At 41.1% G+C, this 40,652-nt stretch carries 42 protein-coding genes and 2 pseudogenes; 11 read left to right on the top strand and 33 right to left on the bottom strand.

What is annotated here, in order from left to right; translation table 11 throughout:
• Positions 1–134: 134 nt before the first annotated feature.
• Positions 135–728 (bottom strand): TetR/AcrR family transcriptional regulator, encoded by a 594-nt coding sequence (locus tag IAE20_RS16050; protein WP_200461861.1) that lies wholly within the window; start codon positions 726–728, stop codon positions 135–137.
• An 85-nt stretch (positions 729–813) separates the two neighbouring features.
• Between IAE20_RS16050 and IAE20_RS16055 the strand changes: the two genes are divergently transcribed.
• Positions 814–2,019 carry an oxygenase MpaB family protein gene (locus IAE20_RS16055; protein WP_200461862.1) on the top strand — a complete coding sequence of 402 codons (1,206 nt, stop codon included), beginning with the start codon at positions 814–816 and terminating at the stop codon, positions 2,017–2,019.
• 41 nt (positions 2,020–2,060) lie between these two features.
• Here IAE20_RS16055 and IAE20_RS16060 read toward each other — a convergent pair whose 3' ends face one another.
• From IAE20_RS16060 to def, 4 genes are all read right to left on the bottom strand, one after another.
• Entirely contained in the window at positions 2,061–2,315 is a 255-nt protein-coding gene (locus IAE20_RS16060) for a hypothetical protein (protein ID WP_200482899.1), read from the bottom strand.
• A gap of 43 nt (positions 2,316–2,358) precedes the next feature.
• Positions 2,359–4,401: a TonB-dependent copper receptor gene (locus IAE20_RS16065; RefSeq protein WP_200482898.1), complete on the bottom strand. Its 2,043-nt coding sequence runs from the start codon at positions 4,399–4,401 to the stop codon at positions 2,359–2,361.
• A 94-nt stretch (positions 4,402–4,495) separates the two neighbouring features.
• The gene (locus tag IAE20_RS16070; protein WP_413784505.1) at positions 4,496–4,924 is read right to left on the bottom strand and encodes a DUF2946 family protein; all 429 of its coding nucleotides are present in this window, start codon (positions 4,922–4,924) and stop codon (positions 4,496–4,498) included.
• An 85-nt stretch (positions 4,925–5,009) separates the two neighbouring features.
• The gene (gene def, locus IAE20_RS16075) at positions 5,010–5,534 is read right to left on the bottom strand and encodes a peptide deformylase (protein WP_004985572.1); all 525 of its coding nucleotides are present in this window, start codon (positions 5,532–5,534) and stop codon (positions 5,010–5,012) included.
• Between the two features lie 122 nt (positions 5,535–5,656).
• Between def and IAE20_RS16080 the strand changes: the two genes are divergently transcribed.
• From IAE20_RS16080 to IAE20_RS16090, 3 genes are read left to right on the top strand one after another with little or no spacing between them, the layout of a single operon-like run.
• Complete coding sequence (locus IAE20_RS16080) at positions 5,657–6,808, top strand: LysM peptidoglycan-binding domain-containing protein (RefSeq protein ID WP_200461865.1); 1,152 nt, start codon at positions 5,657–5,659, stop codon at positions 6,806–6,808.
• A 12-nt stretch (positions 6,809–6,820) separates the two neighbouring features.
• Positions 6,821–7,951, top strand: a complete 1,131-nt coding sequence (dprA, locus tag IAE20_RS16085; RefSeq protein WP_200482897.1) for a DNA-processing protein DprA — start codon at positions 6,821–6,823, stop codon at positions 7,949–7,951.
• Positions 7,952–7,992: 41 nt separating this feature from the next.
• A complete protein-coding gene (locus IAE20_RS16090; RefSeq protein ID WP_200482900.1) occupies positions 7,993–8,565 on the top strand; it encodes an L-threonylcarbamoyladenylate synthase in 573 nt (190 codons plus the stop codon).
• 488 nt (positions 8,566–9,053) lie between these two features.
• On the opposite strand, the gene IAE20_RS16095 is transcribed toward IAE20_RS16090, so the two are convergent.
• The 12 genes from IAE20_RS16095 to IAE20_RS16150 form a co-directional block, all read right to left on the bottom strand.
• Positions 9,054–9,971, bottom strand: coding sequence for an ABC transporter permease (locus tag IAE20_RS16095; RefSeq protein ID WP_200482896.1), 918 nt, complete (start codon positions 9,969–9,971; stop codon positions 9,054–9,056).
• A gap of 9 nt (positions 9,972–9,980) precedes the next feature.
• A complete protein-coding gene (locus tag IAE20_RS16100) occupies positions 9,981–11,087 on the bottom strand; it encodes an ABC transporter permease (RefSeq protein WP_200482895.1) in 1,107 nt (368 codons plus the stop codon).
• A 28-nt stretch (positions 11,088–11,115) separates the two neighbouring features.
• Positions 11,116–12,723: an ABC transporter ATP-binding protein gene (locus IAE20_RS16105; RefSeq protein ID WP_200482894.1), complete on the bottom strand. Its 1,608-nt coding sequence runs from the start codon at positions 12,721–12,723 to the stop codon at positions 11,116–11,118.
• A gap of 98 nt (positions 12,724–12,821) precedes the next feature.
• Entirely contained in the window at positions 12,822–13,328 is a 507-nt protein-coding gene (locus IAE20_RS16110) for a nucleoside deaminase (RefSeq protein WP_200482893.1), read from the bottom strand.
• 97 nt (positions 13,329–13,425) lie between these two features.
• Positions 13,426–14,334, bottom strand: coding sequence for an outer envelope protein (locus IAE20_RS16115; protein ID WP_200482892.1), 909 nt, complete (start codon positions 14,332–14,334; stop codon positions 13,426–13,428).
• Positions 14,335–14,648: 314 nt separating this feature from the next.
• The gene (locus IAE20_RS16120; RefSeq protein ID WP_200461872.1) at positions 14,649–15,590 is read right to left on the bottom strand and encodes a LysR substrate-binding domain-containing protein; all 942 of its coding nucleotides are present in this window, start codon (positions 15,588–15,590) and stop codon (positions 14,649–14,651) included.
• A 119-nt stretch (positions 15,591–15,709) separates the two neighbouring features.
• Positions 15,710–16,327 (bottom strand): glutathione S-transferase family protein, encoded by a 618-nt coding sequence (locus IAE20_RS16125; protein ID WP_200482891.1) that lies wholly within the window; start codon positions 16,325–16,327, stop codon positions 15,710–15,712.
• The gene (locus IAE20_RS16130) at positions 16,324–17,238 is read right to left on the bottom strand and encodes an aromatic ring-hydroxylating dioxygenase subunit alpha (RefSeq protein ID WP_200482890.1); all 915 of its coding nucleotides are present in this window, start codon (positions 17,236–17,238) and stop codon (positions 16,324–16,326) included. The genes IAE20_RS16125 and IAE20_RS16130 overlap by 4 nt, the downstream gene beginning before the upstream one ends.
• Positions 17,231–17,887 carry a Rieske 2Fe-2S domain-containing protein gene (locus tag IAE20_RS16135; protein WP_200482889.1) on the bottom strand — a complete coding sequence of 219 codons (657 nt, stop codon included), beginning with the start codon at positions 17,885–17,887 and terminating at the stop codon, positions 17,231–17,233. The genes IAE20_RS16130 and IAE20_RS16135 overlap by 8 nt, the downstream gene beginning before the upstream one ends.
• Positions 17,888–17,929: 42 nt before the next feature.
• Positions 17,930–19,108 carry a BMP family ABC transporter substrate-binding protein gene (locus IAE20_RS16140; protein WP_200482888.1) on the bottom strand — a complete coding sequence of 393 codons (1,179 nt, stop codon included), beginning with the start codon at positions 19,106–19,108 and terminating at the stop codon, positions 17,930–17,932.
• Positions 19,109–19,459: 351 nt separating this feature from the next.
• The gene (locus tag IAE20_RS16145; protein WP_200482887.1) at positions 19,460–20,374 is read right to left on the bottom strand and encodes a DMT family transporter; all 915 of its coding nucleotides are present in this window, start codon (positions 20,372–20,374) and stop codon (positions 19,460–19,462) included.
• 106 nt (positions 20,375–20,480) lie between these two features.
• On the bottom strand, positions 20,481–21,134 hold the full coding sequence (locus IAE20_RS16150) for a TetR/AcrR family transcriptional regulator (RefSeq protein ID WP_200482886.1): 654 nt from the start codon (positions 21,132–21,134) through the stop codon (positions 20,481–20,483).
• 140 nt (positions 21,135–21,274) lie between these two features.
• On the opposite strand from IAE20_RS16150, the gene IAE20_RS16155 reads away from it, so the two are divergent.
• The 4 genes from IAE20_RS16155 to IAE20_RS16170 all read left to right on the top strand — a co-directional run bounded on the left by IAE20_RS16155 (position 21,275) and on the right by IAE20_RS16170 (position 24,647).
• On the top strand, positions 21,275–22,489 hold the full coding sequence (locus IAE20_RS16155) for an MFS transporter (RefSeq protein ID WP_200482885.1): 1,215 nt from the start codon (positions 21,275–21,277) through the stop codon (positions 22,487–22,489).
• Positions 22,486–23,244, top strand: coding sequence for an AraC family transcriptional regulator (locus IAE20_RS16160; RefSeq protein ID WP_200482884.1), 759 nt, complete (start codon positions 22,486–22,488; stop codon positions 23,242–23,244). Before IAE20_RS16155 ends, IAE20_RS16160 begins: the two co-directional genes overlap by 4 nt.
• Before the next feature lie 125 nt (positions 23,245–23,369).
• Complete coding sequence (locus IAE20_RS16165; protein WP_200482883.1) at positions 23,370–23,915, top strand: glutathione peroxidase; 546 nt, start codon at positions 23,370–23,372, stop codon at positions 23,913–23,915.
• A 141-nt stretch (positions 23,916–24,056) separates the two neighbouring features.
• Positions 24,057–24,647, top strand: a complete 591-nt coding sequence (locus tag IAE20_RS16170) for a hypothetical protein (RefSeq protein ID WP_227611168.1) — start codon at positions 24,057–24,059, stop codon at positions 24,645–24,647.
• A 36-nt stretch (positions 24,648–24,683) separates the two neighbouring features.
• On the opposite strand, the gene adhP is transcribed toward IAE20_RS16170, so the two are convergent.
• The 12 genes from adhP to IAE20_RS16230 all read right to left on the bottom strand — a co-directional run bounded on the left by adhP (position 24,684) and on the right by IAE20_RS16230 (position 34,443).
• Positions 24,684–25,715 (bottom strand): alcohol dehydrogenase AdhP, encoded by a 1,032-nt coding sequence (gene adhP / locus IAE20_RS16175; protein ID WP_200482882.1) that lies wholly within the window; start codon positions 25,713–25,715, stop codon positions 24,684–24,686.
• A gap of 169 nt (positions 25,716–25,884) precedes the next feature.
• Positions 25,885–26,184 (bottom strand): hypothetical protein, encoded by a 300-nt coding sequence (locus IAE20_RS16180; protein WP_200482881.1) that lies wholly within the window; start codon positions 26,182–26,184, stop codon positions 25,885–25,887.
• Between the two features lie 83 nt (positions 26,185–26,267).
• Positions 26,268–26,687: a F0F1 ATP synthase subunit epsilon gene (locus IAE20_RS16185; RefSeq protein WP_200461884.1), complete on the bottom strand. Its 420-nt coding sequence runs from the start codon at positions 26,685–26,687 to the stop codon at positions 26,268–26,270.
• Positions 26,688–26,714: 27 nt separating this feature from the next.
• Positions 26,715–28,109, bottom strand: a complete 1,395-nt coding sequence (gene atpD / locus IAE20_RS16190; protein WP_200461885.1) for a F0F1 ATP synthase subunit beta — start codon at positions 28,107–28,109, stop codon at positions 26,715–26,717.
• A gap of 29 nt (positions 28,110–28,138) precedes the next feature.
• Positions 28,139–29,008: a F0F1 ATP synthase subunit gamma gene (gene atpG / locus IAE20_RS16195; RefSeq protein ID WP_004985623.1), complete on the bottom strand. Its 870-nt coding sequence runs from the start codon at positions 29,006–29,008 to the stop codon at positions 28,139–28,141.
• A gap of 76 nt (positions 29,009–29,084) precedes the next feature.
• Entirely contained in the window at positions 29,085–30,629 is a 1,545-nt protein-coding gene (atpA, locus tag IAE20_RS16200) for a F0F1 ATP synthase subunit alpha (RefSeq protein WP_200461886.1), read from the bottom strand.
• Between the two features lie 42 nt (positions 30,630–30,671).
• A complete protein-coding gene (locus tag IAE20_RS16205) occupies positions 30,672–31,208 on the bottom strand; it encodes a F0F1 ATP synthase subunit delta (protein WP_200461887.1) in 537 nt (178 codons plus the stop codon).
• An 11-nt stretch (positions 31,209–31,219) separates the two neighbouring features.
• Positions 31,220–31,690 carry a F0F1 ATP synthase subunit B gene (locus IAE20_RS16210; RefSeq protein WP_004985627.1) on the bottom strand — a complete coding sequence of 157 codons (471 nt, stop codon included), beginning with the start codon at positions 31,688–31,690 and terminating at the stop codon, positions 31,220–31,222.
• A gap of 38 nt (positions 31,691–31,728) precedes the next feature.
• Positions 31,729–31,974: a F0F1 ATP synthase subunit C gene (gene atpE / locus IAE20_RS16215; RefSeq protein ID WP_000424060.1), complete on the bottom strand. Its 246-nt coding sequence runs from the start codon at positions 31,972–31,974 to the stop codon at positions 31,729–31,731.
• Between the two features lie 84 nt (positions 31,975–32,058).
• Positions 32,059–32,934, bottom strand: coding sequence for a F0F1 ATP synthase subunit A (gene atpB / locus IAE20_RS16220; RefSeq protein ID WP_200482880.1), 876 nt, complete (start codon positions 32,932–32,934; stop codon positions 32,059–32,061).
• A gap of 100 nt (positions 32,935–33,034) precedes the next feature.
• Positions 33,035–33,433 (bottom strand): ATP synthase subunit I, encoded by a 399-nt coding sequence (locus IAE20_RS16225; RefSeq protein ID WP_200461889.1) that lies wholly within the window; start codon positions 33,431–33,433, stop codon positions 33,035–33,037.
• A gap of 170 nt (positions 33,434–33,603) precedes the next feature.
• Entirely contained in the window at positions 33,604–34,443 is an 840-nt protein-coding gene (locus IAE20_RS16230; RefSeq protein ID WP_200461890.1) for a metal ABC transporter solute-binding protein, Zn/Mn family, read from the bottom strand.
• Between the two features lie 122 nt (positions 34,444–34,565).
• On the opposite strand from IAE20_RS16230, the gene IAE20_RS16235 reads away from it, so the two are divergent.
• The 3 genes from IAE20_RS16235 to znuB are packed head-to-tail and all read left to right on the top strand — an operon-like array spanning position 34,566 to position 36,649.
• Positions 34,566–35,066 carry a transcriptional repressor gene (locus IAE20_RS16235; RefSeq protein ID WP_200461891.1) on the top strand — a complete coding sequence of 167 codons (501 nt, stop codon included), beginning with the start codon at positions 34,566–34,568 and terminating at the stop codon, positions 35,064–35,066.
• The gene (gene znuC, locus IAE20_RS16240; RefSeq protein ID WP_200461892.1) at positions 35,036–35,827 is read left to right on the top strand and encodes a metal ABC transporter ATP-binding protein; all 792 of its coding nucleotides are present in this window, start codon (positions 35,036–35,038) and stop codon (positions 35,825–35,827) included. The genes IAE20_RS16235 and znuC overlap by 31 nt, the downstream gene beginning before the upstream one ends.
• 3 nt (positions 35,828–35,830) lie before the next feature.
• The gene (znuB, locus tag IAE20_RS16245; RefSeq protein WP_200482879.1) at positions 35,831–36,649 is read left to right on the top strand and encodes a metal ABC transporter permease; all 819 of its coding nucleotides are present in this window, start codon (positions 35,831–35,833) and stop codon (positions 36,647–36,649) included.
• Here the strand turns inward: znuB and IAE20_RS16250 are convergent.
• The 4 genes and pseudogenes from IAE20_RS16250 to IAE20_RS16270 form a co-directional block, all read right to left on the bottom strand.
• Positions 36,646–37,272, bottom strand: coding sequence for a LysE family transporter (locus tag IAE20_RS16250; protein WP_200482878.1), 627 nt, complete (start codon positions 37,270–37,272; stop codon positions 36,646–36,648). The two genes, znuB and IAE20_RS16250, sit on opposite strands and share 4 nt — an antisense overlap.
• 229 nt (positions 37,273–37,501) lie before the next feature.
• A pseudogene (locus IAE20_RS16835) lies at positions 37,502–38,196 on the bottom strand (hypothetical protein).
• Positions 38,197–38,209: 13 nt separating this feature from the next.
• Positions 38,210–40,255 carry a peptidoglycan DD-metalloendopeptidase family protein gene (locus IAE20_RS16265; RefSeq protein ID WP_200482875.1) on the bottom strand — a complete coding sequence of 682 codons (2,046 nt, stop codon included), beginning with the start codon at positions 40,253–40,255 and terminating at the stop codon, positions 38,210–38,212.
• Between the two features lie 10 nt (positions 40,256–40,265).
• Positions 40,266–40,652 (bottom strand): annotated as a pseudogene (locus IAE20_RS16270) (type VI secretion system tip protein VgrG); the annotation flags it as partial.

Here is a 40,652-nt window from a genome sequence, read left to right on the forward strand (position 1 = left end):
CATCACCGCCGATGAGTGCGCATTCTACAGCATTCCCCCATCCATGCAACCACTTTTTTAGGGGTTTATCTTCAAGTGCTTATGTTTTAGGCTAAAATTCATATAAACATTTGATTTTATTTATTTAATTATTTTCACCCTTTTAGGTAAGCTAAAATCATTTTTGATAATTCGTTTTTAAGTTGTTGTTCTTCAATCAGAAAATCATTATTGCTGACATAGCGCATCATGGTAAATAAGGTGCTATTAATGATGACAAAGGATTTATGTTTTAAAGTTTCAAAGTCCCAGTCCCGATAAAAATGGTTAAACACATACAAACCGACTTCAAAAAAATGTTGTTCTAAAATCTGAGCGGCTTTTGAATGGTTATAATCATGCCAATGCTTCAACACTTCGATAAAAAAGCCTTGATCAGCTTTCATCATGTCAAAACCAAATTGAATACTCAACGGGATGATTTCTTCTATGCTGAGGTGCTCTTGTGCCACGACTAGTTGTTTTAATGCTTGTCCTAGATTTTCACTTTTGCGTAGGAGTAATTCCTGAACTATTTGCTCTTTATTTTCAAAATACTGATAAATTGACCCCACACTAATACCTGAACGCTCGGCGATCTTAGGAGTGGTAAGTTGCATCAATCCATATTCGGCAATACACAGTTGCGTTGCCTGTAAAACGGTATCGACCAGATAAATTGCGCGTTGTTGTTGCGGTTGTTTTCTCATGATTGCCGCTCTTAAATATGCGAATTGAATACGAATAATTATTCGTATTAGAGTTTGATTAAACAATAATCAGGCGAAAACCACAATGCAGAATTCCACACCTTCCAGATTATCTTCTTTTGAGCAAATGTCAGAAAAAAACTGGTTAAGTCGGATCTTATCGCAGATCAATAAACGCCCAGTTCAACCTAGCTTTGAAGAATACTCCGCCCTTAACCAAGCCTTAACGTCTGGTGATCATGAGATGGATCAAGTAATTGTCTGGATGATGAAAAACCCACGTTTGCATCGTCAATATTTTGAAACGGCGCTATTTCATGGAGTTGAACAGCTTCCAGAAGTTGTCCCAGAACTTGAGCATTTTTTTGTTCACGTCACACAAGCGCCTGTATGGCTAGAGCAGGACAAGATCGATGAAGCACTACGCTTCACCCATAAATTAGGTATCAATAATGGTTTCATTCTTCGGGATTTATCGCTCATGGCGGGTTATTTATATCCTGGATTTAATCAACCTTTGATGCTGACAGGTGCTTTAAAAAAACAGGCTGGTACACGTTTGGCAGAAACGACCAAATGGTGGGTCGATATTACTGAACCCAATAGCTTGAAACGCTTTAATGCAGGTTTTACTTCAACTATTTATGTGCGATTTATTCATGCATTGGTCCGTCATCAGTTGGGTAAATCAGAGCGTTGGGATGCCAATACCTGGGGCTTGCCCATTAATCAGTTTGATCTAGCCATGACCAATATTGCTTTTAGTGGTGTGGTATTGCTGGGAATCCGAGCACTGGGAATTTTACCTAAAAAACAAGAGACAGAAAATTTCCTACATTTTTGGAAATATATTGGTTGGCTTATGGGAGTTGATGAAAAATGGCTCGTTGAAAAGGAAAGTGACGGCTGGCGATTATTATACTGGATGCAGTTTGCCCATCCTCAATCCGATGATTCCAGTTTTGCGCTCGGACAAAGTTTATCTAAAGAGCCTTTTGAACGGCGTTATCGCTACCTTCGCCCTTTACAGCAAAAGTTAGCGTATAGGCAACATCTGGAAGTTACTCAATTTTTTATTGGGCGTGCTCGCATGCAAAAACTGGGACTGGAACACCGTTCAGCCGCATGGTTTGCCTATTATTTGATTATTCGCAATCTGGTGTTATATACCAGTGCGAAATTTGTGCCCAAACTCGACCAAACTTTACGAGAAAAAGGGCGAAATATTCAAAAACTTGGGTTGGCTTTATATCAAAGTGAATCCAAACAACTGGCCAGTATGCATCAGTAAATACAGAAGAGGGAGTTTAAACTCCCTCTCATCCATTATACTCAGCGTGAAGATGACGAGTTATGCTCATCCATTGGCATATCTTTCATATCCATATGGATAGCATCTTCTTTCGTAGAATCAGACTGCATCTGATGCTGCATTTGCATCTGTTTTTGTTTGTGACTTGGCATATAGTCAGGCTCATTGTTCAATGCCAAATAGAAAACCACCATGAATAAAAAGGCTAAAATAATCGCGATGATCAATAATTTCCAGCCCCAAATAGATTTCTCAGGTGAGAGTTTTTCACGCATGGGCTTACTCCATAAAAATTAAAAAATGTTTAAATTTAGAAGATCAGAATTTCATACTGACACGCGCCCAGTAGTTACGACCAATATTATTAAACTGTTCATTGGCTGCATAACCAAACAAAGCCGCACCAGATTTATTCAAGTGTTCGCTATAGGCTTTATCGAGCAGGTTATCAATCCCTACTGAAATGTCGAGTGAATCACTGTATTGATAAGTTGCATTAATAGCTAGGGTAGAGAAACCTTTACTCTTACTCATGTCATATCCCACCACATTACCTTCATTCAGGCTGATACGATTTTGTTCAGCAACGGCGCGCCACAATAAACCTAAACTATATTTTTCCTGAACATAGCGCAGATTTAAACGTCCTTCCAGAGGTGCAATTTGGGGTAAGGGCTTATTGTCCGTTGTGTTCTCACCCCACGCATACATGGCTGAAATATCCGCCTGAAGATGGTCATTAAATTTATAACCGATTCCCGCTTCTGCACCAGCAATGGTTGCGTCAACATTCCGTGCCAATGGATACATCTGACTTGAATTAGAACTGTTGTATTTCACCAAAATAAAGTCGTTAATCAGTCCTGCATAAACAGATGCCCATGTATTCCATGCACCATGCTCCTGTTCAAATCCAATATCCAGTTGAGCAGTTTTTTCAGTCTTCAAGTTATTTAAATTATTGACCATTAAATAAGACGACTCACCCATCATATTGGTTGAACCATTCCCATAATCTGTCGCTGTACTATAAAGCTCCCAATAGTCTGGACTGCGCTCAACATAGCCAATTCCTGCATAGGTTTTTAAACCATGTTCAGGGAAATTACTTTCAATACGAATAAAACCACTTGGGTTAGTATCTGTTCGCTGTTGGTCATTTTCCACACTATCGACTTTGACATGATCAAAACGCGCTCCCGCAACCAGTTTATGGTCGGGATTTAAGTGATATGTCCATTCGCTAAATGCACCATAAGATTCGAAACGCAGGTCTCCATCCAAAGCTGGAATTGGATTTGCATCCCGCATATACATATTACCTGCATGTTTGTTGCGCTGTGAATCAACACCAGAAATAACACTAAACTTGTCCCATTCTGTGGTGATAGCTGCTCGAGTATTTAGTGTTCGGCGAGTTACCTCCATCGCCATTGGCATCATGGGTGGCGTACGCATTTTATAATTATCCATGATGTGATCGTTGTAGCTATAGTCAACTTGAGCTTCAACTTTTTTAATCACCTCATTAATATTTTTTTGTTCGGCATGTAAACCCAGACTTTCTCGCTGAAACTGTGTTCCGTCCATGCTACGCCCTGCATACGCGGCTTCGCCATCCCCTTTTCCACCTTTGAGCTCAATCCATGAATCCTGAGTGGGTTTCCAGCCTAGAGCCAAATCAGCATTCCAGCGTTCCCAATTAGAATGTACGCTGTCACCATTGCCATCCTGATAATTATCCGATACCGAACGATTAGCATTAATACGGGCATATTTAGTTTCATCACCAATCGCTGCTTCAACATTATGATCTAATCGTCCATATGAGCCCATTAGAACACTAGCCTGACCACGGTAAGGTTTATCAGCGTTTAAACTTTCAGGTTCTCGATCAAAAATCACGGTAGCCGCAGAACCTGTATTGGCATATTGAACTGTTTGAGGCCCCTTGATTACCGTAATTCGATCATAACTTTCTGGATTAATATAAGACGTTGGTGCATCCATACGGGCAGGACAGGCACCGAGATTTTCTGTGCCATCAGTCAGAATTTTTATGCGTGAACCAAACATGCCACGAAAAGTGACATCGCCATTAGTTCCACCATTCTTAATCGCATTAAAACCCATAATGCTTTGTAGATAATCAGCACCATCGGTCGCTGGAACTGGCTGAATAGGCTGTTTAGGATCAGCTTCAACCATTAATCCATTTGCCCGTTTAGCCTCTTGTGCAGTAACGACAATGGACGCCATTTTTTTGGTTGGAATATTATCTTGCGCATAGGCAAAAGTAGAAGTCGTCGCGATCAGAATCGCAGCCGAAAGTGGCTGTAATAAAAATTGAGTTTGAGTCATGTCTGTTTATCTCAAAACATAAATACGGAGTAGCCTAAACTGAACATAAAGCAGCTTAAGCATGATGGAGTCTTTAAAACTCAAAAGTATTTGGTTATGCGAAAACAGGCGGGGCTCGGCCCTGAGGCAGTAAAAAAAGTCGCTGAAGTACAAAATAAATGTGGCGAAATGCTTGCTGATACGCCAGTAAACGAATTTGAATACGCACCAGAATTTCTTTGACTTCCAGCTCAGGTGGCAATACCAGATTGCCGTAAACGGTACAATACTGACATTGATGATTCAAATCGTGATGGTCATGCCCATGCATGGACTTTGCGGACATTTCATGATGCATATGCTGCATGGCTGAATGCGAAGAATGTTCGGAGGACGACTGTGGTGAGCTAAGCATCAATGCTTGGGTAATAGTTTCACAGACCGGAGCAATTTGATATTGCTTCGGTAGTAACGGTTGTAAAAACACCGCAATCTGTAAAAACACTGCTGTAAAACCAAGCAGTAACCCTATGCGTAACAGCAAAACGTTCGTCTCAACATTTTTTCGTCGGCCAGTATAACAAAGCCCAATCAAAATTGGGCTTTGTTATAGAGTCTGAATTGCAAAATTAGCGTTTTACAGCCACTTTTTCACGTTGACGCACTACTTTTTCAACTTTTTCACGCGCTCTCTGACGTTTTAATGGAGATAAATAATCTACAAATAACTTGCCATTTAAGTGATCCATTTCATGTTGGATACAAACAGCGAGAAGTTCGTCAGCCTCTAACTCAAATGCTTGACCGTCAAGGTTAATTGCCTCAATTTTGACACGTGACGGACGCTCAACTTTATCGTATATTTGAGGCACTGAGAGACAGCCTTCTTCATAAGGCTGAGTTTCTTCGGTAAGTGGGGTAACTTTGGGGTTAATAAATACCATGGGTTGGTCTTTATTTTCAGACAAATCCATGACAATCAGCTGAATATGGCGATCTACTTGTGTTGCAGCCAGTCCAATACCGGGTGCTTCATACATGGTTTCAAACATATCAGCTGCAAGTTGACGAATTTCATCGGTCACTTCTTCAACAGGCTTAGCAATGGTGCGCAGGCGGGGATCTGGGAAACTTAAAATAGGTAATAAGGCCATACGATTATCCTCACTTATACCATTGATCAAAAAACCAATGAAGGAAAAAGCTTCATCAAAAAAATGTGTGTATTGTGATTATTATAACGCAACTACAGACATAATTTTTAGGAATTATGATAATGAAAAAGGTTTTGGACGGCATTCGATCATTTAATGCTTTGGGGTTTAAAAAACAATGTATCGCTGTGGCGATTTGCGCTGGACTTGGCATGACAGGGCTAAGCATGACCCATGCAGCAAGTCCCAACGTGAATCCACCTGCGCTGAGAGCAAGTGCACCTAATGTGTATGTCGTTAAAAAAGGCGATACTTTGTGGGATATTTCAGGAAAATTTCTAGATAAGCCTTGGCGCTGGCCTGAAATTTGGGCAAGCAATAAGCACGTTAAAAATCCCCACTGGATTTACCCTGGAGATCGTTTATTGCTTTGTACACTAGATGGTCGTCCACTTGTGGGGCGCGATGAAGGGGATGGCTGCGAAGGCATTATCCGTCGTTATTCAGGCCGAACCACGTTACAGCCACAAGTTCGTATTGAACAACTGAGCAATAGCATCCCTGTGATCCCACTGGATAATATCAAACAGTGGCTGGATCGTACTGCGATAGTCGCGAGTGATAGTATTGAAAATACACCTTATATTTTAGGTACGGCAGATCAACGGGTATTGGCAGGGAAAGGACAAAGTGTGTATGTGCGTGGCCAAGGTTTAACCTCAGGTCAACGTTATGCAGTGTATCGTAAGGGCGAACCTTATGTATTGACTGATGCAAAAGGCAAAAAACACACGGTTGGCTTGGAACTGCTACAAGTGGCGTCAGGCATCGTGACCCAGAAAGACAATGATATTGCGACGATGGAACTCACTGACAGCTACAATGCTGAAGTTCGTCGTGGCGATCTAGTCATGTTTGAACAGGAAGCCATGTTACCGACTCTATTCTATCCAACTGAAGCCAATCAAGTGACTCAAGGTGGACAGATTATTCGAGTGATGGGCTCGATTGGTTCGGCTGCGAAAAATAGTGTGGTAACGATTGATCGTGGGCGTTTGGATGGTGTTCAATCAGGTCATGTTTTTGCAATCTACCAACAGGGCGAAACTGTTCAGGACCCTAAAACTAAAGAAAAAATTAAATTACCAAACCAGAAGGTCGGTACATTAATGGTGTTTAGGACCTTTGATCAACTAAGCTATGCTTATGTGTTAGAAAGTTCTTTACCTATTAAAGTAGGCGCTGAAATTTTGCCTCCACGTCTTGATGATTAAAAACTTTATCGTATGTTAAAAAAATTAAGTCAGCATCACTACCACACCATTGCAGTGTGGTATTTGCTGCAACATTCTCTTTCAGCGTTTCAAAAAGTCATAAATCATTTTGGTCACTGTGAACGAGCAATGTTGCCCAAGCATTTATCAGAATGGTCACGGTTGGGTTTACATGCAAGCCATCTCAAACGTGTCCAGGAATATCAAACAGATGCTGGTCAGCAGAATTTTGCCAAGCTGATTGATCTCATTCAACAGCACACAGATTTTATTGTTACACCAGAAGATACGTCTTATCCTTCACAGCTATTGCCGTATGAAGACCGTCCACCGATTATTTTTGGCCAGGGTAAAGTCGAAGCGTTACTACAACCTCAAATCGCGATTGTGGGCAGCCGAAAACCAAGTCCTCATGGCCGGCAGGTTGCGTATGATTTTGCTTTTTATTTAAGTGAAAAAGGCTTCTTTATCAGCAGCGGTCTGGCACATGGAGTAGACGAAGCAGCACATCAGGGTGGTTTACAACACCAACGCAGTATCGCTGTGATGGGAACAGGTTTAGATAGCACCTACCCCACGGCAAATCAAAGTTTACGTCAGCAAATTGCACAACATGGTGCAGTAATTACTGAATTTTTACCCCAGACTTTGCCCTTACAGCACAATTTTCCACGACGTAATCGTATTGTCAGTGGTTTAAGCTTGGGGGTGCTGGTCGTGGAAGCGAAACAAAAAAGTGGCTCACTGATTACTGCCAATGAAGCAGCTAAACAAGGAAAGTTAATTTTTGCAATTCCTGGTCATATTTACAGTGAATTTCATCAAGGTTGTCACCAGCTTATTCGTGAAGGTGCGATTTTAATCGATCATCCTGAACAAATCATTGAAGATTTGGCACTCCCAACTCAGTGGCAAATGACACAGCAACCTCAAAATAATCAGACTGAACAAAACATTAATATTCCAGAACATTTAATTAGTTTATATCAACATCTGGATTGGGTAGGACAAGGTTTGGATCAACTAGCACAGAGCTTCAATGGCACAACTGCCGAGCTTACCGCTCAGCTGATGGAGCTAGAGCTTTCAGGATTATGTCTCCAGCAAGCGGGCTTATATCAACGTTGCCGACCAAGCTATTAAAGTTCACAATAGCAAATGTTTTATCAAAGCAGGACATCATGATGCTGACCACCTCCGTTGTAGAAGCGGCACAGAGCTTAAAACAAGGCAATGTGCTTGCCTACCCTACAGAGGCCGTTTGGGGACTAGGCTGTGATCCATTTAATGAACAGGCATTTCATAAAATTCTCTCTCTAAAAAAACGCCCCATCGAAAAAGGGGTCATTTTACTGGCAAGTCATATAGACCAAGTCCGCCCCTTGCTTGAAAGCCTTGACTCAGAAAGACAGAATCAGGTCATTCAAAGTTGGACTAATCGTAGTGTGACTGAACGCGCTACCACATGGCTACTGCCTGTCAACACAACACAAATTCCCCAGTGGATTACAGGAAAACATACTCAAGTTGCTGTAAGAGTGACAACACATACGCTATGTATCGCACTCTGCAATGCTTTTAATGGTTTTATTGTATCTACGAGTGCTAATCCTGCAGGTCTGGAACCAGCCCGCTCACTACAGGAAGCCAGTCATTATTTTGATGTAAATGTCGATTATCTAAATGGTGATCTAGGCTCAAGCCAGCAACCTAGCCGTATTCTTGATGCTATTACTGGAGAGGTTATACGCGCCTAATTCAAGCGATAATAATTATCGTTAATTCCTCTAAGTGAGTTTTGTAGATAACGTTCAAATCATAAGAATTTAATATTTTTAACCCTAAAAAAAACCCAGCCATATAGAATGGCTGGGCATAAAAAAGGATGCTTTTCAACAACATCCAGAGGGTAACTTAAATCTGGTGCATATGGCCTGATTTTAATTTAGGCCACATTTTCAATAGGCGTATTATGGATTAATGTTTTGTTTAATACAAATATATTATTTATCTTATGGAAACCTCAAAAAATGGCATATTATTGTTAATATTTACTTAACAATTAAAATTATCATACTATTTTTATTGATTTTTTGAAAATTTTGACTTAATTGTCATATTTCAAATTTATTTAAAAATCATATAGAAGACACGGCAAAAATTTTTAATCTTAATTTTAGAGGCTTAAACTCTGATGATAAATAGATGATTCAACCTGACTCATCTATTCATCATCATAAAAACATTAAGGAATAAAGGATTTCCCCAATGATGCAGGTAAGTTCATTTGCAATAGTTTTTTATCACGTGAAATCAAGACCAGAACTAAAATCGTAGCCACATACGGCAACGCCGCCAGTAATTCAACAGGCAGATCCAGACCCAACGCTTGCGCATGGAATTGTAAAATGGTGACACCACCAAATAAATAAGCACCGACCATCAATCGTGCAGGTTTCCACACTGCGAATACCACTAGTGCAATGGCAATCCAACCACGGCCTGCTACCATATTTTCAACCCATAATGGCGTATATACTGTTGATAAAAATGCCCCGCCTATTCCAGCCATGGCTCCACCGAACAATATAGCACCGTAACGAATCAACAATACTGGATAACCCATTGCATGTGCTGACTCTGGTGACTCGCCCACCGCTTTAAGCAATAAACCCAGCTTGGTTTTTGCCAAAATCCACCAAATGACAAAAAAAGATAAAATCGATAAATACACCACATAATTTTGGTGAAATAAAATCGGTCCAATAAAAGGGAGCTCCGACAGGACGGGAATATCCAGTGCCTTTAACCCCTCCAAACTGTTGCTGACAAAATGTTGCCCCACAAAAGCGGATAACCCCACACCGAAAATGGTTAACGCAAGCCCACATGCGGCCTGATTAGCTGCGAGCGAAAGTGCCAAAATTGCAAAAATGAGTGCAGCACCCGCCCCTGCAATGGCCCCTGCCAAAAGTCCTGCTGCAGGCCCTAGACCTGTGCTTGCACAAAAAGCAAAACCCGCAATGGCACCAATCAACATCATGCCTTCAACACCCAGATTAATCACCCCTGTTCGCTCTGCAACCAACTCACCCATTCCTGCAAAAATCAGGGGTGTGCCCGCGGCCAGAGTACCCGCTAAAATTGGAACTAAATCAATCATGTCTAACTCCTAAGCTGTTTCAGTGGATGCAATGGAAGATGTATGCTTTTTCATTGTTTTAGACCTGCCAAATCGATAGCGATTTTCGATGAAAGCATCCGCAGCCAATAAGAAAAACAACAACATTCCCTGAAATAACCCTGTAATTGCTGCAGGAAGTTGTAAATTTAGCTGTGCGGTTTCTCCACCAATGTAGAGCAAGGCCATCAAAAATCCTGACAAAACAATCCCGATCGGGTTTAATCGTCCCAAATACGCCACAATAATTGCGGCATAACCATAACCTGGAGAAATATTTGGATTGAGTTGTCCAACCGGACCTGCAACCTCACCAATGCCTGCAATACCAGCCATAAAACCTGAGATCATAAGACTAAACCAGATAGCCTGCTTTGCAGAAAACCCCGAGTAGCGTGCAGCATCAGGTGCTTGACCACCTACTTCGAGCTTATATGCAAGAAAACTGCGTTTACTAAACAGCCAGAATGCCAACACTGCAAAAATGGTCACCCCAATCACAGCATTGATTCGTGTGCCTTCAAATAAAATAGGAAATAAAGTTCCATCGTCGAACATAACCGATTGTGGAAAATTCATGCCTTCGGGATCTTTCCACGGCCCATTAATCAAATACAGTAAAATAAATGTCGCAATATAATTCAGCATTAATGTGGTAAGAGTTTCTTGCGCATTAAAATGAGTTTTTAATAATGCAGGAATAGCCCCCCATAAAGCTCCGCCAAGTGCACCCGCAATCACCATAGAAGGTAAGACCCAAAATGCGGAGATTCCCTGACACGCAATGGCTAAACCACCCCCAAAAATTGCGCCCATGATGAGCTGGCCTTCAGCACCGATATTAAAAATACGGGCTTTAAATCCAATCGATAGGCCTAATGCAATTAAAATTAAGGGACTGGCTTTAATAATCAGCTCACTCCAGCCATACCAACTGGATAAGGGTTCAATAAAGAACACCTGAAAAGCTTCAAGCGGATTTTTCCCTAAAATCATAAATAATAGGCCGCCAATAGAGAACGTAGCCACCAAAGCAATTAAGGGAGAGAGCCACTTCATTAAAATCGATGGATGATCACGCGGTTCGAGTAAATGCATATGTAACCCCAGTTCAAATGATATAGACCTAAGCAGATGCGTCTAAAACGCTTGGGCTTTGCGATTGCCGATGCAATCCAGACATCATCAAACCAATCGTTTCAGCATCGGTTTCATTGACAGATTGAGCTTCACTTAGGCGACCTGCGGCCAGAACAGCAATTCGATCACTGATCTCAAATAATTCTTCCAATTCTTCAGAAATTACAATAATGGCTACACCCTGACGCGACAGATCAATCAGTGTTTGACGAATAAAAGCGGCTGCACCGACATCGACCCCCCAAGTGGGTTGGGCCACCACCATAACTTTAGGCTGTTGCAGGATTTCACGACCTACGATGAATTTTTGTAGGTTGCCACCCGACAAAGAACGCGCGACAGCCGCCGTTCCAGAGGCTTTTACCGCAAATTTCTGAATACAGTCTTGTGCGAAATGACGCGCCTTTTCGTAATTGACCAACCCATAACGCACAAAACCTTGTCGAAATGCGGTCAGTAAAGCATTTTGAGTTAGACTCATCGCGGGAATAGCGCCACGTCCCAAACGCTCTTCAGGCACAAAACCAAAACCCAGTGCGCGGCGCTGTCCCGCATTTAAATGGCCGATCGCTCGTCCCTCTAAGATTACGCAGCCTTTTGCAGTCGTAATTTCACCAGACAAGGCTGTCAGTAGTTCGGCTTGACCATTTCCAGAAATACCTGCAATACCCAGAATCTCTCCTGTTTTCACACTAAGCTGAATATGTTCGAGCGAGGTTCCAAAAATATCAGGTGCCTGAACATTGAGCTGTTTCACTTCAAATATAGGCTTACTCTCGCCCACATAAACAGGATGTTCATAAGCAGGAAGATCACGGCCAATCATCATCTTAGCCAGACTCGCGGTACTTTCCTGTTTAGGAATGGCAGTTCCTGTCACGGTTCCACTCCGTAAAATAGTAGCGCAATCACATAAGCTCTGTATCTCATTGAGTTTATGACTGATATATAAAATTGATACCCCTTCACTGGCTAAACGACGTAACGTTTCAAACAAGATTAATACTGCTTGAGGGGTAAGTACCGAAGTGGGTTCATCCAAAATTAACAATGATGGGTTTTGCAATAAACAACGTACAATTTCAACACGTTGTCGCTCACCAACCGATAAACTATAAACGGTTCTTTTCGGATCAATAGGCAATCCATACTTTTCAGAGACTTCAATGACGCGCTTGGATAATGCGTTTAGATCAAATTTTTCATCTAAGCCCAGTGCAATATTTTCCACTACCGTCAATGTTTCAAATAGAGAAAAATGTTGATACACCATACCAATTCCCAAACGTCGGGCCGCAGCAGGACTTTCAATAGTGACAGAGCGACCATTCCAGACAATCTCTCCTTCATCGGCCTTCACTGCCCCATAAATAATTTTCATCAGGGTACTTTTGCCTGCACCGTTTTCACCCAATACTGCATGGATTTCACCGGGTGCGACCTGTAAATTAATATGGTCGTTGGCCACTAAACTGCCATACTGTTTCGTTATATTGATCAACTCCAGACGATTTTTCTGCAAGATAGGTACAGGTCTGCTGGTGGTCATATTCACGTCTGGATCAACAGAGATTTTATCGGTAGGTAAAGCCATCAGGTCATCTCTTTAACTCATGTGATTAGAATGAAGCAAGGGACATGCCATGCTGCAATCATTTTATTTTGTGAATAATATTTAAATAAAAAATCTGTTTAGTGACTTAATTCAGTCCAAAACCCTTGATGTGCTTGCGCTGCTTCTTCACTCAAACACGGCCCAATGACCCTTATTTCGCGTTGTCCACTAGCAAATACCTGACGACAAGGTAAAGATAACGTCGGGTTTTCTGGGTGATTCCCTGTAATTTCGAGAAGTTGTGTTTCACTCATGCCATAGACGACCCGACCAATACCTGTCCAATAAATCGCACCAGAACACATCGCACAGGGTTCAGCATTGGTATATAAAGTACAATTACGCAACTTTTCCAATGACAAAAGTCGTGCGGCCTGCCCTGCTGCAACAGTTTCAGCATGACGGGTGGGATCACCCGTCGGAGGCAATGAATTATTGCCTGCCTCAGTCACAACCTCGCCTTGCGCATTCACCACAATTGCGGCAAAAGGATGTAAACCTTGCAATTTAGTTTGTTCTGCCAATTCAAACGTTTTTCTTAGAAAAAACAGATCTTGCGTTGTTGCCTGATCATTTAATGTCATTTTGATGTCTCTTTTAATTCAATAACGATTGATCATAAAGACGGAGCGTAAGTAAAAATTTTCTATTTACGCTCTATCTGCATCATTCACGATATTTTTAAAAATGATAGTCAACCCGAACCATTGGTGTGCTGGCTGTGGCACCTTTTCCTGCAAAGCCATCGGTGTCATTGCCAAATTTATTTTTCCAATACTCATAGCCTGCGCCTGCGCGTAACTTGCTGCCTTTTAACCCAATAACTGGGCTCAAGTCATACATCACACGTGCATCAATATGGGTTTCAGCTTTTGTATCACCACCAGACTCATTTTTTCCTTTTGAATCAATCCAAAGTGCATATCCCTCAAAAGATAGCGGTGTTTTTCCAATTGGAATACCCCATGTAAACTGTGCAGCAGCATGAGTGTCATAGGTATAACGACCCGAAGAATACCCAAATCGCGGGGTATCTGATGAAGGATCATTACTTTCAAATAATGCCAATACGCTAAAATCTAGAAAACCAGGCACATCAAATTGAATAGTTGGCCCTACCACCCACATACGTTTTTTTGAACCATAACTATCATTTTTAGTGTTCCAGTCCAGCCCCAATGTTAAACCCGCACCACGAATGTAGCCCGGTACAGATAAATTTGTCTTAGTAATGGCGCCAGCATCCAGATAACGACGAATGACCACATAGGCTTCCTGAGTCCCTTTATCATTGGATTGAGTGCTATTCGGTTCATCATCTGACTGAAGTAAATCGACATTAAAGAAATTTGAACCGTACTTATCACCACTGGCATGGGTCAGGTTAAAAATTTGTTTGGTGATATCCGTACGACTGCCATCTGAATCGTTTTTATACGGTTCTGCAAATTGTGATCCGTAACGCCACCCAATAGACGTATCGCTCCATATGGCAGCCTGTACAGATTGCATGGTTCCAATTCCCCCCAGAATAGTCGCCATAGCAGTCATTAGATTTTTTAATACATTACCTTGTTGTACTACGTTCATTGCACATTTCCCCTTATCATTTTCTCAAGATCAAAGCTCACAATATTCATCTCAAGACTCATAATGATGGCTTTTCAAAAATCACGTTTGCCCCAATGCAAAACGATCTGACCCTGTGATAAAGGCAAATTTCCTACCAAAGATTGGCATATTAAAAATGTGCAATGTTGCTTATGTTAAAACAGATATAAACAATAAAATGATTGTTTTTGAACCGATGTCATGAAAGCACAGACAGAATTCAGCGCAGGAAAATGAATGTTATCTTCCTGTGCTTAAGCTTAAGCGATTGAGAGAATGAGCTTAGATATTCGTTAATTGACCACATGACTATCGTTTCTCAGAACCGAAATCACCAACTCTCTGAACCAGCGAAACTCAGGAGAACGATGCTGACGTTCGTGCCAAAGTAGATAATAAGAAATTTTGGGAAACTGGATTGGCGCATCAGAAATAGTCAAAGGCAATAATGCACTATAATGGCGAGAAAATGAGCGCGGAGCAGAAAAAATCGCGTCAAGTTGTAGCAGCATATAAGGAATCATTCCAAAGTACGGAATAAATGCCACAATATTACGTTTTAGGCGCTCTTTGGATAAATGTAAATCGATGACTCCGCGTTGCCCTACGGTATAAGGTGTTGGAGCAATATGATCAGCATTAAGATAATCATCCATCGACAGGGTCTTATGCGCCAGAGGATGCGACTTACGCATCAAACAGACCACTTCATCCTCGAACAATGGAGCAAGTCGTAAATATTCAGGAGGCTGTGGCCAGTTACCAATCACCGCATCGTACATCCCACTTTCCAATGCGTGGGCATAATCTACATTATGTCCCATGGAATGCATAATGACCGTGCAATGCGGTGCTTCTACATGAATCCTGCGAAGAATTTCACCAATCGCGATAGGGTTTAAATAATCCGATGCTGCCAGATTAAATACCTGACGCGATTGTGCTGGGTCAAAATTAACTTGTTGGGTGGCAATTAATTCAAGCTGGCTTAATACCTGACTCACTGGCTCAAGTAAGGATAAACCACGTTCAGTAGGGGTCATGCCGTTGCGGCTACGCACCAAAAGCTGATCACCTGTGATTTCCCTTAATTTTTTTAAAGCGGTACTAATGGCAGGTTGTGATTGATTCAGTCGTTTGGCTGCATTAGACACACTTTTTTCTGTTAAAAGCACATATAAAACTTGCAACAAATGTGCGTCTAATGCTTCCCATTTATTTGTAGGATGAATCACCAATCTGTCCTTATCTAAGATAACCCGAGTCTATAGGCAAAATTTATACCATCTCTAACCTACAATAAGACAGAACGATTCATAATGATTAAAATAAAAACAGTTTTTTACGATTTATCTCAGTTGATGGCCAATAAACCAGCCATCGGAATAAATTTTGGTTGATGGCGAATATGGTTTATCCAACGACGAATGTGTAAAAAAGGCAGCAAACTTACACCCGCATCCCAAGCCAACGCAACTTGAGGAAATACAATCAAGTCAGCGGCCGTCAGTTGCCCACCCAACAAATATCGGTGTCCGCAAATGGTTTGCTCACATAAATGATCATCCAGCTCACGCAACTGCTGCGCTGCCTGCTTAAATAGTCTTTTTTCATCTGTCAAAAATTGATCCATTGCCAGACTGGCCTGACGTAATCGTCCCAAACTCAGTTTGAGTTTTTCATTAAAATCATGCCACTCCTGTATTTGCGATGACAAATAAACTGGTATCCATTGAGATTGTGTTCCTGTTAATTCAACTAAATATTGAAAGATGAACATCAGCCCAGACATGTTTGAAGAAGAATCTAATAAAACTGGCGATTCAAATTTATTATCGAATTGCTCAACATCTGCATATACAGACTGATAAGGAAGTTGTAAAAACTCAAGTAACAAACGTACGCTATAGCAATCTGTCGATAATGGATCATCGGCAAAATTTAGAGGCAATCTTGATAGATTTACGTTCATACCACTTGCTCCGTTTGCATGCTTTTATGTACGCCATAGCTCCAATTCTTGGTGATCAGCCATTTGCGATATGCAGTCGCTAGTGCATCAGCTTTCGTCGGAATTTCCAGTTTTTCCAAAGGAAGTTTTAAAGGCACATGATTTTCCAGAATCGGTTTGTCCTGAGTAAAAATTTTCTGTTGAAATAAAACCATATCGGTCATGCTGCTCGTCTGATCATCCAAAATCATCAGTAAATGCGCCCGAATATGAGTTTCACTCAGGGGTTGAATGAAAAGACACACTACATCAGCTGGAATAATCCCCTCAGCCGCAGTATTCACTTTATATAAAATCGCGTTTAAGGGGGAAGCAACGCGATAGACATATTCAGTTTCTTGCGGCTGAGGTGAACTCGGTGCGGCAAGTGGTTGAGTAAAAAAACACTCTGTTGCCCAGATTTCATCGACATCTTCACGCCATTCAACTTGATAGGGTTTGACTGCAGTTTCTGGTTCAGCTCCCAATATACCTGTATGGACATATGGGAAATGTGCCATATCCAGAAAATTTTCTATGCCCCGTAGTGGTGATGTGCGTACCCCGTAAGCACCACACGGCACACGGCGTGCTTCTGCAACTTCATATTCATCAAGCTGAAATAATGGTTTTTTTTCAGTTCCGACACATAACCATACAAAACCAAAAGCCACTTGCACAGCCAAATTCAACATGTCTACATCGAGTGAATCGAACTTCACCTGATAAATATGAACACCATTGATGATATCTCGATGGATACTTAAAGTTTGTCCATCCAGACATGTTTTTATCTGCTGGCACTGAACGAATTCCTGCTCTGAAGCAACCACAATCCATTCACCTAACAAACTAGATGAAATCATCTGAGAATACTGCTGTGTATTAGGCATGGCTGAGTTTCTCCGACTCCAGATTTTCTCGCATCTGTCTTAATAACGGATGACATTGGGTAGGCTTTGCGCTTTGTGATAACATGGCATGTACCGTCACAACATTGGTCTGTGTCGGCGTGAGATAAATACGTAATGTGCGATCTGCTGCATCATCTCGCCAACTCAATCCATTGCGCATAGCGCATTCAGTCAAACCCACTTCCAATAAATAATCTTGTACTTGAGACAGTGTGACCGAGATAGTGACAGACCCTGCATAGACTGATTGTATTTCCTCAAATAAAGGATCAATATCAGGAGGAGTATCTTCGCCATACCAAATCAGGCCTGAATTTTCCATGACGGCATAAGATCTTGCACATAAACTTTTTGGTGCGCGCTGTTCAGGCTGAGCAGGAATACGCTGACAATGCCCATCTTCTGCGGCAAACTGCCAGCCATGATAGGCACAGACCAGACTTTCACCCCGTACCTGTCCCAAACTTAAACGCACACTACGATGTGGACAACGGTTTTCCCAGATTTGAACATGACCCTGCATGGAACGCCAGACAGCAACATCTTTATCCCTCACCAAAACCTGCTCTACCTCACCCGTTTCGATCAGTATAGAAGGGACTAACGGAGTCCATTGACCTGTGATCATGCCCATTTTCCTCAATATAACTTAAACCACTTTGCCCAATTTTTATTTTGGCAATACACCTTGCACACCTTGTACATAGAAGTTCATTTTGTCGAGTTGCGCTTCGGTATAAGCACTGCCTGCCTTGACAAATTCTTTACCTGCCTGTGTATATAGAGGACCTGCAAATGGATTCAATTTGCCTGCTTTAATCGCATCACGACGAGCTAATACCATCTTTTTGGCATCCGCAGAGACCGCTGTTCCAATATTTTCAACATTGACCGTACCTTCTTTTACACCATAGTAGATCGGTGCATTGCTCCATTTTTTCGCAGCAACATCTTTCAGCACTTTGTCGTAAATCGGATCCCAATGTAGTACCGCCGCACCCAATTGTGCATCGCCACCAAATTTACCCATATCTGAGTTCCAACCTAATCCCCAAACACCTTTTTGTTTGGCTGCCTGAACAACTGCTGGCGAATCAGTATTTTGTAATAACACATCACAACCTTGTGAAATCAAAGCCAATGCAGCATCACGTTCTTTACCTGGATCAAACCATGAACTCACCCAAACCACCTGTGTCGTGATTTTTGGATTAACGCTACGCGCGCCAATGGTAAATGCATTGATATTACGCACTACTTCTGGAATGGGATAAGAACCGACAAAGCCGATTTTATTGGTCTTACTTTTGCTTCCCGCCAATACACCCAGTAAATACGCCCCTTGATAGGTACGAATATTATAGTTGCCCATATTCTTGCCAGACTTATAGCCCGTCGCATGCATAAATACGGTATTCGGATAAGTACGTGAAACTTTTTCCATCGCATTCATATAGCCAAATGAAGTTCCGAAGATTACTTTATTGCCTTGCTGCGCTAGATTACGAAATACTCGCTCTGCATCTCCTGTTTCAGGCACGTTGGCAACAAAGGTGGTTTTTACCGCTCCTTTCAGATCTTTTTCTGTGCGAATGCGAGATTGGTCATGTGCATATGTCCAGCCATGATCACCTGGCGGGCCAATATAAACAAAGGCTGCTTTGAGTGGATCAGCCGCATAAGCTGTAGTCACCATTGTTGCAGTTGTCGATAGAGCCCCTACGGTGAGTAAACCACTACTAGCCGCACAAAATGCAGTCTTCTTAAATTTTGAGAATAATTTTGAAAATAAACCCTGTGGGCTTTGATCGCGTAACGTATTTGGATTTTTGTTCATTTCAATAGACATCGCATTACCCCAATTTTGTTATGGTATAAACGCCAGAAAATAAAATTGCTCGAATCGCAATGATCTATTTTCCAGAAGACATAGAGGTAAAATGCAACGTTTGCGCCAACATTTAGTTTAATATTTTTAATTGATCATTTTTAAATAAAGGTTATACAAAAAGCAGAATAGATCATTCTTTAAATTAAAAATAAAATTTATAATAATCAAATTGTTAGAATAAAAATTTTTAGCAGCTACTACTTTCTCTTACGGCACAACAATCGCGCCAAAAAGTAATTTTTTTATCATAACAATTGTTTTGCACAAGTGTGGAACATCTAGCCCCACACCTGCTTCAAAATCATATTTCTAATTCCGAAGTAACTGCGCTGCCTTTGCAGGAGTTTTCTTCTGCGCGAGAACAATACCCACCAAGATCATGATTCCACCAAGCGTATGATAGATGGTCCACTGTTCAGACAACCACATACTGGCAATAATCGCAGTAAATACAGGCATCAAATTCATAAAAATACTGGTACGATTTGGCCCAATCTGTTGTACTGCCACCATCCAGACCAAAGGTGCAATCAATGATGGGAAAAGGCCTGCATAAAAAACACTTGGCCCATTCTGGGCATTAATGGCATCTAGTCCCAACCATGCAACAAAGGGTAAATGATAAATCAGGGCAAACCCGATTTGGACATACAAACTAATCAATAATGGAATCTGTAACTGCCATTTCTTTAAAAACACCCCATAAAAGGCATAGAAAAAAACGGCAATGACCATAATGCCATCCCCCAAATGCCCGCCACTATTTAACAAGCTGCTAAGATGTCCCTGACTCATGACATAGATCAGACCAAAGAAAGAAATCAAACTGCCAATCACAGCAAATTTATTGGGAATATCTTTTAAGATAAACATCGACACAAAAATGGTGAATACTGGAATAAAGGCATTGATGATGCCCATATTAGTCGCCGTCGTATAATGCGCCGCACTATAGGCCAGCCCCTGATATAACACCATTCCAAATGCACTTAATATTGCCAGTTGCCCCAAATGACGACGCACCAGCATGCGCTGCTTCCATACTTGTGGCAGCATAAAAGGGGTAAGTATAATAAAAGCAATCAACCAGCGATAAAAACTAATACTGACAGGTGAGATCAGATCTGCTGCATAGCGTGTTACCGTAATATTTAATGACCAGATTAATACTGCAAGCATTGGCAATAAAAATGCCCACCAATGTACTTTTGCAACGTCTTTCATGAGTCAACTCGAATCGACTAGCGTGGGATATATTGTGAGCAATGTCGAATTAAATTGAAATATCGCATTTCAGACATTTATACAGCACATTGGACATCCATATCGATCAAGTTTCAAATAGATCCCATGCTTTCATGGCATGTTCAACGACCTGATTCAGCTCATCGATATTAGCACCGTCCCTTGCCTGTACAGTTAAGCCCTGAATCACCGTACAATAAAAATCTGTCATTGTCGCTATAGGTGCGACATTAGAGAGATCACCCTCCCGAACGCCCTGTTGTAGCCTTTCGCATAATTTTTGTTTGGTAGCTAAACGTTTTTCTAGCAAATTATGTTGTACATCCTGTGTTTGTTCCGAACCATTCATAGCCGCGGTAATCAACATACAACCCTTTGGTTTGTTTGGCTGCATTAAACGTTTGATATTGTCATACAAAAATAGTTCAAATGCGATTTTTGCCGTCCGTGCTTGTGTAAAAATCGGTTCGATCGGGCAGGCTTCATGCGCCAAATAATAATCAATACTTTTATAAAATAATGCGGTTTTATCACCAAAACTGCTGTAGAGACTTGGGGCTGTGATTTCAAGCGCCTGTGTTAAATCATTAATCGAAGTTGCCTCATAGCCATGCTCCCAAAACAGCAACATAGCTTTTTGCAAGGCCTGCTCTTCATTAAAGCATTTTGGTCGACCCCGCTTTTTCTTGGGTAACTCAGTCAGCTCATCCATCATCAATGTATTATCCAATTTTGTCATAAAGCTCACAGCTATTTTTATAACAATCATTATTAAATTAATTGACGTCAGATATTTTTTCAACTATTTTTATTTTCATAGTGATCACTACAAAATAAATTAGCACGATTTTTCATCTCTAGACATAAGGTTGAAATTCAATGGATAGCTCTCCTACCACTCCACCTAATCCTGTTACACAAGGCAGCTGGCTGGCTATACTAGCCGTTTCAATTGCCGCATTTGCTTTGGTTACCAGCGAATTTTTACCTATTGGCGTACTCAATAGTGTTGCCAGCGATTTGAAAATTTCAACAGGTACAGCAGGGCTAATTATTACACTTCCTGGCGTAATGGCTGCTTTTGCAGCGCCTTTACTTCCTGTGGCAATGAAACAGTTAGATCGTCGTTATGTTCTGATTTTATTAACATTGGTCATGGTGGTTGCCAATAGTATTACTGCAATCGCTGATAGTTTTAATCTTCTGCTCGTGAGCCGGTTAATTCTGGGGATTTCAATTGGTGGCTTTTGGGCGACCGCAATTGCTCTAAGTGGCAAACTGGCTCCGGCAAGCTTGCCCATCTCTAAAGCAACAGCCGTCGTTATGGCGGGTGTGACATTGGCAACTGTGTTGGGCGTCCCTATTGGCACATGGCTGAGTGAGTTTTATGGATGGCGTAGTGCATTTGCAATCACTGCGGTCATTGGTTTTGCCGTATTCTTACTTCAGCTCATCTTTTTACCGAAACTTCGACCTGATTCAGCCATTCATTTACGTGATCTGCCTGCTCTACTTCGCATTCCCAAAGCACGAAGTGGGATGTTAATCATACTCCTTATCGGATTAGCGCATTTTTGTGCTTATAGTTATCTTGCACCATTTTTCAAACATATTGCGGGTTTTGATGGTACGACCATTGGCATGTTGTTATTGCTCTATGGTATTGCAGGAGTTTTTGGCAATGCCTTTGCGGGGTATAGCGGCAATTTAAATATTCGCTATACACTGGCTTTTGTTGGCATATGCTTCGCCATTGTATTCTTTGGATTTCCTGTATTTGCGATTCATGAAACAGGGGCATTTGTTTTAACTGCCTTATGGGGGTTTGCTTTTGGTGCATTTCCCACATCAGCCAATATTTGGATGTTTGTACATGCACCTCAGGCAGTTGAGAAAGGCATGCCTTTATTTGTAGGATTATTTCAAGTCATGATCGCGAGTGGATCGCTTCTAGGCGGTTTTGTAGTTGATCATTTCAATGAAAATATTCTAATTTATGGGGTACTGAGTTTTATTCTTTTAGCACTGTTGTCTATTTTCACATTAGCTAAAGGTTTAAATAATCCAAAAATCACCTGTGACAATGAAGCATGACTGACCTAATCCCCCCTTCACAGAATCTGGCACAAAAACTGGAAATTAATGAATTTTTTTTCCATCCACATGACAGTATCTGCCCACATTCTTCCGTGTGGGGTGATTTTAATTTTAGTTTAAATGGCATTCTGGAAATTCAGGTGGGTGAGCGAACGTTTCTTGCTCCACCGAATTATGGTTTGTGGTTACCGCCACAAACTAGCCATTTTTGTATTGCAGTTGAGCAGCCAACCCATTTTATTTGTATCCGTGTGCATCCGGAGTTATGCGCATATTTTAATACCAGTCCCAAGACGCTTGAAATTCGCCCCTTTTTTCATGCACTTGTTAAAGAATTATTACATCATCAATCCCAACCGGACTTGGCAGAATATCAGCATTTATTACAAGTGTTATTGGATCAAATGCTCGCAGCAGATTGTTATGATCATTACCTACCCCAAACAACAAATCCTATCTTGGCGCCTATTCTGGATCAATTGGGGCAACGTCAATCTTTTGACCAGAGTTTGCAACAGATTTTAGAAAATTTTCAAATCAGCGAACGCCATGCCTTGCGTCTCAGTCAGCAGGAATTGCATTTATCTTTATCCGAGTGGCGTAATCGCGCCAAAATCGTTTACGCTATTGGACAAATCCAGCAAGGCAGTGCGATTAAACGTATTGCACTGGATCTTGGCTACCAGCACAGTTCCAGTTTTATCGAGTTTTTTAAACGCTATACCGGCCAAACACCCTTACAAATGAAATAAATTTCATTTAGTACGAAGATCTTCACTGTTTTTGCACAGAAATCCCAAGCTAGCCACTTGCCTTTCTGCATAAATCTCCTTAAAACAAGACATCACTTTTTTCTTTATTTCATTTAAGGATTTTTATGAGCAATTCAGTTTATGACATTCCAGTCAAAACCATTTCAGGGGAAGATACGTCATTAAATCAATACCAAGGTAAGGTACTTTTGATTGTCAATGTCGCCTCTAAATGTGGCCTGACACCACAATATGAAGGACTGGAAAAACTGTATCAGTCACAAAAAGAGCACGGTCTGGAAATTTTGGGTTTTCCAGCCAATAATTTTCTAGAGCAAGAGCCAGGCACAGATAATGAAATTCAGCAATTTTGCTCGCTAAGTTATGATGTTCATTTTCCATTATTCTCTAAAGTCTCTGTTGCAGGCGAAAATAAACATCCTCTTTACCAAACCTTAATCTCTGCACAACCCAAACGTATCGGTGAGGGTCCTTGGTGGCAAGATTTAGTCGAATATGGTCTGACCCCGAATCCAAAACCTGAAGTACTATGGAATTTTGAGAAATTCCTGATTAATAAAAAAGGCGAAGTAGTAGCACGTTTTGCACCTGATATTACTGCGGATGATCCGCGCCTAACCGATGCAATCCAAGCCGAATTAGCCAAGTAAAGTCTAAAAGCACAAGGTCTTCATGACTTTGTGCTTTCTATAACAACACCTTCTCTTTTTGCAGCTTTTTGTATTCCTATTGTTTTTCTGGCTTATAGTGACGCTTAAGTTAATTTCATCCTAATTTTTAGGACTTTTCCCATGCTAAAAATCTTTTTCCCTCTACTCTTTTGTACAATTATACTTTCAGGTTGTGATCATCCCTCTGCTGAAAGAACACAAGAAAATACCGCAACAGATCATGATGCTATAGAATCGCCAACTACTGACTTTAAAACTGGAAACTTTTTTTATATCGCACGGGATGTCGCAGAGATGCAACTTCGTGCAGGTGACTATATTCAGCAGCTAAAACAATCTCAAACTGAGCTACAACAGGCTATACAGGAAAAAGATAGTACGCATCTCAAAGAAACAGCCACAACTTTGCAACATCAACTCAAAGGTTTCACTCAGGCATTAAAGGGTTTGAATTTAAAAAGTCAGGAAATCGAAGATATTCGACAAAAATTACTCGAAAGCAACCAGCAAGTATTAAAAAGCCCATTTTTGAATGGACAAGTAAACTGGGATCAGGTCAACTTTAAACACATTGAACAGCAAATGAATAGCATTCAAAATGAAATGTTAAAATTAGCAGCCATGATGATTCCCCAATCAGATTCAGCTCAATCCGAAACATCCCACATGTCGTCAGAAATTGATCCATCAGATAATAAAACCCACTCTTAAAAGAGTGGGCATGATTCAATTGAGATTTGAAACGCTCTATTTGTTAAAATCAATCACAATACGGCCATCGATTTTACCGTGTTCCATTCGATCAAAAATATCGTTGATATTTTCTAATGGCTCGACACTAATATGGGCTTTCACCTTACCACGCGCTGCAATATCCAGTGCCTCTTTCAAATCCAGTCGCGTACCGACAATCGAACCGCGAACCGTAATACCATCCAGTACCATATCAAAAATCGACAAATCAAATTTTCCTGGTGGTAAACCATTTAGAACCATTGTGCCACCACGACGTACAATCGAAACCGCTTGCTCGAAAGCCTTTGGTGAAACAGCAGTAACCAATACTCCATGACAGCCTTCACCTGTGGCTTTGGTTACTTCTTGCTTTACATCAGATTTGATAGCATTGACTGTAACATCTGCGCCTAATTCTTTTGCCAACGCGAGTTTGCTATCGTCTACGTCAATAGCAACTACATTAAAGCCCATGGTCTTGGCATATTGCACTGCCACATGGCCTAAGCCGCCAATGCCTGAAATCGCAACCCAATCTCCTGTTTTGGCTTCAGTCATTTTCAGACCTTTATAAACTGTTACCCCTGCACACAGGATGGGGGCAATTTCGAGCAAATCCACGCCCTCTGGAATCACACCGACATATTCTCCATCGGCTAGACAGTATTCGGCAAAACTCCCATTAACCGAATAACCTGAATTTTGCTGTTCCTTACATAAGGTCTCCCAACCAGCATAACAATGGTCACAATGACCACAGGCCGAATACAACCACGGGATACCAACTTTGTCGCCAACTTTAAGGTGTGTAATACCTGCGCCAATCTCTATGACTTCCCCCACCCCTTCATGTCCAGGAATAAAAGGCAAACTTGGTTTGATTGGCCAATCACCATGCATTGCATGTAAATCAGTATGGCACACACCTGTGGCAATCATCTTGACGAGAACCTTGCCTGCACTGACCTTTGGAATTTCTACGTCCTTAATCTGTAGCGGCTGATTAAATTCGGTCACAACCGCAGCTTTCATTGTGCTTCCCATTTTATTATCTCCGTTTTTGTAGAATTAAGAATTGTTCAAGTTTTTAAGAACCGTTCTCAAGTATAGATAACAATAAAATGATCAAGGTTGGAATTTGGTAGGTTATTTGCTCGATTCTGGCTGAATTTACAGTTGAATAACAAATTATCAAAATTGAATCGACTTAAATCTACCTATTTTGTTTCTGCCATGTCTTAAATGTATTATTCATCATCTTTTTTTGTTGAGAGGAAGCCATGCGCTGTTCGAGTCCTGTACAATCACCACGATAAACTTGTACAACGAACTGTTCAGTTAGTGTCAAAATAGCCTCACGGCCATCCGTCTGATATAACAATATTTCTTCAGCGGTTAAAATAAGATCCCAACAGGACACCACAGAACTTAAATCAATTGCAATACTTAGAAAGAATTGCTTATCTTGCTGATAAAGCTCCCAGAAATGCGGTTCAATTTCAATCAATTGCATGTAGATCTATTTTTCTGTTGCTATTTTTAAATCTTATAGCATAAAAAAAAGCCACCTGCGGTGGCTTTCCAAAAACGGGCAACTTACATTGCACGGTTTTTCATTTTACGGATGGTTTCAAGCTGACCTGCAATCTCAGAAAGAGAGGCAAGCGCAGCCGCAGAGTCCAAATCGCTCTTTTGATTGGCAAGCAATTGTTCAGCCTGTTTACGGGCTTCTAAAATTGCTGCTTCATCCAGATTGTCGGCACGAATTGCAGTATCTGCAAGAATCGTTACAACATGCGGTTGAACTTCAAGCACACCACCTGATACATAGACAATTTCTTCTGTACCATTTTCCAACTGAACACGGATCGGGCCCGGTTGGAGCAAAGTTACCAGTGGCGCATGTCCAGGTAAAATACCTAGCTCACCACCTGCACCTTTTGCGATCAACATGGTCACTGTACCAGAGTAAATTGACTCTTTAACGCTGACTACGTCACATTGCATCGTCGCCATGAGAATCTCCTAAATTAGGGTTGCTAATTAAAGTTTCTCTGCTTTAGCAATCACTTCGTCAATACCACCCACCATATAGAACGCTTGTTCTGGGATGTGATCGTATTCACCAGCAAGAAGACCTTTAAAGCCACGAATCGTTTCTTTAAGCGGTACTAATTTACCAGGAGCACCAGTAAATACTTCGGCTACGTGGAACGGTTGAGAGAAGAAACGCTGGATTTTACGCGCACGATAAACAACCAATTTATCTTCTTCTGCTAACTCATCCATACCCAAGATTGCAATGATGTCTTTAAGCTCTTTATAACGTTGCAATATGTTCTGTACAGAACGTGCAATTTCATAATGCTCAGCACCAACAACCAATGGATCAAGTTGACGCGAAGTTGAATCTAATGGATCGATCGCTGGATAAATACCAGAAGACGCGATATCACGACTCAATACAACTGTTGCATCCAAGTGAGCAAACGTAGTCGCTGGAGATGGATCCGTCAAGTCATCCGCAGGTACATAAACCGCCTGAATCGAAGTGATCGAACCAGATTTAGTCGATGTAATACGCTCTTGAAGAACACCCATTTCCTCTGCAAGTGTAGGCTGATAACCTACCGCAGATGGCATACGACCTAACAATGCTGATACTTCAGTACCTGCAAGTGTATAACGGTAGATGTTGTCAACGAACAAAAGTACGTCACGACCTTTACCATTTTCGTCTTTTTCATCACGGAAATATTCCGCCATGGTCAAGCCAGTCAACGCTACACGTAGACGGTTACCAGGTGGCTCATTCATCTGACCGTAGACCATAGCCACTTTGTCAAGAACGTTAGAATCTTTCATTTCGTGATAGAAGTCGTTACCTTCACGAGTACGCTCACCAACACCAGCAAACACAGATAAACCTGAGTGTGCTTTCGCGATGTTATTGATCAACTCCATCATGTTAACGGTTTTACCAACACCCGCACCACCGAACAAACCAACTTTACCACCTTTAGCAAACGGGCAAAGTAAGTCGATGACTTTAATACCTGTTTCCAAAAGATCAGTAGAAGCCGCTTGTTCAGCATAAGAAGGCGCTTGACGGTGAATCGGTAAGCGCGCTTCAGTTTCAACTGGACCTGCTTCATCAATCGGACGACCAAGAACGTCCATAATACGACCCAAAGTCGCAGGACCTACTGGTACAGAGATTGGCGCATGGGTATTTGTTACATTCAAACCGCGTTTAAGACCTTCAGTTGATCCCATCGCAATTGTACGAACAACACCATCACCAAGTTGTTGCTGAACTTCCAAAGTCGTTTCAGTACCGTCAACTTGGAGAGCGTCATAGATCTTAGGAACGCTGTTGCGCTCAAACTCGACGTCGATAACCGCGCCGATGATCTGAATGATATGACCGCTACTCATTGCTGTCTCCTCAATTCAAACTAATAATGTTAAACGGCAGCGGCACCACCAACGATTTCAGAAATTTCCTGAGTAATCGCGGCTTGACGCAGCTTGTTATAAATAAGTTGTAGGCTCTTGATCAGTTCGCCCGCGTTGTCAGTTGCTGCTTTCATTGCAACCATACGTGCAGACTGCTCACATGCGATGTTTTCAATCACACCCTGATAGACCATTGACTCAATGTAGCGAACCAATAAACCGTTGAGCAGCTCTTCAGCTTCAGGCTCATAGATATAGTCCCAACCATAAGTACGGTTCAGACTTTCGCTTTCTTCAGCCGCAGCCAAAGGAACCAATTGTTCTACTTTCTGGTTCTGAGTCATGGCATTAACAAAGCCATTTGATACTAGATAAATACGATCTAACTCGCCTTTATCAAAAGCATCCAACATCACCTGTACGGAGCCAGTTAACTGTTCCAGACTTGGAGTATCACCAATGTTGGTAGTGGCACCAAGTACTTTACCGCCGTAGTTTTTAAAAAACGAAACCGCTTTTTGACCAATCAAAGCAAATTGAACTTCAATTGACTGCTCTTGTTGCTGCTGAACGTGTTTTACCACTTTTTTGAACAGGTTAATGTTCAAACCACCAGCCAAACCGCGATCTGAAGACACAATAATATAGCCAACACGCTTTACTGGGCGTTCAACCATATAACGGTGTTTATATTCAGGATTCGCTTGTACCAAATGAGCAATTACACGGTGCATATTTTCGGCATACGGACGGCCCTGAGCCATGCGCTCTTGCGCACGACGCATTTTTGAAGCAGCTACCATCTGCATCGCACGCGTGATTTTCTGCGTCGATTTGATGCTAGCTACTTTGGCGCGAATTTCTTTTAAATTTGCCATACGCTTAACCTAGTCGTCGAAGGCTTTTGACAGCCTTCGAAGGGTTGATTCCGTGAACCAAACTTAAGCTAAAAAATTAGTAAGTTTGAGTCGCTTTGAAGTTCTCGATACCCGCTTTGATTTCAGCTTCGATGTCTTTGTTATAATCACCAGTGTCATCAATTTTTTGCATCAATGCAGCGTGTTCTGAACGGAAATACGCGATTAATGCAGCATCAAAGTCTACGATTTTCTTCACTTCAACGTCAGCCATATAGCCTTCGTTAGACGCGTAAACAGAAACAGCCTGATCAGCAATTGAGTAAGGAGCATATTGTTTTTGCTTCATTAACTCAGTTACGCGTTGACCATGCTCAAGTTGTTTACGAGTTGCTTCATCAAGATCAGAAGCGAACTGAGCAAACGCAGCCAATTCACGGTATTGCGCTAGAGCGGTACGGATACCACCAGACAATTTTTTGATGATCTTGGTTTGAGCTGAACCACCAACACGAGATACCGAAATACCTGCGTTCACGGCAGGACGGATACCTGCGTTGAATAATGATGTTTCAAGGAAGATCTGACCGTCTGTAATCGAAATTACGTTGGTTGGTACGAATGCAGATACGTCACCAGCTTGAGTTTCAATGATCGGTAATGCAGTTAAAGAACCAGTTTGACCTGTTACTGCGCCGTTCGTGAACTTCTCAACATAGTCAGCAGAAACGCGCGAAGCACGTTCAAGAAGACGCGAGTGAAGATAGAATACGTCACCTGGATACGCTTCACGACCTGGTGGACGACGAAGAAGCAATGAAATTTGACGGTAAGCAACTGCTTGCTTAGACAAATCATCATAAATGATCAGTGCATCTTCACCGCGGTCACGGAAGTATTCACCCATTGTACAACCAGAATACGGAGCCAAATACTGCATTGCAGCAGGATCAGCAGCCGCAGCAGCGACAACAGTGGTATACGCCATAGCACCCGTTTCTTCTAGCTTGCGCACTACGTTAGCAATCGTCGATTGTTTTTGACCAATTGCAACGTACACACATTTAATGCCAGAACTTTTCTGAGCGATAATCGCGTCGATCGCCATTGCTGTTTTACCAGTCTGACGGTCACCAATGATCAACTCACGCTGACCACGACCTACAGGGATCATGGTATCAACTGATTTATAACCAGTTTGAACAGGTTGATCGACTGATTGACGCCAAATAACACCTGGTGCTACTTTTTCGACTTTATCAGTCAATTTAGCATCAATAGGGCCTTTACCATCAATCGGGTTACCCAAAGCATCGACCACACGGCCAAGAAGCTCAGGACCAACAGGAACTTCTAATACACGACCTGTACAACGAGCTTTTTGACCTTCTTGCAGGCTTAGGTAGTTACCTAAAACAACGGCACCCACTGAATCCTGTTCTAGGTTCAGTGCCATACCAAATAAGCCGCCGTCGAATTCGATCATTTCACCGTACATTGCATCAGCAAGGCCGTGAATGCGCACGATACCGTCGGATACCATAACAATGGTACCTTCGTTTTTAGCGGTCGCGCTGGTGTCCAGATCTCCGATACGCTGTTTAATGAGCGCACTGATCTCGGATGGATTCAGTTGTTGCATTGCGCTATTCCTCAATCTTTTTTAAGTTCAGTCTTTTTGCTGTTAGGCAAGAAGACGAGTCCGCATTTTTTCAAGCTTGTTAAGCGCAGAATCATCTATCACTTGATCGCCTGCACGAATAACCACACCTGCAATAAGCGCAGGATTAACTTCTACTGACACAACCACAGAACTATTAAAACGCTTTTCTAAAGCATGCGTTAATAACTGCTCTTGCACCGAAGTTAAAGGAAATGCCGATTCAATTACGACATCCACTGTGTTGCTATTCTGTGATTTAAGTTGCTCGTACTCTACTGCAATCTCAGGTAATAGAATCAAACGATCATTTTCAGCAAGCAATGTCAAAAAGTTTGACACTGCCTGAGTTTGTTCTTCACCTAAAACTTTAGTAAATAGTCCAACTTGCTCCACAGGAGTAAGCTCAGGGCGATTTAAATAAGCGGAAAATGCTTCGTCTTGCACCGCAGCACTGAGCACTTGTAACGCATTCGACCAATTGTCAGTTGCACCTTGCTCAGAAGCGTAAGCAAATGCTGCTTTGGCGTACGGGCGTGCCAACGTCAAGAGTTCAGCCATACTTCCCTCGCTTAAAGTTTAGCAGCCAGCTGAGTCAGCATGGCATTATGAGCTTCTGCGTCAACTTGTTGGTTCAGAATTTTCTCTGCGCCATCAACTGCCAAGGCAGCTACTTGTTGACGTAATTCTTCGCGAGCAGAATTGATGTCTTGGTCAACCGCTTCTTTCGCTTGTTGACGAATACGCTCACCTTCAGCCGCAGCCTGGGTACGTGCTTCTTCGACCAATTGTGCTGCACGACGGTTCGCTTGTTCGATCAATTGAGCCGCTTGTGCTTTTGCTGCATCTAATTCAGCTTTCACTTGTGATTGTGCATCAGCAAGGTCAGCTTTTGCTTTTTCAGCAGCATTTAAGCCATCAGCGATTTTACGCTGACGCTCACTAATCGCATTGATTAGTGGTGGCCAAACAAACTTCATGCAGAATGCGACAAAAATCGCAAATGCAATCGCTTGGCCAATCAATGTGAGGTTAATATTCATTGCAATTCCTCAATATGTGGATTTAGGAATTAAGATGATTAACCTACAAACGGATTAGCGAAGATGAAGAACAAGCCAATACCAACACCGATCATAGGCACAGCATCAAGAAGACCTGCGATTAAGAACATACGAGTTTGAAGTTGCGGAGCAAGTTCAGGCTGACGAGCAACAGCTTCTAAAAAGCGACCACCCAAAAGACCAAAACCAATCGCTGTACCTAAAGCACCGAAAGCGATCAAGATAGCAGATGCAATTGCAACTAGACCTAAAGTGAGTTCCATGAAAAATTCCTCAGAGGTTAGGTTATTACCAAATTAAACTAAAAATTAAACCTAACTGTTAACCTAACAGTTAGGCAAATACCATTAATGTTTTTCGCTTGCCATGCTCAAGTACACGATGGTTAGCATCATAAAAATAAATGCTTGCAAGGTGATTACAAGAATGTGGAAGATCGCCCAAGGCACAGACAACGCCCATTGAATCCAGAAAGGAAGTAACGCGATCAGGATGAAGATTAACTCACCTGCATACATGTTACCAAACAGTCGTAGTGCCAATGAAATTGGTCGTGCAAGGAAAGTTACCAGTTCCAGAATCAAATTCACTGGAATAAGTAACGCTTTTGCAATTGGGTTACTTGGGTTAAATGGGTTAAGCGCCAATTCACCAACGAAACCGCCAATGCCTTTCTCACGAATGCTATAAAACAAAATCAGTACGAATACAGATAACGACATACCTAAAGTGATATTCGGATCTGTAGACGGAACAATTTTAAAATAAACATGATGAGGATCCATGCCAAACACACTTGCACCAACGTGTTGAGCTAGATACGGAATCCAGTCAACAGGAATTAAGTCCATTAGGTTCATGAGGAAAATCCACACGAAAATGGTTAATGCCAATGGTGCAATAAGACGTGATTTACCATGAAAGGTATCGCGAACGCTGGAATCAACAAACTCGATAATCATTTCGATCGCTGATTGAAATTTTGATGGCACATCTGCTTTCGCAGCTTTTGCAGCACACCAGAAAATCAAACAAAAAATGACGCCAAGTCCGATTGACCAACCCATTGAATCCAAGTGAATAGCAGAAAACCCCATCTGTTGAGCTTCTCCAGCATTCTCAGCCAATTTCCAAGTCCCATCCGGCATTTTGCCATAGGTCAAATTGGTCAAGTGATGCTTGATATACTCGGTCGAAGTAAGGGCATGTTCTTCAGCAGCCATAAATCACACCTGGTCAATGTCAATTACTAAATAAGGAAACGAATATCGCGCGCTGCCTGATATCTCGCAGTCCTCAAAAAATCTTCAATTTTGGATGTGTTTAGACTCGTTTCTGTAGACGTGAAACCCAAAATGGAGCGACCCACGACATGGTCTGAACGAGAATAAAACCACAAAACAATGCCGCTGGAGACAACGGTTTAACATTGCTTAAAATCAAAATAAAACCTACGATCACGATTCCGAACTTCCCTAGCATACCTCGATACATGTTCGATAGAACCTGTCTCGAAGCTCTAGCCCCTGCCGTTCGAAATGACTGCCAACTAAAATATAGATTGGCAAGCCAGCAGACCAAGGCTCCTAAAGCAGCGCTTATAGCGGCAACACGATCGTGTATAAGCCACGCCATAATGGCAGCTAAAGGAATCATTAATGCTTGTAAGAAGACCAGAGCTTTCGCTAATCGTCGGTCAATCAAGCGACTAGTTCGGCTCATTGTTTATCCACTTACAGCATGAATGCTTGACAAATTACGCTGATGATCGTTTTTAATCGCAGGCATTATAGAGTTACACCCCTGAACATGCAATCTTTTACCGACCTAAGTCGTGTTTTTTTAGATGATTCGTTTATAGCCGAATCGCATACATGTTGTGGGTTTCTATTTCATTTGCCTGCATTTAAGACACATTTTGTGGTTTGACTGGCGAGTTTCTTCCATGCCGCAACAAACTCCTGATCTTCATTCATGCTTTCATCTACACGTTGAAATACGATTGGATTCAAGATGCGGTATTGATTTTGATTGGCATTTCCTTCGGCCAAAAGGCACATGCTTTGTTTAGGGCGGTTATCACTGAGATATTTAAGCTGGGAAGCAGTAGCGGCGATATGCGGATCATCGGTCAATGCACCTGCAAATTTCAAATTCAGGGCACGTTCCAGATATTGATAAGCATCATGATAAGACCAATAGGGTTGTACAGATTTACGTTCATAGCCCTGACTGGCAACAAGCATCTCTTGTGCAAAACGTCGAGCATTCTCCCAATATTTAGCCTTATTTTCAGGATGCTGTTGTGAGCGTAATGCAGCAATAAAAAAACCAATACGCACAGCATTATTTGGATCTAACCAAACATGCGTATCGATGGTATTGTCTAAAGGCACATTACGGGTACTACGGCGCGGTAAGATTGTGACGATTTGCGAATCCAGAATCGAAATTGCTTTAGAATTATTTTGCAATAAACTGGCCAAAGGCGCTTCATGAGCTTTACCTAGCCAAATTACCAGTGATGCATCTTGAATGGCTTTGCGATGAGCTGGAGTAAGCTGAATATCATGCCCAGACTGATTAGCCAGAAGTAGTTGGGGCTCTTCTATGCCCTGCGTGATTTCCTTGGCAATCAGATAAATAGGGTGTGTTGCAACCACTAAAGGAGCTTGCGACCAAGAGAGTGTCGTCATAATGGACAAAAGGCAAAACACCGCAAAACGAAACATAACAAAATCGAACCTAGATATACAACTCATGTTATAATATAACAAATTTTGAAAAATACCTACGCTTATTCGATAGCAGCATGACTTCATGCTACTATTCAATAAAATAATGAGGTTTGCCTATGAGCGCTTGTTCACATGAACATCATAACGCCTTGCACGGTGTGCATGATCACCTGAATGTTACTGCACGTCTAGCCGAAGCAGAAAGTCTTTGTGCTGCGACAGGCGCACGTTTGACACCCTTGCGTAAAGAAGTTCTGGCCTTAATTCTCAATGCTTCTGGTCCAATGGGTGCTTATGATTTATTGGCGAAAATTAAGAGTGCGTCCGATCGTCCTGCAGCGCCTCCTACCGTTTATCGGACGCTTGACTTTTTATTGGAAAAAGGGCTGATTCATCGCCTGACCTCAATCAATGCTTATATTCCCTGTTGTCATCCACGTGAAGGACATCAAGCTGCATTTTTAATTTGTAATGAGTGCCATGTGGTCAAGGAGGCTTCTTCAGAAGGGTTATTACAACAGCTTCATCAATTGGCAGATTCAGATCATTTTAACGCCCAACACACCATTATTGAGATTTCTGGAAAATGCCAACAGTGCAGCAAGCTGTCACACTAATGCCAGAACTGATTCGGCTGGATCAAGTATCTGTACATCGGGATGATCGGGATATTCTCAAAAATGTTGACTTTTCATTGCATAAAAATGAAATCGTCACGCTGATTGGCCCCAATGGTGCAGGTAAATCTACGCTGATTAAGGTTTTGCTGGGTATTGTTCACCCCTCACGTGGGAAAGTTATTACAACTAAAAAAAATAAAATGGCCTATGTGCCGCAGAAGTTTAATCCGTCTCACAGCTTACCATTACGAGTAAAAGATTTACTTGATCTGGAAAAATGTGAAGCTGAATTACGCAATGAGATTGTTCGTGATACAGGCATCGCCAAATTACAAGATGCCAAAGTGCAACAACTCTCAGGGGGTGAAAAACAGCGGGTGCTTCTAGCACGTGCATTATTGCGTCAACCTGACATTCTGGTTCTGGATGAACCCATGCAAGGACTGGATATTCAATCAGAAGCTGAACTCTATGAATATGTCCGCAGCTTACCAGAACGCTATGGCTGTGCTGTATTAATGGTTTCCCATGACCTTCAATGGGTCATGCAAGGAACTCAACGTGTAGTTTGTCTGAATAAACATATTTGCTGTAGTGGTTTACCTGAAAGTGTTCAGCAACATCCAGAATATTTAGCAATTTTTGGCGGCCAGCGTGTTCCATATCAACATCATCACGATCATTGTGCACATGGCGATCATGTTGAATCCTGCACCCATATCAATCATCCTCACATCCACCCTGAACCGGAAGCTTAAACAATGCTGGAATGGTTACAACTTCTACTTCCTGCCTGGACAATGGGGAGTCTGCTGGTTTTTTTAACAGCTCCCTTGGGCTGTTTGATGCTTTGGCGACGCATGTCTTTTTTTGCCGATACCATGGCACATGGAACTTTGCTTGGTGTCGCTGTAGCAGGTATTTTGCAGCTCCCGCTTTGGCTAGGGGTGGCAATGCTCGCATTATTATTGGTGGGGATCTTATGGGTATTACACGACCCTCGTCTACCAAATGATGCATTACTGGCACTTTGCTCGGCAACATTACTATGTTCAGGGTTATTACTCATCCAACAGGTTCCAAGTTTACGCCCTGAATTATTAAGCTATCTATTTGGTGACTTACTTGCTATTGGCTGGGAAGATTTACCTATTTTTATCGTGATTATTGGCTTAGCTTTGACAGTCCTATATCGTTTTTGGCAAGCACAAATCCAGATCGCCATTGATCCAGATATTGCCATGAGTGAAGGCGTTAATGCTAAATGGCAACGTTTAATCTTTATGCTACTGCTCGCATTGTTTACCGTTTTAGCATTACGTGCAGTAGGCTCATTATTAATGGGCGCGTTATTGGTCATCCCAGCCTTAACTGCCCGACTTTTAGCCAACTCTCCAAAGCAGATGGTGATTTGGGCATTTATCTGTGCTCAGATCGGAGTTACCATTGGACTATGGTCAAGCGCGGTGATTAATATTTCAACCGGTCTAAGTATTGTGTTGTGCATGGCTTTATTGTTTGCTGTAATTTTTATTGTTCAAAAAATAAAGACGATCCAGAATCAGGCAATCAACTCTTAAATATTTTGATGCAGGGCGCTGAGTAATAAGGCAGCTACACCAAACATCACCGCAAAACTACGATTTAAATATTTTTGCTGCTTTGGTGAACGAAGCAAGCTCAGAACTCTGGCAGCTAGCCCTGTATAACCCGCCATGACAATTAAGTCGATACTTACCATAGTGGCAGCCATAATCAGATATTGCAGCCATTGAGGTCGATTCAGATCTAGAAATTGTGGCAAAACTGCAAGTAAAAACACGATGGCTTTAGGATTACTCATATTCACTACAAAACCATTAAGCATTAGTATTCTGCGCGATTTATATACAGTGTCCTGTTTAATTTCGATATTCTGTACAGGAGCAATCCACTGTTTATAAGCAAGATATAATAAATAAATCACCCCGAACCATTTCACCAATAGAAATGCCCAAGGTGTCGTGGCAAAAAGGACACCAACACCTGCTGCAACGATCAGAATTTGTAAGACCAATGCAAGTTGCAAACCGAATGCGTTCCAATAACCATGTCTAAAGCCATAATTTAAGCCACTGGACATTGAAGCAATAGCACCTGCACCAGGAGATATACTAATGGCCCAACAAGCGAGCATAAAGCCGAGCCAAATTTGAAAGGACATAGATGAAAGCTGCTAAAAATAATGTGAATGGTATAGTTTTCAAGGTTAAAACTCTAGGTAAGTTAGTACCTTGAAATGATTATTTGCAATAGAGATAATTTAGAAATACTAGACATCGAGTAACGAACTCTTAAGTATATAAAGCTCTGCTCTAAAAGTTGCTAATCTAAGTTTTTTAAAAAAAATCTCAAAGATCTAATTACTCTTTGAAATTTTACAGTTAAGAATTTTAATTTGATCTTGTTGCTTTTAAAATACCTACTGACTCACACCCCAATGTTAAAGAAATACATTTTAGATTAATATTAAAAACCGCTTTAAATGGGGAAACTTTCCCATCCTTATAAGCTTCAACATTTGCAAGATACGTATACTGTCCTTTCTTAGCATCATACGTGACCTGATCACCCATGAGTAGATCTGTTTTCTCATCACCATCTTCGCTGTCAGAGAGTATTACGGGTATTTCGGTAAAATTATTATTTTTTATATTATATAAAAAAGCAGAGACCCTATTTCTTTTGAAAGGAACTTTAACATAATTAACAGTACTTAACTCTCTTGTTCTAAAAGCTAGAATATTTTTATCATGGTACAGTAAAGCTAAGTCAACATTAGCCTTCAAAGGCACTGCCGTCCTTAAAACATTATATACATCCTTGCCATTTAAGACTTGGATACCATATTTTTTTAACGTATAGTTAATATTTTTTTTTTATTAATATCACCAAAATCTCTCAACATAATCTTCAAATTAGGATTAATGGCAGAATATTTATTATATGTGCCTATATACTCTATAGGTGAGTTAACTTGAGTAGCATCTTGTAAATAATCATCCCAAAGGGAGCTTTCTTTGGCATTGCAAATATTAAAAGAAACACTATAAGCAATTATCATTGCTAGTAATTTTATAGATTTCATAATAACCTCAAAATCAATATGGTAAATTTGCATTTATAAATGGTATAGGATCAATCCTCCCATCCAACCCAACTCCTAATGCAGGAGCGCTCCTAGCTTCAAAATGAAGGTGAGCGCCATTAGGAATTGTTGTCATTCTCTTTGCATTGCCTGTTGCACCAGTCTTTCCTATTATATCTCCAGTCTCTACTACAGGATCTTCCAAATTCACATTAATATCTGACAAATGAGCGTAAAAAAAGTAGATATACTGTTTTTTTGTAAGCTTGCTTTGAGCATATTTTTTTTGTTTTTCCGCTAAATCATTGATATCAACTTTTAAGACAATCACTTTACCATACGCGCCACCAGAATCTTGAGCAACAACAATTACTCCACCACATACAGCGTATATTTTTGTGCCGGGATTAGCCTGTAAATCAACACCCTGATGATTTTTGGTTCCATTATTTCTCACTTTACCAAATGTAGCTCCTTTCGCATTTGCTAATCCTGCTGTTCTTAATTTACATTGTAGTAAAGGATCATGCCATCCCTCATCCCCTCCAACAGTTTTCTCATCACTTTGAACTTGAGGTTTATTACTCTCACTCTTTGGTACCGATTGTTGAGTATTAGTAGTTTGTGAATTTACTTTTTGCTCTTTAGGAATAGGTGTTGGTATTGACTGTCCTTTTAATAACTTAATAGTTTCTTCCATGCTTAAGTTTATTTTAGAGGTTTTACTCATATCGACAACATAGTTATAAATGTCAATATGCCCATCAATATAATTTCTTAGCCACGCTCCATAAGCCGCTTTTGCATCTCCTTTATACCTTTTTAAGAATTCTTCAGCCTGTTTAGCACCTTTTTTACCAAATTGAATAAACAATAGTTTCTTAGCCCGTTCGGGGCTTAAAGTATTTAAGACGAAATTCTTTCCTCCTGAAGCTCCTTCATGGTGTAACAAATAAGCAAACTTTGCCATTGAGCTTGGCTCAGTTAAATTCTGATAAGGAAGACCAGAAGATTTAAAATTACTAACAGCATACGCAGCAGCAGCATCAATTGCCATTTCTGCATTGAACCTCAAATTTAATTTTTGCTCTTTAGTTAATTTTGGATTATTTTTTACATATTGCCCAACTAATGAACTCCTGTCATTGCACATAGCAAGCCATGTTCCATCTAAGAATTGAGTTAATCCTGCAGCAGAACTAGAATTCGCTTTACTATTGACATTCCACTCCCCTGTTTTTTTTATTTTTGCCGCTTCAGCATCAATAACAGCTGCTAATGAATGGGCGGTAAAACCATGTCGCTTAGCAGCGCTCACAATATAAGCTCTATATTTATTATTAACTGGCTTTAATAAAAAATTATCTTCTGTAAATTGTACAGCAATTATATGTGTACTATTACCAGCATCAGTGCGTTTCTGCTCCTGTCTTTCTTCAGGTAATTGATTTTTTTCTTTAGATGGTAGTCTTTGCGGCTGATGAGGTTTTTTTGTACTCGATAGACTTTCAAGCACGGAAGAGACTCCATCAACTATCGGCTTACCCACCCTTTTCAAATTATTTTTAATTTCAGATACAGTCTCGTTAAGTAATCCTTCTTTTACATAATGTGATCCTTCGACTTTAATTTTTCTTGAAGTTAATTTTAAGACTTTTCGACCCAATGGAAGTGTTTTATGGTCAGCAATTAAATCAAAACTGCCATCTATATTTTTGAAGAATACTTTTAATCCCATAGAATGGTCTTCTATTCCTATATCATCAAATATACCATTAGTTGTATTCTTTATGATTTTCTTGCCATCAAAATCCAATTGGATTATAGCTTTTAAGATTGGTTTAAAAGAAAGATCCATTAAAACTATTTTTAATTGGGTTTCATATTTACGATTGCTATTAGACTCTTCTTTTAAGTGAATTTTCTGCCCTATTCTCAAGCTATGAATCATTCTGCCTGATAATGAGTTAATTCTCGCAAGCTCTTTGACTGTGATACGATTTTTTTTTGAGATTCCCCAAAGAGTATCACCAGATTTAACTATATAAACATTCGACATATAGACTTACCTATTGTTCCAAATCTTTTTTTTCAGCTTGCAAACCATGCTCACCAATTTCGAATTCATCGTCATTTTCTTCTTCGTATTTATCCTCATCCTCAAAGATACTTGACCATTCATCAAAACCAATCAATGCTTCGTATCGTTTTGATTTTTCTTGCACTGATAAACTGCTTTTCCCTGTTGAATTCGTTAACCCTTCCCAAATAATTTCTTTGTTATCTGGCTCATATATCTGTATTTTTGCATTTTCTATCCCCGTACCTGCTAAACTTGAGAATAAGAAATCAACAGCATATGGCCCTATTTTTGGTAATTCAGGAACCTCATATGAAACTTTAGTCCCACTCTCAAACACACTCTGCCCACTCTTTACCTTGAAGTAGCCACCTGT

The sequence above is a fragment of the Acinetobacter sp. S54 genome, from assembly GCF_016624945.1.
Lineage (GTDB): Bacteria > Pseudomonadota > Gammaproteobacteria > Pseudomonadales > Moraxellaceae > Acinetobacter.

What these genes read in the sequence shown, in the direction of transcription:
- IAE20_RS16095 (WP_200482896.1), bottom strand. Translation starts at nt 9,971, where the DNA reads ATGATTGATTTAGTTCCAATTTTAGCGGGTACTCTGGCCGCGGGCACA.
- IAE20_RS16265 (WP_200482875.1), bottom strand. Translation starts at nt 40,255, where the DNA reads ATGTCGAATGTTTATATAGTTAAATCTGGTGATACTCTTTGGGGAATC.
- IAE20_RS16165 (WP_200482883.1), top strand. Translation starts at nt 23,370, where the DNA reads ATGAGCAATTCAGTTTATGACATTCCAGTCAAAACCATTTCAGGGGAA.
- IAE20_RS16065 (WP_200482898.1), bottom strand. Translation starts at nt 4,401, where the DNA reads ATGACTCAAACTCAATTTTTATTACAGCCACTTTCGGCTGCGATTCTG.
- IAE20_RS16250 (WP_200482878.1), bottom strand. Translation starts at nt 37,272, where the DNA reads ATGTCCTTTCAAATTTGGCTCGGCTTTATGCTCGCTTGTTGGGCCATT.
- IAE20_RS16055 (WP_200461862.1), top strand. Translation starts at nt 814, where the DNA reads ATGCAGAATTCCACACCTTCCAGATTATCTTCTTTTGAGCAAATGTCA.
- adhP (WP_200482882.1), bottom strand. Translation starts at nt 25,715, where the DNA reads ATGGGAAGCACAATGAAAGCTGCGGTTGTGACCGAATTTAATCAGCCG.
- IAE20_RS16130 (WP_200482890.1), bottom strand. Translation starts at nt 17,238, where the DNA reads ATGCCTAATACACAGCAGTATTCTCAGATGATTTCATCTAGTTTGTTA.
- def (WP_004985572.1), bottom strand. Translation starts at nt 5,534, where the DNA reads ATGGCCTTATTACCTATTTTAAGTTTCCCAGATCCCCGCCTGCGCACC.
- IAE20_RS16235 (WP_200461891.1), top strand. Translation starts at nt 34,566, where the DNA reads ATGAGCGCTTGTTCACATGAACATCATAACGCCTTGCACGGTGTGCAT.
- atpB (WP_200482880.1), bottom strand. Translation starts at nt 32,934, where the DNA reads ATGGCTGCTGAAGAACATGCCCTTACTTCGACCGAGTATATCAAGCAT.
- IAE20_RS16170 (WP_227611168.1), top strand. Translation starts at nt 24,057, where the DNA reads ATGCTAAAAATCTTTTTCCCTCTACTCTTTTGTACAATTATACTTTCA.
- IAE20_RS16210 (WP_004985627.1), bottom strand. Translation starts at nt 31,690, where the DNA reads ATGAATATTAACCTCACATTGATTGGCCAAGCGATTGCATTTGCGATT.
- IAE20_RS16090 (WP_200482900.1), top strand. Translation starts at nt 7,993, where the DNA reads ATGCTGACCACCTCCGTTGTAGAAGCGGCACAGAGCTTAAAACAAGGC.
- atpD (WP_200461885.1), bottom strand. Translation starts at nt 28,109, where the DNA reads ATGAGTAGCGGTCATATCATTCAGATCATCGGCGCGGTTATCGACGTC.
- atpA (WP_200461886.1), bottom strand. Translation starts at nt 30,629, where the DNA reads ATGCAACAACTGAATCCATCCGAGATCAGTGCGCTCATTAAACAGCGT.
- IAE20_RS16185 (WP_200461884.1), bottom strand. Translation starts at nt 26,687, where the DNA reads ATGGCGACGATGCAATGTGACGTAGTCAGCGTTAAAGAGTCAATTTAC.
- IAE20_RS16110 (WP_200482893.1), bottom strand. Translation starts at nt 13,328, where the DNA reads ATGACATTAAATGATCAGGCAACAACGCAAGATCTGTTTTTTCTAAGA.
- znuC (WP_200461892.1), top strand. Translation starts at nt 35,036, where the DNA reads ATGCCAACAGTGCAGCAAGCTGTCACACTAATGCCAGAACTGATTCGG.
- IAE20_RS16125 (WP_200482891.1), bottom strand. Translation starts at nt 16,327, where the DNA reads ATGAACGTAAATCTATCAAGATTGCCTCTAAATTTTGCCGATGATCCA.
- IAE20_RS16115 (WP_200482892.1), bottom strand. Translation starts at nt 14,334, where the DNA reads ATGAACGTAGTACAACAAGGTAATGTATTAAAAAATCTAATGACTGCT.
- znuB (WP_200482879.1), top strand. Translation starts at nt 35,831, where the DNA reads ATGCTGGAATGGTTACAACTTCTACTTCCTGCCTGGACAATGGGGAGT.
- IAE20_RS16060 (WP_200482899.1), bottom strand. Translation starts at nt 2,315, where the DNA reads ATGCGTGAAAAACTCTCACCTGAGAAATCTATTTGGGGCTGGAAATTA.
- IAE20_RS16160 (WP_200482884.1), top strand. Translation starts at nt 22,486, where the DNA reads ATGACTGACCTAATCCCCCCTTCACAGAATCTGGCACAAAAACTGGAA.
- IAE20_RS16145 (WP_200482887.1), bottom strand. Translation starts at nt 20,374, where the DNA reads ATGAAAGACGTTGCAAAAGTACATTGGTGGGCATTTTTATTGCCAATG.
- atpG (WP_004985623.1), bottom strand. Translation starts at nt 29,008, where the DNA reads ATGGCAAATTTAAAAGAAATTCGCGCCAAAGTAGCTAGCATCAAATCG.
- IAE20_RS16100 (WP_200482895.1), bottom strand. Translation starts at nt 11,087, where the DNA reads ATGCATTTACTCGAACCGCGTGATCATCCATCGATTTTAATGAAGTGG.
- IAE20_RS16205 (WP_200461887.1), bottom strand. Translation starts at nt 31,208, where the DNA reads ATGGCTGAACTCTTGACGTTGGCACGCCCGTACGCCAAAGCAGCATTT.
- atpE (WP_000424060.1), bottom strand. Translation starts at nt 31,974, where the DNA reads ATGGAACTCACTTTAGGTCTAGTTGCAATTGCATCTGCTATCTTGATC.
- IAE20_RS16140 (WP_200482888.1), bottom strand. Translation starts at nt 19,108, where the DNA reads ATGTCTATTGAAATGAACAAAAATCCAAATACGTTACGCGATCAAAGC.
- IAE20_RS16225 (WP_200461889.1), bottom strand. Translation starts at nt 33,433, where the DNA reads ATGAGCCGAACTAGTCGCTTGATTGACCGACGATTAGCGAAAGCTCTG.
- dprA (WP_200482897.1), top strand. Translation starts at nt 6,821, where the DNA reads ATGTTAAAAAAATTAAGTCAGCATCACTACCACACCATTGCAGTGTGG.
- IAE20_RS16050 (WP_200461861.1), bottom strand. Translation starts at nt 728, where the DNA reads ATGAGAAAACAACCGCAACAACAACGCGCAATTTATCTGGTCGATACC.
- IAE20_RS16230 (WP_200461890.1), bottom strand. Translation starts at nt 34,443, where the DNA reads ATGTTTCGTTTTGCGGTGTTTTGCCTTTTGTCCATTATGACGACACTC.
- IAE20_RS16080 (WP_200461865.1), top strand. Translation starts at nt 5,657, where the DNA reads ATGAAAAAGGTTTTGGACGGCATTCGATCATTTAATGCTTTGGGGTTT.
- IAE20_RS16180 (WP_200482881.1), bottom strand. Translation starts at nt 26,184, where the DNA reads ATGCAATTGATTGAAATTGAACCGCATTTCTGGGAGCTTTATCAGCAA.
- IAE20_RS16135 (WP_200482889.1), bottom strand. Translation starts at nt 17,887, where the DNA reads ATGATCACAGGTCAATGGACTCCGTTAGTCCCTTCTATACTGATCGAA.
- IAE20_RS16155 (WP_200482885.1), top strand. Translation starts at nt 21,275, where the DNA reads ATGGATAGCTCTCCTACCACTCCACCTAATCCTGTTACACAAGGCAGC.
- IAE20_RS16105 (WP_200482894.1), bottom strand. Translation starts at nt 12,723, where the DNA reads ATGGCTTTACCTACCGATAAAATCTCTGTTGATCCAGACGTGAATATG.
- IAE20_RS16150 (WP_200482886.1), bottom strand. Translation starts at nt 21,134, where the DNA reads ATGACAAAATTGGATAATACATTGATGATGGATGAGCTGACTGAGTTA.